Annotated in this window: 53 protein-coding genes, 1 other RNA gene and 1 pseudogene (2 of these 55 running past the window's edge); 9 read left to right on the top strand and 46 right to left on the bottom strand. The window is 37.6% G+C overall.

The genetic code is table 11. The features are described from left to right. Positions 1–174, top strand: the final stretch of a protein-coding gene (locus ACIP9C_RS01700; RefSeq protein ID WP_401008060.1) for a serine hydrolase domain-containing protein. Its footprint begins 1,254 nt before the window's first position; only the last 174 of its 1,428 coding nucleotides appear in the window; its start codon lies off the left edge, out of view; it ends in the stop codon at positions 172–174. Between the two features lie 278 nt (positions 175–452). On the opposite strand, the pseudogene ACIP9C_RS01705 reads toward ACIP9C_RS01700, so the two are convergent. The 30 genes and pseudogenes from ACIP9C_RS01705 to ACIP9C_RS01850 all read right to left on the bottom strand — a co-directional run. Next, positions 453–1,271 (bottom strand): annotated as a pseudogene (locus tag ACIP9C_RS01705) (carboxypeptidase M32); the annotation flags it as partial. Positions 1,272–1,399: 128 nt separating this feature from the next. Continuing rightward, entirely contained in the window at positions 1,400–1,852 is a 453-nt protein-coding gene (locus ACIP9C_RS01710) for a GNAT family N-acetyltransferase (protein WP_401008062.1), read from the bottom strand. 834 nt (positions 1,853–2,686) lie between these two features. Further along, positions 2,687–2,947, bottom strand: coding sequence for a hypothetical protein (locus ACIP9C_RS01715; RefSeq protein WP_401008064.1), 261 nt, complete (start codon positions 2,945–2,947; stop codon positions 2,687–2,689). Positions 2,948–3,605: 658 nt separating this feature from the next. Then, positions 3,606–5,102, bottom strand: coding sequence for a carboxypeptidase M32 (locus ACIP9C_RS01720; protein ID WP_401008066.1), 1,497 nt, complete (start codon positions 5,100–5,102; stop codon positions 3,606–3,608). A gap of 314 nt (positions 5,103–5,416) precedes the next feature. Continuing rightward, complete coding sequence (locus ACIP9C_RS01725; protein WP_401008068.1) at positions 5,417–5,947, bottom strand: hypothetical protein; 531 nt, start codon at positions 5,945–5,947, stop codon at positions 5,417–5,419. Between the two features lie 633 nt (positions 5,948–6,580). Then, complete coding sequence (mdh, locus tag ACIP9C_RS01730) at positions 6,581–7,525, bottom strand: malate dehydrogenase (RefSeq protein ID WP_401008069.1); 945 nt, start codon at positions 7,523–7,525, stop codon at positions 6,581–6,583. Between the two features lie 11 nt (positions 7,526–7,536). Further along, the gene (locus tag ACIP9C_RS01735) at positions 7,537–7,878 is read right to left on the bottom strand and encodes a BMC domain-containing protein (protein ID WP_401008071.1); all 342 of its coding nucleotides are present in this window, start codon (positions 7,876–7,878) and stop codon (positions 7,537–7,539) included. Next, entirely contained in the window at positions 7,871–8,155 is a 285-nt protein-coding gene (locus ACIP9C_RS01740) for a EutN/CcmL family microcompartment protein (RefSeq protein ID WP_401008073.1), read from the bottom strand. The genes ACIP9C_RS01735 and ACIP9C_RS01740 overlap by 8 nt, the downstream gene beginning before the upstream one ends. A gap of 36 nt (positions 8,156–8,191) precedes the next feature. Further along, positions 8,192–9,061, bottom strand: a complete 870-nt coding sequence (locus ACIP9C_RS01745) for a phosphate propanoyltransferase (RefSeq protein ID WP_401008075.1) — start codon at positions 9,059–9,061, stop codon at positions 8,192–8,194. A 12-nt stretch (positions 9,062–9,073) separates the two neighbouring features. Next, positions 9,074–9,664 carry a phosphate propanoyltransferase gene (locus ACIP9C_RS01750; protein WP_401008077.1) on the bottom strand — a complete coding sequence of 197 codons (591 nt, stop codon included), beginning with the start codon at positions 9,662–9,664 and terminating at the stop codon, positions 9,074–9,076. A gap of 100 nt (positions 9,665–9,764) precedes the next feature. Beyond that, positions 9,765–10,043, bottom strand: coding sequence for a BMC domain-containing protein (locus tag ACIP9C_RS01755; RefSeq protein ID WP_024363388.1), 279 nt, complete (start codon positions 10,041–10,043; stop codon positions 9,765–9,767). A 16-nt stretch (positions 10,044–10,059) separates the two neighbouring features. Next, positions 10,060–11,550 carry an aldehyde dehydrogenase family protein gene (locus tag ACIP9C_RS01760; protein WP_401008080.1) on the bottom strand — a complete coding sequence of 497 codons (1,491 nt, stop codon included), beginning with the start codon at positions 11,548–11,550 and terminating at the stop codon, positions 10,060–10,062. Between the two features lie 15 nt (positions 11,551–11,565). Further along, the gene (gene eutL / locus ACIP9C_RS01765; RefSeq protein ID WP_401008082.1) at positions 11,566–12,216 is read right to left on the bottom strand and encodes an ethanolamine utilization microcompartment protein EutL; all 651 of its coding nucleotides are present in this window, start codon (positions 12,214–12,216) and stop codon (positions 11,566–11,568) included. Positions 12,217–12,226: 10 nt separating this feature from the next. Then, entirely contained in the window at positions 12,227–13,246 is a 1,020-nt protein-coding gene (gene eutC / locus ACIP9C_RS01770; protein ID WP_401008084.1) for an ethanolamine ammonia-lyase subunit EutC, read from the bottom strand. A 9-nt stretch (positions 13,247–13,255) separates the two neighbouring features. Further along, positions 13,256–14,626, bottom strand: a complete 1,371-nt coding sequence (locus tag ACIP9C_RS01775; RefSeq protein ID WP_401008086.1) for an ethanolamine ammonia-lyase subunit EutB — start codon at positions 14,624–14,626, stop codon at positions 13,256–13,258. Positions 14,627–14,631: 5 nt separating this feature from the next. Beyond that, positions 14,632–16,056: an ethanolamine ammonia-lyase reactivating factor EutA gene (locus ACIP9C_RS01780; protein WP_401008087.1), complete on the bottom strand. Its 1,425-nt coding sequence runs from the start codon at positions 16,054–16,056 to the stop codon at positions 14,632–14,634. A 21-nt stretch (positions 16,057–16,077) separates the two neighbouring features. Next, a complete protein-coding gene (locus ACIP9C_RS01785; protein WP_401008089.1) occupies positions 16,078–16,575 on the bottom strand; it encodes a EutP/PduV family microcompartment system protein in 498 nt (165 codons plus the stop codon). A gap of 10 nt (positions 16,576–16,585) precedes the next feature. After that, on the bottom strand, positions 16,586–16,927 hold the full coding sequence (gene eutS / locus ACIP9C_RS01790) for an ethanolamine utilization microcompartment protein EutS (protein WP_340825057.1): 342 nt from the start codon (positions 16,925–16,927) through the stop codon (positions 16,586–16,588). Positions 16,928–16,946: 19 nt separating this feature from the next. Next, entirely contained in the window at positions 16,947–18,191 is a 1,245-nt protein-coding gene (gene eutH, locus ACIP9C_RS01795; RefSeq protein ID WP_340825058.1) for an ethanolamine utilization protein EutH, read from the bottom strand. 82 nt (positions 18,192–18,273) lie between these two features. Next, a complete protein-coding gene (locus tag ACIP9C_RS01800) occupies positions 18,274–18,852 on the bottom strand; it encodes an ANTAR domain-containing response regulator (RefSeq protein ID WP_340825060.1) in 579 nt (192 codons plus the stop codon). Next, on the bottom strand, positions 18,845–20,275 hold the full coding sequence (locus ACIP9C_RS01805; protein ID WP_401008092.1) for a histidine kinase N-terminal domain-containing protein: 1,431 nt from the start codon (positions 20,273–20,275) through the stop codon (positions 18,845–18,847). The genes ACIP9C_RS01800 and ACIP9C_RS01805 overlap by 8 nt, the downstream gene beginning before the upstream one ends. A gap of 255 nt (positions 20,276–20,530) precedes the next feature. Beyond that, complete coding sequence (locus tag ACIP9C_RS01810; protein WP_401008094.1) at positions 20,531–22,438, bottom strand: ATP-dependent DNA helicase; 1,908 nt, start codon at positions 22,436–22,438, stop codon at positions 20,531–20,533. Between the two features lie 84 nt (positions 22,439–22,522). Beyond that, a complete protein-coding gene (locus ACIP9C_RS01815; protein ID WP_401008095.1) occupies positions 22,523–23,659 on the bottom strand; it encodes a THUMP domain-containing class I SAM-dependent RNA methyltransferase in 1,137 nt (378 codons plus the stop codon). A 3-nt stretch (positions 23,660–23,662) separates the two neighbouring features. Then, positions 23,663–25,402 (bottom strand): putative bifunctional diguanylate cyclase/phosphodiesterase, encoded by a 1,740-nt coding sequence (locus tag ACIP9C_RS01820; RefSeq protein ID WP_401008097.1) that lies wholly within the window; start codon positions 25,400–25,402, stop codon positions 23,663–23,665. A gap of 281 nt (positions 25,403–25,683) precedes the next feature. Then, positions 25,684–26,062: RNase P RNA component class B (gene rnpB / locus ACIP9C_RS01825), an RNA gene on the bottom strand. Between the two features lie 59 nt (positions 26,063–26,121). Further along, complete coding sequence (gpsB, locus tag ACIP9C_RS01830) at positions 26,122–26,421, bottom strand: cell division regulator GpsB (protein WP_172770968.1); 300 nt, start codon at positions 26,419–26,421, stop codon at positions 26,122–26,124. Between the two features lie 121 nt (positions 26,422–26,542). Then, positions 26,543–27,790, bottom strand: a complete 1,248-nt coding sequence (locus tag ACIP9C_RS01835; RefSeq protein ID WP_401008099.1) for a ribonuclease H-like domain-containing protein — start codon at positions 27,788–27,790, stop codon at positions 26,543–26,545. Positions 27,791–28,588: 798 nt separating this feature from the next. After that, a complete protein-coding gene (locus ACIP9C_RS01840) occupies positions 28,589–30,862 on the bottom strand; it encodes a DEAD/DEAH box helicase (RefSeq protein ID WP_401008101.1) in 2,274 nt (757 codons plus the stop codon). Further along, complete coding sequence (locus tag ACIP9C_RS01845) at positions 30,837–31,220, bottom strand: YppE family protein (RefSeq protein ID WP_401008103.1); 384 nt, start codon at positions 31,218–31,220, stop codon at positions 30,837–30,839. Before ACIP9C_RS01845 ends, ACIP9C_RS01840 begins: the two co-directional genes overlap by 26 nt. A 256-nt stretch (positions 31,221–31,476) precedes the next feature. Next, entirely contained in the window at positions 31,477–31,674 is a 198-nt protein-coding gene (locus tag ACIP9C_RS01850; protein ID WP_340825073.1) for an endonuclease, read from the bottom strand. Between the two features lie 382 nt (positions 31,675–32,056). On the opposite strand from ACIP9C_RS01850, the gene recU reads away from it, so the two are divergent. Both recU and ACIP9C_RS01860 read left to right on the top strand, forming a co-directional pair. Next, positions 32,057–32,707 carry a Holliday junction resolvase RecU gene (recU, locus tag ACIP9C_RS01855; RefSeq protein WP_401008105.1) on the top strand — a complete coding sequence of 217 codons (651 nt, stop codon included), beginning with the start codon at positions 32,057–32,059 and terminating at the stop codon, positions 32,705–32,707. Next, positions 32,704–35,364: a PBP1A family penicillin-binding protein gene (locus ACIP9C_RS01860; protein ID WP_401008107.1), complete on the top strand. Its 2,661-nt coding sequence runs from the start codon at positions 32,704–32,706 to the stop codon at positions 35,362–35,364. Before recU ends, ACIP9C_RS01860 begins: the two co-directional genes overlap by 4 nt. 170 nt (positions 35,365–35,534) lie before the next feature. Here the strand turns inward: ACIP9C_RS01860 and ACIP9C_RS01865 are convergent, their stop codons facing one another. From ACIP9C_RS01865 to ACIP9C_RS01895, 7 genes are all read right to left on the bottom strand, one after another. Next, positions 35,535–35,849, bottom strand: a complete 315-nt coding sequence (locus tag ACIP9C_RS01865) for a YpoC family protein (protein ID WP_401008109.1) — start codon at positions 35,847–35,849, stop codon at positions 35,535–35,537. Continuing rightward, positions 35,846–36,508, bottom strand: coding sequence for an endonuclease III (nth, locus tag ACIP9C_RS01870; RefSeq protein WP_401008111.1), 663 nt, complete (start codon positions 36,506–36,508; stop codon positions 35,846–35,848). Before nth ends, ACIP9C_RS01865 begins: the two co-directional genes overlap by 4 nt. 14 nt (positions 36,509–36,522) lie before the next feature. Beyond that, a complete protein-coding gene (locus ACIP9C_RS01875) occupies positions 36,523–37,251 on the bottom strand; it encodes a DnaD domain-containing protein (protein ID WP_401008113.1) in 729 nt (242 codons plus the stop codon). Positions 37,252–37,344: 93 nt separating this feature from the next. Then, positions 37,345–38,640 carry an asparagine--tRNA ligase gene (gene asnS / locus ACIP9C_RS01880; RefSeq protein ID WP_401008115.1) on the bottom strand — a complete coding sequence of 432 codons (1,296 nt, stop codon included), beginning with the start codon at positions 38,638–38,640 and terminating at the stop codon, positions 37,345–37,347. A gap of 28 nt (positions 38,641–38,668) precedes the next feature. After that, positions 38,669–39,862 carry a pyridoxal phosphate-dependent aminotransferase gene (locus tag ACIP9C_RS01885; protein ID WP_401008117.1) on the bottom strand — a complete coding sequence of 398 codons (1,194 nt, stop codon included), beginning with the start codon at positions 39,860–39,862 and terminating at the stop codon, positions 38,669–38,671. 16 nt (positions 39,863–39,878) lie between these two features. Beyond that, positions 39,879–40,361, bottom strand: a complete 483-nt coding sequence (locus ACIP9C_RS01890) for a cell wall elongation regulator TseB-like domain-containing protein (protein WP_340825084.1) — start codon at positions 40,359–40,361, stop codon at positions 39,879–39,881. A gap of 427 nt (positions 40,362–40,788) precedes the next feature. Then, on the bottom strand, positions 40,789–42,210 hold the full coding sequence (locus ACIP9C_RS01895; protein ID WP_401008119.1) for a tetratricopeptide repeat-containing diguanylate cyclase: 1,422 nt from the start codon (positions 42,208–42,210) through the stop codon (positions 40,789–40,791). Between the two features lie 346 nt (positions 42,211–42,556). On the opposite strand from ACIP9C_RS01895, the gene ACIP9C_RS01900 reads away from it, so the two are divergent. Then, the gene (locus tag ACIP9C_RS01900; protein ID WP_401008121.1) at positions 42,557–44,425 is read left to right on the top strand and encodes a multicopper oxidase family protein; all 1,869 of its coding nucleotides are present in this window, start codon (positions 42,557–42,559) and stop codon (positions 44,423–44,425) included. A 108-nt stretch (positions 44,426–44,533) separates the two neighbouring features. Here ACIP9C_RS01900 and ACIP9C_RS01905 read toward each other — a convergent pair whose 3' ends face one another. Both ACIP9C_RS01905 and ACIP9C_RS01910 read right to left on the bottom strand, forming a co-directional pair. Further along, positions 44,534–45,310 carry a MerR family transcriptional regulator gene (locus tag ACIP9C_RS01905; RefSeq protein WP_401008123.1) on the bottom strand — a complete coding sequence of 259 codons (777 nt, stop codon included), beginning with the start codon at positions 45,308–45,310 and terminating at the stop codon, positions 44,534–44,536. Between the two features lie 175 nt (positions 45,311–45,485). Then, a complete protein-coding gene (locus tag ACIP9C_RS01910) occupies positions 45,486–46,739 on the bottom strand; it encodes an MFS transporter (protein WP_401008124.1) in 1,254 nt (417 codons plus the stop codon). Between the two features lie 311 nt (positions 46,740–47,050). On the opposite strand from ACIP9C_RS01910, the gene ACIP9C_RS01915 reads away from it, so the two are divergent. Genes ACIP9C_RS01915 through ACIP9C_RS01925 form a run of 3 tightly spaced genes read left to right on the top strand, consistent with a single transcriptional unit; the run spans position 47,051 to position 50,582 of the window. Beyond that, positions 47,051–48,802 (top strand): ABC transporter ATP-binding protein, encoded by a 1,752-nt coding sequence (locus tag ACIP9C_RS01915; RefSeq protein WP_401008126.1) that lies wholly within the window; start codon positions 47,051–47,053, stop codon positions 48,800–48,802. Positions 48,803–48,819: 17 nt separating this feature from the next. Beyond that, positions 48,820–49,500 (top strand): response regulator transcription factor, encoded by a 681-nt coding sequence (locus ACIP9C_RS01920; protein WP_401009164.1) that lies wholly within the window; start codon positions 48,820–48,822, stop codon positions 49,498–49,500. After that, positions 49,497–50,582, top strand: coding sequence for a HAMP domain-containing sensor histidine kinase (locus ACIP9C_RS01925; RefSeq protein WP_401008128.1), 1,086 nt, complete (start codon positions 49,497–49,499; stop codon positions 50,580–50,582). Before ACIP9C_RS01920 ends, ACIP9C_RS01925 begins: the two co-directional genes overlap by 4 nt. A gap of 32 nt (positions 50,583–50,614) precedes the next feature. Here ACIP9C_RS01925 and ACIP9C_RS01930 read toward each other — a convergent pair whose 3' ends face one another. Beyond that, positions 50,615–51,202 (bottom strand): NAD(P)H-dependent oxidoreductase, encoded by a 588-nt coding sequence (locus ACIP9C_RS01930; protein ID WP_401008130.1) that lies wholly within the window; start codon positions 51,200–51,202, stop codon positions 50,615–50,617. Positions 51,203–51,320: 118 nt separating this feature from the next. Between ACIP9C_RS01930 and ACIP9C_RS01935 the strand changes: the two genes are divergently transcribed. Next, entirely contained in the window at positions 51,321–51,773 is a 453-nt protein-coding gene (locus ACIP9C_RS01935; protein ID WP_401008132.1) for a MarR family winged helix-turn-helix transcriptional regulator, read from the top strand. A 64-nt stretch (positions 51,774–51,837) separates the two neighbouring features. Here ACIP9C_RS01935 and ACIP9C_RS01940 read toward each other — a convergent pair whose 3' ends face one another. Continuing rightward, positions 51,838–51,966, bottom strand: a complete 129-nt coding sequence (locus ACIP9C_RS01940; protein ID WP_401008134.1) for a hypothetical protein — start codon at positions 51,964–51,966, stop codon at positions 51,838–51,840. 521 nt (positions 51,967–52,487) lie between these two features. Between ACIP9C_RS01940 and ACIP9C_RS01945 the strand changes: the two genes are divergently transcribed. Beyond that, positions 52,488–53,258, top strand: a complete 771-nt coding sequence (locus tag ACIP9C_RS01945) for a YqcI/YcgG family protein (RefSeq protein ID WP_401008135.1) — start codon at positions 52,488–52,490, stop codon at positions 53,256–53,258. On the opposite strand, the gene ACIP9C_RS01950 is transcribed toward ACIP9C_RS01945, so the two are convergent. The 5 genes from ACIP9C_RS01950 to ACIP9C_RS01970 form a co-directional block, all read right to left on the bottom strand. Further along, positions 53,255–54,580 carry an amino acid permease gene (locus ACIP9C_RS01950; protein WP_401008137.1) on the bottom strand — a complete coding sequence of 442 codons (1,326 nt, stop codon included), beginning with the start codon at positions 54,578–54,580 and terminating at the stop codon, positions 53,255–53,257. The two genes, ACIP9C_RS01945 and ACIP9C_RS01950, sit on opposite strands and share 4 nt — an antisense overlap. Before the next feature lie 14 nt (positions 54,581–54,594). Next, positions 54,595–55,533: an arginine deiminase family protein gene (locus ACIP9C_RS01955; RefSeq protein ID WP_401008139.1), complete on the bottom strand. Its 939-nt coding sequence runs from the start codon at positions 55,531–55,533 to the stop codon at positions 54,595–54,597. A 434-nt stretch (positions 55,534–55,967) separates the two neighbouring features. Then, positions 55,968–56,996: a spore photoproduct lyase gene (splB, locus tag ACIP9C_RS01960; RefSeq protein WP_401008141.1), complete on the bottom strand. Its 1,029-nt coding sequence runs from the start codon at positions 56,994–56,996 to the stop codon at positions 55,968–55,970. Positions 56,997–57,006: 10 nt separating this feature from the next. Further along, on the bottom strand, positions 57,007–57,228 hold the full coding sequence (locus ACIP9C_RS01965) for a transcriptional regulator SplA domain-containing protein (protein ID WP_401008143.1): 222 nt from the start codon (positions 57,226–57,228) through the stop codon (positions 57,007–57,009). Positions 57,229–57,339: 111 nt separating this feature from the next. After that, positions 57,340–57,671, bottom strand: the 3' portion of a protein-coding gene (locus ACIP9C_RS01970) for a helix-turn-helix domain-containing protein (protein WP_401008145.1). It continues 58 nt past the right edge of the window; the window shows 332 of its 390 coding nt (coding positions 59–390); its start codon lies off the right edge, out of view; the stop codon is at positions 57,340–57,342.

Genomic DNA, 57,671 nt, shown 5'->3' on the forward strand with positions numbered 1-57,671 from the left:
AGAATAATCGTAACAGTTATTTTCTTAATAACTACGATTGCACTGGGTATACTGTGCTGTGCTTTCGATTGGTCAACAATACTTATTTGGCAAACATATAGTGTTCTTACAGCTTTCATTTCGTCAGCATTATTTACAGCAAGCATTACATGGTTTCTATACACTCACCGATAAAATACCTTGCTCCCAAGTTAAACATAATGTTAAGTAATTAAATTTCAATTTATCGGTATGCTTAATATGAAAAACACAAGACACTTCGGTGTCTTTTTTAATATCCTCAACAATTTTCCCAGTCGAACCTAATCACTTGTCATTTTAGTAGCGTTAATCATATTTGCTTACACAATTTCAATCTTCGAAATTATTTCGAATTCACCAACTGGCTCAAAAGGCTTTAAGCTTGGGTAATGCAACAAGCGATTTCTCATTGGAGAGAAATCGCTTGTTTTTTATAACTGATATAGCTTTGTATATTTGTCTTGTAAGTAGTTTGCAAGATACTTAGCATTTAAGCCTTCCCCTGTCGCCTCTTGCAGTAGCTCAAACGGCTTTTTCAGTGCACCGTATTGATGTACTTTCTCTGTTAGCCACTCACGTATTGGCAGAAGTTCCCCTTTTGCCAGTAAGTCATCAAAGTTAGGAATATCTTTATCCATTGCGTGCTTCCATTGCGCTGCATAAATCATTCCTAATGCGTAAGATGGGAAGTAACCAAACATCCCCCCTGCCCAGTGCACGTCTTGTAAAACGCCCTTCGCATCACTTTCTGGTCGGATACCTAAGTATTCTTCGTACTTAGCATTCCACACTTCTGGAAGGTCTTTTGCTTGCAAGTCCCCATTGAACAAATCACGTTCAATTTCGTAACGAATCATAATATGCAGTGGGTATGTTAGCTCATCCGCTTCAATTCGAATTAACGATGGCTCCACCATATTAATGGCACGAAGGAAATCACTTAAAGGGATATCTCCAAACTGTGCTGGCGAATGGTTTTGCAAGCGTTCATAGTTTTGCTCCCAAAACTTTTCATTTCGTCCGACAAGATTTTCATAGAATAGTGATTGCGATTCATGAATGCCTGTCGATGTACCCATCGCTAACGGTGTACCAGCAAGTTTGGCATCAATATTTTGCTCATACATTGCATGCCCACATTCATGGATCGTGCCAAAGATTGCCGAACGGAAATCTTGCTCATCATATTTCGTTGTAATACGTGCATCTCCGTGATTGATGCCAATCATAAATGGATGGACACTTTCATCTGAAAACCATATAGACACTAAAACTAAATATAATTAAAATTGAACAAAAAAAATACACTGGATGCAGTAACACCAGTGTTTTAAGTAGGTTTAGTTATATTAATTTACTTTCATTAAATTTATGAACACTAGCATGTTTTCAACTCCGCTACCACAGACATGTAAATGTCTATAAGATTCTCACTATCCACTTTAAAACCAAACCGTTCATATAAACTTTGAGCAGAGCTTCCTTGCAGGACATTTAATGTCACTCGTTTTCCTATTACATAATCTTGTTTTAGAAGATAATCTAATACCTGACTACCAATACCTTTACCTTGGTAATGGGGATGAATATAAAAATGTTCCAACAGATACCCATCTAATATCGGTTTAAAAGCTACGCAACCAACAAAGGATGAACCTACTTTAATGATCCATGTATGAACTGGGTCAAATGCATCACGAAAGCGTTGGCGTACCTTTTCTTCATTAAATCTTCTTAGTCTAGTTAAATCATCACGTAGTACAATTGCCCGTAAATTAGCAATTGTCTCAACATCGGAATTTTGGGATTGGTGAAGGGTAATCTGTTCCATCTAACAATACAACTCCTTTTTCTTGATTTTCATCAAAGAACACTTATTGCTAACGCACCCAATCGTTTAAGTGTAATTATTCATAATTTTTTTAGTTGACATTAAATAAATGGATTTTCAAAAGTATTTACTTCTTGGTGTATTACAATTGGGTCGAAACAATACCATATTTTTCATCTTCAGGGTAAGTAACAGCAATAGTTGGTTCACTACCTGTATAAAGATGAATGTCTCATGATGACCAAACTGTACATAGAAAGAAATGGGCATGTCTATCTTGCTCTACTATTTTTACATATGAACCTAAATTTCCATCTAGTGAAATAGCATCTTCAACCCTTGTTTTGTTTAAATGGTCTTCAAAATCTGCTTTTTTTCTAATGGTACTATTCCGTGCCAGGTACGTGTTATCATTCCCCTTATTTTTTAAATGAATAATTATAAATACAATTTTATAATTATTCATACATTACCATAGATCATACTTTGCCAACAAGAATTATTTTTATTTCTTATGCAACTAACCTACCCCCTAGCTCCATCAATTGTATGGCCCTTAAATGAAAAATGAACGCCTATTCTTTTATGAACCTAATAAAATACATATTCCTAAGAAAATAATAGAAAAAGACATTAAATGTTTGTTCATCTACTTGCCCCCAATTAAAGTAATACATTCATTTTTCATTTAATAAAATATAACATTTTATTTTTTTAACCAAACGTTCACTTTTATATGAAAACAAATGCATCGCTTATTACAGAATCGCGCCCGATTGTGGAAGATCGCTATTGAACTAAAGCTCCTCGTTAGTTGAAGAATCCATTTTCAAGTTATTCTTTAACTTTAAAAGTTTTAAAATATTCATACCCTAAGATAATAAACCCTAATAAAGAAAATATTACTCCTATAACAAATGGGAATCCTACAAATAAAGAATTAACGACTTCATTCCCAAATTCCTTTCTCCCAAAAATAGCAATCCATAATTTTGAATTGGTATTAATTGCATATATAGTACCTATTATAATAATACTTAGTGTAATTAATAATCCACTTAACATAATAATTCCACCAATTATAACTCTTTTCAATAGAATCCCCCTAATATGTTCATTTTTTCAATACCTTCTTACAGCATTAAATTCTTTATCCGAATCGTTTATTCCTTATTTCATTAAACTGCCCCGTTAGCTTAAGTACATTGTTTCACAAACTCACATCAAGATTAACATTAAATCCAATTTTTAATTTAGTATTATTCAATTAAATGGCCCGTTTGTTGAATAAAAACATATCAACCCGATTCTACTTAACTGCCCCGTTAGTTCAACAACTTCTTTAAATCAATTCTTATGTAACCGTTTATATAGGTCGTACCATCACATTATTAAATATAGCTTTTTAAATATGGGTCGAAGGTAGGTTCGTAACCTGTTTTTACATCCTAATTAACTACACTTTCATTTCGTAAATATTTCTAAATATACTTTTAATCACAAATAATAGCTGAACAAATATAAACAATAGTTCCGCTTAAAAATAACTCGTAATAATGTTGCACATTTTATAAAGAATACTGATGAAACATGTAAATGACTTTAAATCTCGACTTGTAATTAATAGTGTTAATTATATTCGCTTAAATAATTCTATTTTTTCTATTATATCGAATGCACCTGCGGACTCAAAAAGCTTTAAGCTTTGCTAAAGCAACAAGCGATTTCTCATTGGAGAGAAATCGCTTGTTTTTTATAACTGATATAGCTTTGTATATTTTTCTTGTAAGTAGTTTGCAAGATACTTGGCATTTAAGCCTTCCCCTGTCGCCTCTTGCAGTAGCTCAAACGGCTTTTTCAGTGCACCGTATTGATGTACTTTCTCTGTTAGCCACTCACGTATTGGCAGAAGTTCCCCTTTTGCCAGTAAGTCATCAAAGTTAGGAATATCTTTATCCATTGCATGCTTCCATTGCGCTGCATAAATCATTCCTAATGCGTAGGATGGGAAGTAACCAAACATGCCCCCTGCCCAGTGTACGTCTTGTAAAACACCCTTCGCATCGTTGTCAGGTCGGATGCCTAAATATTCTTCGTACTTAGCATTCCACACTTCTGGAAGGTCTTTTGCTTGTAAGTCTCCATTGAACAAATCCCGTTCAATTTCGTAACGAATCATAATATGCAGTGGGTATGTTAGCTCATCCGCTTCAATTCGAATTAACGATGGCTCCACCATATTAATGGCACGAAGGAAATCACTTAAAGGGATATCTCCAAACTGTGCTGGCGAATGGTTTTGCAAGCGTTCATAGTTTTGCTCCCAAAACTTTTCATTTCGTCCGACAAGATTTTCATAGAATAGTGATTGCGATTCATGGATGCCTGTCGATGTACCCATCGCTAACGGTGTACCAGCAAGTTTGGCATCGATATTTTGCTCATACATTGCATGCCCACATTCATGAATCGTGCCAAAGATAGCCGAACGGAAATCACGCTCATCGTATTTCGTCGTAATACGCGCATCCCCATGATTGATGCCAATCATAAATGGATGGACACTTTCATCTAAGCGACCCGCTTCAAAATCATAGCCAAGCTGCGTAAGCATTTCTAATGATAATGCTCGCTGTGCTTCTCTCGTAAATTGTTTAAATAGCATACTTGTATCTGGTTTATTCGGAGAAGCTGCTATTTTTTGCACAAGTGACACAATCGTTTCACGTAATTCACCAAATACTTGATCTAACACATCAGTAGTCATATCTGGTTCATATACATCGAGTAACGTATTGTATGTAGAGCCGTTTTTAATGCCCCAATATTGAATAAATTTCTTTTGCCATTGAATGATTTCCTCTAAATAAGGTAAAAATTGCGCAAAATTATTCGTTGCTTTTGCTTCTTCCCAAACGGTTTCTGCTTTCGCTTGTAAAATAACGTATTCTTTATATTCTTCAGCTGGAATTTTTTTATTTTGATCGTAGTTTTTACGTACTTCCTCCACTAAACGTCGTGTTACATAATCAAGATCTGTTTTTTGTGCTTCTAATGTAGTTAGCAGTTCCCCTAATTGTTCACTCGTTTGCATATCAAATAAGGAGGCCGACAATGTGCCTACTACTTCTGAACGCTGCGCTAATCCCTTTTTAGGTGCACCGGTGCGCATATCCCAATACATCACACCTAGCGCTTCTTGATAGTGCTGCATTTTTTTCACATAGTCTGTAAATTGCTGTACAGTCATATCCAATCATCCCCCTTTTTTCACCTTATTAGTTTAGCATATTTTCGAATATTTTGTATATTTTGGACTTTTGGTTTTTGAATTATATAAAGAATTCTTCTTTCAGAAAACTTCTTTGAGCACTTCTGAGGGAAATATATTTGTGGGATATAGTTAATTGTCTATTTAAGTTGACCTTTCGTAAGGAAAAATACTATTACTTTTTTAGAAAGTTTAAAGCTCCCTTGATTAGAAGGGAGCTTCAGCATATCGACAATTTTTGAATCTACCAATAAAATAAGTCATTAATTGTATATCGCATGAGAAAAGCAACATTAAGCTCTGGTGTAGTGTGTATATAATTGTTGTGTTCTCGCACTATCACTGAAATACGTGATTATTAAATATCTATTTATGCCTGTTGAATCCTCACATTCTCTCACTTGAATAGTTGTATATAAATTTTGGCTTCTTGGAACAGTGATAAATAGTGATGCAATCCCACTACTAACAAATGTTCTAAGTCGTGTAGCTGTAAATCTACCAACAATAACTGCTACTCCACCATTTATTAGAAAAGTCAATACTCTTTGTTCCCAATTATTATAAGTCACATTATCTCTATATTGTGTCTCAACAATTTTGCACAAGTTTGTAAAGTCCCCAGGTAAAGAAAATACGGAGACTCTACTTGACTGATTTAAAAATTCATATCTCAAACATTGTTCTAAAATTTCACTCTTATCTTCTAAACTATAGGGTTCAATTACTGGCTCATTATTAACTCGAGGTAATAAATCTCTTTTTCCCGCTTCATTGTTTGCAGCATAACCTGAACTAGGAGCAACTGCAGTAAAGGCCAACATAAATGTTAGAAATAGTAAAAATTTTTCATTTACTTACTCCCTCCTAAAAATTTAGTGTAATAATTGTACAATAAAAAAAGAAAATATAAAATAATTTTATAGAAAATTACAAAAAAGAAAGAAGGGTTTCAAATGAAGTATTTTTGGTATTTTATTATCGGAGGCTTAATTGGATTACTACTTTCATACATTACGACTGAAATATCACGGACAGTGGCTTTTTTAACCTTGTGCATTGTAGCGGTCATAGCCTTCTATATTAAAAAGAGTGCCAGTCACTCAAAAAATTCTGACAATTAAAAATCCATATAGACTGCCAGTTTGGTAACTAATGACTAGCCAAGTAATAATCCACGGAGACTCCCGCGAGATTGCATCTCCCCATACCTTACCGGCGATTTCGGTAGGTTAATCGGCGTTTTTCATAGGTTTACCGGCGGTTCCAGTAGTTCTTCCGGCGATTACGCAAACATCGGTAATAGTCTCTATATTTATTTCAAATAAAAGTAGCTCCCTTCTATATGAAGGGAGCCTCTATTTTAAATTGGGGATTTCACGTTCATGTTCGGTTTCCAATCAAACATACTTTAAAATAATTCATATAACGTTGGGGAGCGTCTATATGAATACTCGTTAAATGTTTTGGCAAATTTGTAATACTTGCTTGACGGCTTCTGCCGATTGATTGAGCGCCGTTTTTTCTTCATGTGTCAGGTGTAATTCAATGACCGATTCAATGCCATTGCCGCCTAATATTGTCGGTACACCTAAAAATAAATCATTGTAGCCGTACTCCCCTTCTAACAGGGCGATCGAAGGAATAATTTTCCGCTGATCCTTCATGATAATTTCGACCATCTGAGCACAGGCTGCAGCTGGTGCATAATATGCACTGCCATTTCCTAATAAACCAACAATTTCGCCGCCACCTTTGCGGGTACGTTCGACGATTTGCTGTAGTCTATCTTGGGGAATAAGCTTTTCTAACGGGATGCCCCCTGCATAGGAATAGCGAATTAATGGCACCATTTCATCACCATGTCCACCTAATACAAATCCTGATACATCTTCAGGGGCAATTTGTAACTCTTGTGCTACAAATGCATTAAAACGTGCGGTATCTAACACGCCTGATTGACCGATGATACGATTTTTCGGGAAGCCTGTTTCCTTATAGCAAACATAAGTCATCGCATCAACAGGATTGCTTAAAACTACTACAATACTGTTAGGGGCATACTGTTTTATTTGTTTCGAAACATGCTGAATGATTTTCGCATTTGTTGTAACTAAATCATCACGACTCATCCCTGGTTTACGAGGGATACCTGCCGTAATAATAACGATAGATGCGCCTGCAATATCCTCGTATTTACTTGTTCCATGTATCGATACATTAAATTTTTCAATCGGTCCTGTTTGTAATAAATCCAGTGCCTTTCCTTTTGTTGGATTTTCGGCCTCTGGAATATCTAACAACACTACATCACCTAATTCCTTCTGTGCCAGGAATAAGCTTAATGTTGCACCAGTGTGACCAGCTCCAATAACAGCAATTTTATTTTTCCGAAATGCCATTATGCTTCACCTCAATTGTCCGTAGCATCTGTCGTTTTTTTAGCACGCGCGGGTGTTGGTGCTGGTTTTTTCTTTGGCGTTTCTGGACCTTTGATCATGTTGAATACTTCTTCATCAGGTCTAGGAATGACGTGCGCGCTTAATAATTCTCCGACGCGCTTAGCCGCCTCTTTACCAGCATCGACAGCTGCTTGGACTGATCCAACGTCACCTTTTACGACGACGGTCACAATCCCACCATCCACAAATTCTTGTTTAACAATCGTGACATCAGATGCCTTAATCATCGCATCTGCTGCCTCGTAAGAGCCTACTAATCCTTTTGTTTCAATCATGCCGATTGCACTACTCATTGTCCTCACCTCGCATTACATCTGTTGAATCTATAATTCCTATTACAACTGCATCAATAGGAAGTGGATTATCTTTCATAATATAACGGGATGAACCTCCACTCGTAATGAGCACATCATCACCAATACCAGCCCCTATGCGATCAGCCGCTACCATTTCCGTGCGAATTGGCTGCTGATTAGAGTCAATTGGTTGAATAATTAAAAGCTTTAGGCCATTCAACCCTTCTTCCTTGCGTGTTGCCCATACACTTCCAATCACTCTTCCCATCTGCATGAACTCACCCTCTTTATGTTGCTTGGATAATACTTATTATTCAGAGCGAATCGTTAATTTTTTATTCAACTCTCTTATTTTGTCATAAGCTAGTGCTGTCACGATGGTTCTTTTCGGCACAACAATTTCTTGAGCTTCTATCTCAAGCACTTCCACCTGTGAAAGGAGCTTTTTTTCAAAATGATAAATCGAGTGTTTTTCTGGCGTTATCTTTACGACTAAAGGGCGTTCTTTCGCAGTCATCGGTTCAATCGTTTGGCCATTGACAATTTCAGCAAAAGCCCCTTGTTGAATCAACCCAGCATTCGCTTCATCTGTATCAATATGCATTTCCAAGCGATAGCGCTCCGACACACGAATAAGAACATTCGATAAAATAATAGGGCGTATTCCCTGTACCTTCATTTGCACTGACTGCCCATCCACAACTTGGAATCTCACGCTATCTGCAGGTGACATATGAATATGAGCTTGCGCAATAATGAGGCCTTCCGCTAGTACAACACTACCTTTTGGTCCGATTAACGTAACAGGGCTTGAGCCTTTAATATCTCCAGAGATTCTTAATGGTGGCTTGACGCCAAGTTTCATCGCATCTGTCCAGCTAACTTCCACTTGTGTTAAAGCGCGTGCTGGGCCTAATATGCGGACCCTTTCAATCGAGCCTTTAGGTCCCGCAATAACTACCGTTTCTTCAGCTGCAAATTGTCCTGGCTGTGACAGCTCAAACTTGGGCGTTAATTGATAATTTTCACCAAAAAGTTGCTCCACTTCTGCCTGTGCAAGATGGACATGTCGTGCTGATACACCGATAGGAATTTTACCGTCATCAGGTTGGGAAGGCTGATTTTTTAATACTTGCTGTAAAACTTCTTCAACGATTTTTTGCACTAATTGTTCCTGCATCAAACCTCCTCCTTACGAAAATGATTTAACAATTCTTCCCTTTGCTTGCTGTTCAATTAAGCCTGCATTCGCTTCATCTGTATCAATATGCATTTCTAAGCTAAAATCATTCGATACACGCACGACTACACCGCGGAATGTTATAGGTCTTTCACTGTCAACTTCTACAGACACTAATTCATTATTGCTGACTTCTAATACTCGCGCATCTTCTTCTGTCATATGAATATGTGCTTGTGCAATAATGACTCCCTGTTCTATCATAATTTCTTGTCGTTGATTAATTAGTTTGATGCTAGCTGAATTTGCCATATCTCCCGATTGCCTTACTGGAGGGTTTAAACCTAATTTCATTGCATCTGTTCGACTAATCTCCACTTGCGTTGCTGCTCTAACAGGTCCTAATACACGCACATTGTGAATAACACCTTTTGGTCCTTCAATAGAAACACGCTCTTTCGCTGCAAACTGACCTGGCTGAGAAAGATCAAAATCCTTCGTCAACGTTGCGTTTGGACCAAATAGTGCTTGTAAATCATCTTCACTTACATGTATATGACGAGCTGAAATGGCAACTGGAAAAGCTTTTGATTTTATGTTCAAGTTAGCCACCTCTAAATCTAGTAACAATTATTTTTTACTTATGACAGGCACTCATCTCCATCTACAGTAAGAGATGAATGCCTCCCTTTCACAGCTGTAATTAAGCTTCTGCTTTTGGTAAGATTAATTCTAATTCGTTATGAGGGCGTGGAATTACATGCACAGATAGAAGTTCTCCAACACGTTGTGCTGCTGCTGCACCTGCATCCGTTGCTGCTTTTACTGCACCCACATCGCCTCGAACTAACACAGTGACAATTCCGCCACCAACATGAACTTTCCCAACTAAATTAACACTTGCAGCCTTTACCATTGCATCCGCCGCTTCAATTGCTCCTACAAGACCTTTTGTTTCTACCATTCCTAATGCTGTACTCATTTGTCATTCCTCCAAATTATTTAGTTTGTAATGTGATTTGCTTTAATACTTGATCTACAATTTGTTGCACCACTTCTGTATCCAGTGATGGCGTTTGCGCCTTGATATTCTCTACTACTGGCTCTATATCGAATTCCGGTTTTGGCACTTCAACATCTTTAATGCCATATGCCATACGCTTAATATTCAATAAGTGTCTAGCTGTAATGTTATCGGACGTAATATTACCGCCAAATGTACCACAGCCTAATGTAAAGGATGGGGCTAATCCAGTCGTACCGCCAACTGCGCCAATCGAAGATAATGTGTTAACGACAATACGCGACACCGGTAAGTCAAGCGAAAACTGCTCTGCTAACGCTGCATTTTCCGTATGAATTGAGCATGAATGACCTCTTCCCCCTATGTTCAGTAGATCAATCATCACTTGTTTAGCTTCTGTGCTGTCCTCTACTGTGTAGAACGCAAATATCGGTGAAAGCTTTTCTAGTGAAAATGGAATGTTTTTACCAATCATATTCTCTAAACCAACAAGTACTTTTGTCTCTTCTGGCACGACAATACCGACTAATTTGGCTAAGCTCACTGCTGATTTCCCAACAATTTGAGGGTTTACTTTTCCTGGCACAGGAGAAATCAGCTTCTCCATCTTCAATTTCTCTTCTGCACTTAAAATATACGCATGCTGTTTCTTTAACTCTGCTAAAACTTGCTCTGCAATAGCTTTATCCACGATAATGGCCTGCTCTGTTGCACAAATTGTGCCATTATCAAACGATTTGCTTTGCACAAGCTGACGACTAGCTTTTTGAATATTGGCTGATTTTTCGATATAAGCTGGCACATTTCCTGGTCCTACTCCATACGCAGGTTTTCCAGAGCTGTATGCCGCTTTTACCAATGCACCGCCACCCGTTGCTAAAATCAAATGAATGTTAGGATGCTTCATTAATTGCTGCGTCGCTTCCATTGAAGACATTGTTAAACATTGCAACAATCCTTCTGGTGCACCAGCCTTTTCTGCCGCCACTCTACAAATATCTAAAGCTTCCTTTGTACATTTAACAGCATAAGGATGCGGGCTCAGAACAAGACCATTTCTCGTTTTTAATGAAATAAGTGTTTTAAAGATTGCCGTTGAAGTAGGATTCGTTGTTGGCACAATACCTGCAATGACACCAAACGGGCTAGCAATCTCAGTAACTTTCTTTATACGATCAGAGCCTATTACACCAACAGTCTTTAAATCTTTAATATCTTCATAAACATCTCTAGAAGCAACTTCATTTTTCATTTTTTTATGATTTGGGATACCCATCCCTGTTTCTTGTACAGCCATTTTGCCTAATCGTTCTGCCTCTTTAAATGCGGCATCCGCCACAGCCTTTACAATAGTATCCACTTGTTGCTGTGAAAATTGCATATAGGCTGCTTGTGCTGTATTTGCCTGTCTAACGGCATCTCTCATTTCCTGAATGGCTAATAAATCTTTATCTAAAGAAGCCATAAAGCCGCCTCCTTTCTAAATAACCGGATTTCTCGCAACATTTTCTATTGCTTCTCTAAAAGCATCTGCAGCCGCTTGACATGAAGACTGACTGCCACTTACTATGCCACCACCAAAGTTCGTTTCCGAAGGTGGTCCAAAAAATAGTTTTAGCTCTACGTCCGCTGCTTTTAAAGCGGCATCTAAACCAACGACCGCCTCAAGTGGTGGCGCGATTAAGTAAGCGAGTGCAGTGCCAACTTTCACATCTGCTAACTCGGCCAAATAGGTTCCACAGCTTGCAACAGTATGCGCAAATAGAGCATGGCTTTCATTGCCATTGATTGCTTCAAAATAAGTATCGAATTGAATTTTTTGTTCAATTGCTTCCAAGCCACTGCGAATTTCGTCTGGTGAGCTACCCGCAATAATGCCAATCATTTCACCCGATAATGGGCCTGACGCGTGTGCCGCCCCTGCATAAAAGCTTTTTGCATAAACGACATCAACATCAGCTTTTTTCGTCGCTTCGTCTAATGCCACATATCCGACATCATCAATCGTTAGTGTGACCAGCCCAATGCTATGCTGATTTGGCTGTAGCTCAAGCTGTGCTGCTAATTCTCTATTCACTCTAGGAATCATCTGCATTGCCAAAATTTCAGCCATTATTTTTTGAGGATTCATTACTTACCCCCTAACTTTCTTTAGCGACAAGATTTACGCCACTTGCCTTATATTGCAATATTTTTTGAACGACTGTACCTAAATATGCACCTGCCTCAAGGGGCGGAATACCACCTTTATGAATGTTCGATATAACCATTCGATCCGCTTCGACAGTGCCCAATCTCGGCTGATAACATAAATACGCACTCATTGACTCAGCTGACACAAGCCCAGGACGTTCACCAATTAAGTAAACAATGACCTCTGCTTGCAATAGTTCGCCAATCTCATCCATTAAGGCAACACGCCCTTTATCTATATAAAAAGTAGTGCCTATTTCAATATTTAAATTACTAAGACTTTGCTGTAATGCTAAATAAACATCCTGTACATTTTCTTCAATTGCACTCGCACTTAAGCCGTTAGAAATAATGATTTGGACTGTTGGACGTGCCTTGCATGATGATTGAATAAGTGCTTTCGATTCATCTGATAAGCGACGACCTAAATCCGGTCTAGTAATGTATTCTTCTTTATCAGTTACTCGTGTTGTTACTTGAAAGACATTCAATTTTTGTAATAGCTCTTCTGTCACCTCTCCATATACGGCATCTACTGCTGCTGCATGATCGAGGCGGAATTTTAGCCAAGTTTTTGTTTTTGGCCTTGTTCCTGCTCTACCTACACCAATTCTTGCAGGTGTATGTTTTTTTGCCGCTTGTACACTTTCAGATATAGTTTCCTCTTCAAACTGAAATGCCTTAGCAGGCTCCACAGTAGAAGTATGGTCTTCAATCGTTGCACTGTGCGAATATTCTTGTGTAGATGATGCATGATTGTAAAGCTTAATTAATGGTTGATCTGATGTTGCATTTGGATTTAGTAGCTCTTCAGAATGATTAACTGCTGTTTCATAGAACTTAATAAGTGGTTCTCTCTGTTCTACAGTCGGTGTAGTTATTTCTTCAGATAAATTGTTTGATGTATTATCGTTACTCATTTTCTCCATAACAAGCTGCGTAATCATGGATACTAGCTGTTCATTCAATGGTCTCACCTACCTTTCAAATATCGATAAATCGCCAGCTCTAGCTGAAAGTCGCCCATTTTCGTAAATGCCCATTTTTTCTAACCAAGCTAAATATTCGGGCGCCGGTTTTTTACCAAATGTTTGAAGCAACGTTGCAACATCATGGAAACTCATTGACTGGTAGTTCAACATAATATCGTCTCCCATAGGTGCTGCAATAATAAAGTTCACGCCTGCTGCGGTTAGTAACACACTTAAATCTTCTACATCATTTTGGTCTGCCTTTATATGATTCGTGTAACAAATATCAACTCCCATTGGAATGCCATGCATTTTACCCATAAAGTGGTCTTCTAGCCCTGCCCGAATAACTTGTTTGTTGTTATACAAATACTCAGGACCGATGAAACCAACAACTGTGTTGACAATATACGGATTAAAATGTCTTGCAAATCCATAATTGCGGGATTCCAATGTTACTTGGTCAATGCCCATATGTGCTTCTGCCGAAAGCTCCGAGCCTTGCCCTGTTTCAAAGTAAAATAAATTTGGGCCAGTTCCCGTTCCTTGTTTTTTCACAAGTTCCTCTGCTTCTCGAATTAAGTCTGCAGAAATACCAAACGAGCGGTTAGCAATTTCAGTCCCCGCAATACTTTGGAAAATCATATCGGCTGGCGCCCCTTGCTTGATGGCCTTCATTTGTGTTGTAATATGTGCCAATACACAGTTCTGTGTAGGAATCGACCAATCATTGATGAATTCTTTTGTAGCATGTAAAACCTTTTTGACGCTTTCGACTGAATCGTCTACAGGGTTAATACCAATAACGGCATCGCCTATTCCATAGGACAATCCTTCTTTTAAAGAGGCGATAATTCCGTCAATATTATCTGTTGGGTGGTTGGGCTGGAGTCTTGAGGAAAGCGTACCCTTTTGCCCAATCGTAATATTACAAGTTGAAAGTATTTCTACTTTATTTGCCGCATGAACGAGATCTAAGTTAGACATTAGCTTGGTAACAGCTGCAATAATTTCTGAATTCATGCCCTTACTTAAGCGCTTTAACTCTCGATCTCCTGTATTATTCGATAAAATATATTCTCTAAGCTGCTCAATACTCCAATTTTTTATTTCTCCGTAAATTTGTTCATTGATATCCCCTTCAATAATGCGTGTGACTTCATCATTTTCTGGTGGAACTAGAGGATTCTCGCGTATATCTTTGACTAGTAATTCACTTAGCACAGCTTTTGCTGCAATTCGTTGCTGTACGGTTTCAGCAGCAATACCCGCTAGCTGATCTCCCGATTTTTCTTCATTGGCCTTGGCCATTACGTCTTTTAATGAATGAAAATTATATTTTTCTCCACCAAATAACACCGATAGATTCACATTCATCCTCCTTACTTTGAGTGGAAAGCTAGTGTTTTGACAACAACAGGGACAACACCAGAAGGTAGCACTTCCCCAATGTCAATATAATCACCTGTTTCTACTTTAATTTGATCGATACATAGTATAGGAACCGATGGATTAATAGCTTGTAACGTCTGCCCTATAACCTTTGCATAATCTGATTGAATGACTATGATAATTGGTATGTCCTTGGAGCTTCTTGTTCCTAAATGCTGTAAAATGGCCTCGCATAATGTATGGACATCCTGAAAACTTAAGTACGGTAACTCACTAAAATAGAGTGCAAATGGAGAGTGTTTGTCTTCTATCGAAAAGAGTGCATCCGCTCTATCCACTGCTGTCTTCACCATATGATCAAACGCTTTTGATGCTAAACTCATATGGCAATTAAATACAGGAACATTTTTTAATGGTAAAACATCTGCATCCACTTGAATGGTGGCACCACTAATTTCAGTTGTTTGTGTACCTGCACCAGTCACTGTTGCTCGTGCAGTTTCTTGTGGCTGTAGCCATAAAAATGTTTGCAGTTGCTCATGCTGCAACAGCATATTTGCAAGTTTATCGCCGATATCATCATACTGACGATGCGTACAATCATGGTTATAAATACAGGAAGCTACCCCTCCTGAAAAGACGATTGCATCGACTGGCTTATGCCAATTTGGCATATGCCCTAATAACAATGGATACTCGGAATCAATTTCTTGCCCACTTAATATTTCAGCTAAGAAGTGCACCATTTCTTGAATAAGCTGCGCAACGCGAGCATCGTCTGCCGAATCCCCCAGCTGTAATGGTGTTGGCCACTTCTCCATGAGCTTCTGAATAGGTGGTGAAATGGAAAGAATTTTGCCATTATGAAACTCAATTAATCTACCACCAACATGCAATGTACATGTACCAATGACTTCACCGTACTGCATAACCGCGATATTAGCCGTACCGCCACCAATATCTATATTGGCAATGACTTTGCCTGTATTTTTTGATAGTTGGACAGTACCTGCACCTTTGGCGGCAATAATCCCTTCTAAATCAGGCCCTGCAGTCGCAACTAGAAAGTGACCAGCTGAGTCAGCAATTGCATGGACAACCTCACTGGCATTTTCCTTTGTAGCAGATTCACCCGTAATAATAATCGCACCTGTTGATATATCTGCCGGTGAAATTTGAGCAAGTTCATATTGCTGGAATATAAATTGTTCGATCTGTTCCATATCGATAATGTCATGATTGAGAAACGGTGTTTTAATAATAGGACTTTGATGTAACACTGTTTTTTCAATTATTTCTATCCGCGGCACATGTGTCACACCAGCAACGTTTTTCAACAGAAAACTACTAACAACCATCTTTGTTGTACTTGTCCCAATATCAATGCCTGCACTATAAATTTTTTCTGTTCTCAACTTATGCCTCCCTCTAAGCCACTATGGACAATAAATGAGATAGGGACTATCACGATCCTTAACAAATTGACGAATTTCCTCGTCTGAATTGAGCTGAATTAGCGGTGCAATATACTCAATCCCAAGCATTTGCCATGAAGATGTTTGGACGATTGGACCATGTGTCATAACGTTTTTTAATAAAGTTGTGGCTCTTTCCACATCTGCAAGGGGTGCATCTATTTTGGTAATAACGCCAATTTGTATTTTGGGAATGCCTAAGCTAAATTGTGGTGGAAAAACACTCCTTGCGGATGTGGCATCCTGCAAATAAATTACATGCGTCACTTCAAGCGATGTTGCCATAATATTTCTGTAATACATCGGATTTTCTATATATTCTCCAGGTGTATCAACAATCCAGTCATCAAAAACGAGTGCTTGCGTTTTATTGGCTTTTCTATCTTTTCCTAATAACGCATTCATTAGCGTTGACTTACCAGCTTGCACACCGCCTATTATCATTACTCGATTTTTCATATGGCACATCCTATGACTTCGTTATTTTAGATGGCGTATAACCTAACATTTCTGAAAGAAAACGATTAATTTCTAACATCGCCATTTCAACTTCAGAGACACTGCCCACAATAACGAGACTGCCCGTAAAACGATCTAAAAACCCTAGTTTTACATTCGCTGCCTTTGTAGCTATATCCCCAGCAATAATGACTGTTTCACTCGGTGTACAAGTCATAATGCCAAGTGCACCTGCTTCTTGAATCCCAAGTTTTTGAAACATTTCAGGATCAGGATTTGCTATTAAATGACTCAACGTTAGTTGCTTACCTGGCACAAATTCCTGAATAAATCGTTTCTTTTCTTCACTCATACGACATCACTTCTTTCTCTTAAGACTTTTGATCTGTTAAATATTCTCCTTCTTTAATGATGCCTGCCTTGCGATCTTCTTGTTCCAATTTTAAAGCTGTAGGTACTGATAGCTTATAGGCAAAGAAAATGGCAATGATACCAGCTAAAAGTTTTCCTGCCATTACAGGTAAAATAATTGTTGGCTGGAAATTAGCAGTAAATGATAAATGATCTCCTAACAGGAATGCTGAACAAACTCCAAAGGCAATGTTGATTACTTTATCCTTTGGTGGCATCTGACGAATAAGTGTAAACATAGCTAAAATATTTGCACTCGTCGCTAAAATCCCTGCACTTCCTACCGATGAAAGACCTAATTTTTTCCCTGCTGTTTCTAGCGGTTTAGAAGCATATTTTCGGATTAAGTAGACCATTGGGAATGCACCCGCTAACATAATACCGATATAGCCAGCCGTTTCTAATGCACGGAATTGGTCAACACTATCTGCCATAATCGGATCAAAGCCCCATGCCCCAAAAATCTTTGTAAAAAGACCCGTAAAAATTTCAACAATCGAGAACACAAGTACAAGCTTAATTGCCGCATCCATTACACGTCCAAAAATCATAAAACCTTTGATCATGCCATTTGGAATGAGCTTTAGCCCTAACGCAATTAAGATTACAAAAATAAACAAAGGCAATAAATTAAGTAATATTTGTAAAACAGAAATGGCAAAAACATACGTTGGTGCAGATGTAGTACTAATGACTTCACGAACTTCAGTGTTAAACATCACAATCATGATTGATGAAATAAATGCACCAATCGGAATTGTTAAAACGCCCGCCATAATTCCTAATGCCATATACTTATGATCACGCTTGTCTAACATCGCAAGACCCATAGGAATTGAGAATACAATTGTTGCACCTGACATAAAACCAACAACAAGTGCCATCACCCATCCTTCATAGGATTCCTTTAAGGCATTTGCTAATTGATATCCCCCCATGTCTGAAGCTAAAATTGTTGTTGCGGCTATTGCTGGATCAGCACCAATCCATTCAAAAACCGGACTAATAAAGTGACTAATAAACCACGTTAAGTAAGGTATAGCTGCCATGATTCCTGCTGCGGGTACAAAAATATGCCCTACAGTATGGATACCATTCATAAATTCTTTACCAATTCCATACTCTGCATCTCGAATTGCTCCGATTGCACCTAAAACTGCACAAATCATGATAATATAAACGATTATCGTTCCTATCATTGCCATCTTACTCATCCCCCCTTTGATTTTGATAAATATATAGAAAAAAAGACGCATTAAAGAAAAATTCTCTTTAAGCGTCTTTGCTTCATCTATTAACTTGTAATGTATGAATAATTCGTTTTGCTATTGTCACCATTTCCTGCTGACTTTGCATACTCTCATTGCGAATTTTCTTATAAGCCTCGTCCTCGCTAAGTTTTTCTGATTGCATCAGTAACCCTTTCGCTCGTTCGATTAGTTTCCGCTTTTCTAATTCACTTTGCTTATGCAATATTTCACCGTTCAGACGGTTGAATTTATCGATTTGATGAAATGCCACTTCCAGCGCCGGCAGGACATTTTTCTCAGAAAACGGTTTCATAACATACCCTAAAATATTATCCTGTTTCATGTACAATAACAATTCTTTTTCACTGTAAGCTGATATAAAAAGTACCGGTATACCTAACTGCTGTTCAATAATTTTACTCGCTTTTAAACCATCTAGTTTCGGCATTTTGATATCCATTAAAATCAACTGTGGTTTATGTGTAAAAGCTAGCTCAATCGCTGATTCTCCATTATTTGCTTGAGCAACGACTTCATAGCCATTATCTTCTAGCATAAATTTCAAATCGATCGCGATAAGTGATTCATCTTCGACAATCATTACTTTCCTAGTCATTTAGGATAAATACCTCCTCACTTACAGGAAACTGAATTTGAGTATGTGTACCTTGTTCACTAGGGATAATTGTAAATGTGCCAGCTAAATCATATTCAACAAGCCTTGTAATAATCTCCATTCCAAATGACGCCTTCACCTCATGCATGCCAACGCCGTTGTCGGAAATATGAAGTGAAATATAAGAAGCATCCTGAAGAAATTGAATATCGATTATTCCTTCCTCTCGCTCGATAAAAGCGTACTTTAATGCATTTTGTAGTAGCTCACAAATAATTAATGCGAGTGAAACAGCTTTTTTCGAATGACAATATAGCTGAATATCATCATCGTGGAAGACTAATTGAATGGATTGTGTATTGGTAGTTCCAATCATTTTATGCCCTATCTTTTTAGACAAAGCAATAACGTCAACTTTTTCTTCCGCATTATCCTCATTTTCTAAAATAAGTTCATAGACAGAGGAAATACTATATATTCGATTTAATGCCTCTTGAAAAGCACTTGCATTGGAAGCTGCTAGGTCATTGCGCATTTGCAATCGCAATAGGCTTGTAACCGTTTGTAAATTATTTTTCACACGATGGTGAATTTCTCGTATAGCAAATGTCTTCATCATCAGTTCATTTTCTTTCAGCTTTAACTCTGTCAGATCATGAATAATAAGAAGTGTCACTTTATCATGTTGACTGCGAATTGGAATTTTTTTCACTATAAACGATTTGCGATCAATCGTAATTTCTAAGAAAAAGACATCGTCGCCTTTATCATAGACCTCTTGTAAAAAAGGTAAAATTTTATCCAACGCAATATTGTTAAAATGCTCTAGCCCTGAAAGCTCCGTAATAAAACGGTAGCCTGCTGGATTGCTATAAATCACTTTGTTTTCATGATTTGTGAGAATAATTGACTCTACTAATAAATCAGACACAACAGGAATTGGTTGCGTATTTGGCTCGACGATATGCTCAATTAAAGCAAAAGGCATATTTTGAAAATCATCTTTTGGTGCAGTTTGCATTTTGACCTTTTTTTCTTGAATCAACATGGCAATAACCTGTCCTTCATCATTAAAGACGGGAACAACATTTTGTTCAACGGTTATACCTTCCTGTGTGATTGCTCGGGAAATGGATGATTTTTCTTTATATTTAAAAGCTGCAAATACTGCTGGTTCAAAGCTTTCAAATACGATTTTTCCAATTACTGATTTTTCATATAAACCAATCTCTTTTGTAGGGAATGCCTCTGCCACAACAATTGCATGTGGTAAATTTTCCACCATACAATCTATAAACATATAGCAATCTGTCAATTCCGCATAGTAGGAAAGTGTAGTTTCAAGCTCTACTAACTTCTCGATATCTGTTTCGGATAAGTTTGTATATTTACTACACAGCGTTTGAATGCTCGACAGGTCCACCCCCTATCATAGAATACTCACCAGTAAACGTAACTATTCCTTAAATTTCTTGTCATCATTATAAACCTTTTGCAAAATTATTTTCAAGAAGAAAAATTTTGTTCTTCAATCAATTACATCACATTACAAAGAACTATATAGTTTAAAAGAGAAATATTCAACACTTTTTTTCGATACTATATAAATATCACGATGTTATTATTATTTCAATATATTAAAAAAGCGAGTTTGCATCAATGGCAAACTCGCTTTTTTCTATTTTATTTCTGGTGTCACTGCTAAAATATTTTCAAATGTTTCGCGCTGTTTGGCTTCTTCTTCATTTAACAAAATATGAATATCGCCATGATCGTTAGATGTACGAATTAATCGTCCCATTCCTTGTTGTAGACGCAATTGCATAAATGGTAATTCTACTTCTTCATACGGATTTTCAGCAAATGTCCGTTTTGCGTCAAACAATGGATCATGTGGTGGGAAAGGCAAGTCATAAATAATGACACGTGTCAGTGCTTCTTCAGGTAAATCTAAACCTTCCCATAAATGATAGGAACATAATGTTTTTACAGTACCTTCTTGGAAATCACGTACAATTGCAGATAGTTCACGATCTCCCTCAAATGCAATATACATGCGTTCCATAAGAGGCAATTCTGCTTTAAAGTTTAACATCGCTTGTTTAGATTTAAATAATATTAATGTTTTTTCACCATCTCCCAACAGTTGTTGGACACGAGCAGTTTTATTATTTTGAGATAGTTCATGCAAGTAAATTCTCATCACTGCTTCATAATCAAAAGGTGACGGTACTGAGAATGATTGGTAATTATGAATACCAAGACTATAAGCAATATATGAGAAATCCTTATTGACAGATAATGTTGCAGAAGAAAATACGATTGGAAGCTTTTTCGAGAATAATTTTTCTTCTAAAACCTCTGTAATAAGTCGTGGCATAATGACAAGCGTTTCCTCACCATCTGTTTCCTCTAGCCAGTCAACTGCATCACCCTGCGCTGTAAAAATGCGAAGTGAAGCTTGATATTGCTCCAAATATTCTTCTGCCATATTTAACTCATACTCTGGAATCATATACATTTCTGATTCAAAGACAAATTCCTCAAGTAGTATTTCTACATCTTGAATAAGTTGTTTACCATATTTTAAAAGTGTTGCGGATTTGTTTATACGCTTACGTTCTTCCTCAGAAGCTACAATATCATCACGCAGCTGGTCAAAAAATAGTTCGTGATCGTCTTGTAATTTTTCCATTGCATACAAAGTTCGTTCACGAACACCATCTACCATTAAACGTTCTAATAGTGGAACAATCGTCGTTGCCTGAACTTTGTACGTCATTGCTTTCTGCGCAGCATACTCTAATAAATGTCCTTCATCTAGCACCATCATCGATACTTCTGGGAGTAACGCTAACTGCCCTTCTCGTTCACGCGACTCTTTCGTTGCTAAATGCTCCATCAAAAAGTCTTGCGAGCAAATAATTAAATCCGTTGATTTACGGTAATGTGCACGGTGAAGGGTTTGACCGCAACGATTACGCAGATCACATACAGAACATTGCATAATCGCGTTATAATTCACTTTGTGCCAATCTTCATCACTAACCGTTGGATAATCACTGCGGTCGCCGTATGGTTGCACAGCAATCATCGAGCCTTGTGCATAGACGCCGTCAGGAATTGAAAATGCTATATCATCAATCCACTCATCTGTTTCGACTTTTTCGGCTTCCTCGAAACGCTTTAAGCATAAATATTGATCACGCGATTTCGCTAAACGTACATCAATTTCTAAACCGAGTGTTTTTTGTAATTTATAAATATCGCCGCCCTCTTTAACGAGCTGATCGATTAATGTTTCATCTGCACAGGCTATCAATGCTGGTTTACCTGTATAGCGTGCATAGGATACAGCAGGTAATAAATAGGCAATCGTTTTTCCTGTCCCTACTCCCGCTTCAGCAAATAATACATTTTTCTCTTTTAAAGCCTGTTCAATTTGATAAGCCATAAAAATTTGCTCATCTCGACATTCAAATCCCTTTTCTGGTAATTCATCATAAAGGACGTCTCCCATCCAGTCACCTAATGACTCGAAAAACGAGCGATCCTTCGTTAATGCAAATGGTAAAGATTTACGCAATTGACGTTCCCCCTCATACAATCTGTTCCTATTATACGCGACGAAACGGAAGATAAGAAAAAATCTCACCTTCCGTTACTCTAGTTAGTCTCTTTTAGACTTTTGTCCCCAGTATTGATAATAATTCGTTTCAATAAAACCATTGAATAACTTACGTCTTTTCGTCGATTGACGACCGTACAATTCTTCAAAGTTTTTCATGGAGGACAGCATGTACACTGACCAAGTTGGGTAGTTTTTCATGACTTGACCTAAATCACGAATGACCTGCTCCACCACTTCCACATCACCAATACGTTCACCATATGGTGGATTCCCAATCATAACGCCATCTGTAAGCAGTGTTGTAAAATCACGAGCCTGCATTTGCTTGAACGTAATAATGTCCCCAAAACCTGCTTCTAGGGCATTTTCTTGCGCGATACTCACCATGCGATGATCAATATCTGAACCAATAATCTCAAGTGGTTGATCATAATTGGCTATGCTATCTGCTTCATCTCGAGCTGCTTCCCAAATTTTCGCTTTCATCCACGGCCAACTCTCCGAAATAAATTCACGGTTATAGCCTGGTGCGATATTTTGTCCGAACATTGCTGCTTCTAGAGCAATCGTACCTGACCCACAAAATGGATCTACAAATGGTCGATTCGGATTCCATTTTGAAATCTGAACGAGTGCAGCGGCTAAAGTTTCTTTTAACGGTGCTTCCCCTTGAGCTTGTCGGTAGCCACGCTTATGTAGGCCAGCGCCAGAAGTATCAATGGTAAGTGTAGCCACATCTTTTAAAATTGAAACTTCAATTTTATAAGTTGCACCGGATTCATCTAAAAATCCAAGTCGTTTGTAATGCTGCTTCATGCGTTCTACAATTGCTTTTTTCGTAATTGCTTGGCAATCTGGCACACTAAATAATTTAGACTTTACCGATTTTCCTGACACAGGAAATGATGCGTCTACTGGTAAATATTTTTCCCATGGTAAAGCCTTTACACTTTCAAACAGTTGCTCAAAAGACTTTGCAGGGAATTGTCCTACAACAATTTTTACTCGATCTGCCACACGTAGCCATAAGTTCGTGCGGGCAATGGCCGTTTCATCACCTTCAAAATAAATCTTGCCATTTTCGACTGTCGTTTCGTATCCGAGAGCCTGTACTTCTTGTGCTACAATCGCTTCTAAGCCCATTGCAGCCGTTGCTACTAATTTATAGTTTGCCATACATTATTTCCTTCCTTGATGTTCAATTTCCCAAAACTCGATATACTCCAGCAATTCGGGAAGTGGTAATGGTTTGCTGTAATAATAGCCTTGGATAATATCACAGTTCATTTTCCGTAGTATATCCACTTGTTGCGCTTGTTCTACACCTTCTGCTACAACTTTCATTTTTAGACGATGTGACATTTGAATAATGGCATCTACAACTGCCTGTTTTTCATCGAGCGAACTAATATGTTGAATGAAGCTACGATCAATTTTTAAACAATCGAGTGGGAATCGAACTAAATAGCTCAACGATGAATAGCCTGTACCAAAATCATCAATCGAAATTTTAAAGCCTAGTTGCTTTAGTCGAACGAGCTTGCTAACCGTTTCCGAAGCACTATTCATCACAGTGCGCTCTGTAACTTCTATTTCAAAATTGTTTGCTGACGTGTTATATCGTTCCAATATTGTCTGAATCGACTCTAAAAAATTTTGCTGCTTAAAATGAATGCTTGAGATATTAATTGCAATCGGAATTTTACGACCAAATTGTTGTAATTTAATTACTGCTTCACAAGCCATTTCAATAATGACTTCGCTTAAAGGAATGATAAGACCTGTTTCCTCAGCATATGGAATAAATTCTGCTGGAGATACAAATCCAAGTCTTTCATTATTCCAGCGAACGAGTGCCTCAAGTCCTTGAATATTTTCATTTTCCACAGTAATTTTCGGTTGGAAATGTAGCTCAAATTCGCGATTTTCGATTGCTCTACGTAACTCTGAATCTAGCAATAGGACACGCTGACTGTCAGTTTGCAATTCATCAAAATAAAATGAATAGCTATTAAGTCCATTCTTTTTAGAAAAGGTCATCGCTTTATCTGAACAAGTAATAAGTTGCTCAGACGTCACCCCATCAGCAGGATACATACTAATCCCAATACTCGTGGAGATAAAGATATCTTGTCCATTTATATTCATTGGTTGTTCTATAATTCCAATAATTTGCTCAGCAAATTTCGCAGCTTCTCGAACATTTTTTACATTCGTTAATGTAACGATAAATTCATCTCCGCCGTACCTTGCAATGATATCTTTGTTTTTTAGCAATGTTTGAATACGTTTTGCTGCTTCTACAAGAATCGTATCTCCTACTGCATGACCTAAAGTATCATTTATCTGTTTAAATCTGTCCAAATCAAGGAAATAGACAGCATGCTGTACTGAATGAGAAATAGTAGAAGACGATTCTAGTAGGCTATCCATTCTCTCAATATAAGCAAATCGATTTGATACATCTGTTAAGGAATCTGTTAACAAACGTTTTTCTAGTTCATTTTCTACTATTTTTCTTTCAGAAAGATCTGTGAAAATACCACAATAGTTTGTGATTTCTCCCATATCATTTGTTATGCTAACAATTGTTAACCATTCAGGATACACGTCTCCCGTTTTACGACGATTCCAAATTTCACCTTGCCATATTCCTTCTTGTCGAATCTTTTCCCACATTGTCAAATAGAAGGATAACTCATGTACACCTGACTGCAACACCGCGGGCGTTTTCCCTATCACTTCATCGCGTTTATAGCCTGTAACGAATTCAAATGCTGGATTAACCATCTCTATTTTCTTATGCTTATCCGTAATCATAATGCCTTCAGATACATTTTCAAAAATTTTCTTCAGTAAGGAAGTGGGGTATTTAGAAATCGAATTAATCTTCTCCAGATTATTAATTACTCCGCCCATGTTTCCGCTCCATCCTATCTATCGATACTACCCTTATTTTTAGAAAAGCGCGTTCCTACTTTTTGCGTAGGTATTTATGTCGCGTCCATACGATAACGGTGATGTTATGACTTCGAAGCGTATCGACAGAGGCGCGGCCAACATGGTGTTAGCCTAACCTCAGGCGTATATCGCGCATGACTAGACATCATAAGTAATAGATACAACTTTAATTAGTTCAAAAGAAAAGCTCTCCACCGAATTGGAGAGCGCTTGTTATTTCGTAGTTAAGCATCAAAAAATTCAATAAGCCATGTTTTGTTCCCGAGTACTCAAACAGCTTGCGCCTCGTACGACCGGGCAGTAATCATCTATCTACAGAGCGAACTCTGTCCCTCTATCCGTTCAATTCCTTCAAGAGAGTGCCCCTACCATAATTTGGGTTTCTCACTCGTGGGGTTTACCTCGTTCCACCTTGTATGTTTCCAAACAAGCTTCGTCACTGTGGCACTTTCAGGAAGTGTCAACCATATCAAATAGACTTAGGTCTTCCTTCCGCCGTCAGCTTTAAGCTGCCTTACCTTATTTTTTCAGTAAGCACGAACACTACGGCCATCGCAGAACCGTGTGAGCATGGACTTTCCTCTACGACGTCTAGCGTCGCAGCGATTACTCGAATTTCATGATGATACGAAGATTATACTAGAGTTTTATGATAAATACAATGTATATGATAAAAATTATTCGTAAAGCTTGCTACCAAATACATGTTTTTCTAAATTTGAAAGTCGTTTGAGAATATCAAAGTTGGTTGTACCTGCTGCTGATACGGCAGGTTGCGGTTGTCTCTTTGGCGTATTTTCTATTTCTTCTTTTAGCTGTCTATTCTCTTCTTTCAGTTGAGCAACAACTTTTTCAAACGATTCATAATCTTGAATTATTTCATCAAGAAAAGAATCGACCTCTTCTACATTATAGCCTTTAAAGTTTTTCTTAAATTCTTTTTCAAGAATCATTTTTGAAGTTAATTTAATGTCCATTCACATCGCCCTTCCTCGCACTACATACACGAATTCATTATAGCATATTTCCTAACATTATATCGTCTGAAACCATCAATTGTAAGGCTAAACTTGTCGTTTCTTGCGCTTACCCGGGAAATCATTGCTTATTTCCTAATCTGTGCAACCTCTTTTCCCAAGAAATTGCCCATTTTTGTTTTTGTTCCATTCGCCATTCCTCAGTCGAAGTAATCAATTGTATGCCTTCTAATGTATAATTAAGGGCCTGCTTGTAATCTTTCATTTGATGCTCATAGATCATAGCTAATTGTTCTAAAGCATGCAACTTTTTACGTGGCTCTATAAAGTGGAGTGAAGCTACAAATGCATCAATTGCTTCGTTAAATTGCTTATTTTTTTTATGTTGAATTGCCAAATAAAATTGAGCATTGCCCGCTTCTCGCGCATCAAATTGTGCCGTTACCTTTTCTAATACGTTAACACTTTGGGGGCTCTTCTTAAGATCGGCATACCATTTTCCAATATTCGTATAAGTATTGGCTGATTCATCGCTCGCCTCTTCAAATAATAAGTTAGTAGAATGAACATATAAGGTTATAAGCGATAGCAAATCCCATTCGTTATGAAAAAGGACCTTCATAAGTGCATCAGGCACACCACTTTTCACAGCATCAAGATAAATGATTGGTGCTAAATAGCCAGGGATATCACCTATACGTGAAAAGCCAAGCTTCTCCTCTTCTACTGATTTTAATTTCATGCGCTCCATATCATTTTTCCACAATCGCTTAGAGCTATGCAGTAAATCTATTTGGCGCTGTGTTCGTAATTTAGGCAATACTTTTTGGTTAAGGGTCCAACGTGTTTCAAGTTGTGGCCAATCGAAACTTTTACCATTATACGTAATAATCGTCGCTGTTTTTTGCCAAAGCTTAGATTCAAATAACAGGGCTGCTTCATGCCCTGGATCTGCTAAAACATATTGCGTTAAGACAAAATCATGCTCTGTCAGTTCTAAAAAACCGAGAAGAAAAATTTGTGTCCCAACACCTTTTAATCCAGTCGTTTCTGTATCAAAAAACAGTACTTGCTCACCCATATCTAATGCATAAGGATGTTCAAAATCAGCACCTTGCCATTTTGTTAACGCGTCAAAAAATGACTGCAATTGGTAGTGACCGTGCTGATAATTGAATGGATAATGCACTTGTCGTTTAAAAACGATACCAAATTCATTATCGATACGCGTAAGGCCTGCCTTTTCCCACTGCCCCGCATAGTTAGGAGCGCTCGGCTTTTGAAAGATTTGTTCTTCTTTAGCTACCTGTTTTTCTACTTTTTTTCCTAGCATTTTTTTCATTTGTAGTATTTTATTTTCGTAAGACATTAACTTCACTCATTTTCTGCCTGTAAAATTTTTAATACTTGTGCAAGCTATCTTTTACTTTCGTTTTGCAAATAACCAGTCACATAGATCATAAACCTCGAGTCACTACCGTTCCATATTATCACAGTGAATATATAATGTTTGAAAGGCAATCATCGCATCAATCCAATTTTCATAAACGGCTAATGGTAGTTATCATATAATTTGATATACATGTCTTATCCTGTATCGTGTGACATCATGATTTAAGCCAATGTTATCATACGTGCCCAAATGAATTTTAATGAATGATTTATGCAACGTTTATTTCTCTATGAATGTCTCACTTGCGAATAAGTGTGTATGATTATCATTAATAACTATGTCTATAAGAATAGCGCCTCCATGTAAAGGATTCAAAAATTACGAAGCGCTTATTTTGAGCTATTTAACAATTAGATTGTTTAAATATAAACTTACAGAAGAAGATAGGAATTGCTCCTCTATCTCCCCCAGCATATAGATTCTCTAAACCTATAATTTAAAAGTCTGTATAATTAGTAAAGCACATATTCTCCCTTATGTAAAAAGGGAGAATATGTGCTTTTTCTGTTATCAATTCATTGCACGGTACATCAAGGCAACAAATTATGCACGTGTCACAGGGTCTAAAATAGCCATCAATCATCCCCCAATGCAATTCCTTGTTGTGCTAAGACTGCTAAATAGTTATTACTCCAACGGCATTCGCCTTCGTAGAGTGTTACATTACTTAGTAAAAATCGTTTTTATTACTACTTTCAAACCCTTTATTGTAAACTAATGATTTCCGTTTAACAATTGAAGAAGTTTGACAACTTTACTTTTTGAATTAATGATGGATTCTTGTGGCCCAATACAAGATGGGCAACCAGACTTACAAGGACAGGCTGTAATATGCTGCTGTGCCTTCATCACTAAGTCCTCCCATAAATCATAAACCTTGTCACTTAATCCAATACCACCTGGATACTTATCATAGACAAAAAACGTAGGTTGTTCATTGTGTGTTGCCTTCACTTGTGGCACTACCGCTACATCACTACTATCACATTGAATAAATAATGGTATAAAGGCATTCATCGCATAGGCTGCACCCGTCATAGCATCCGTCAAATCTTCTTCAGTCCATTTTTCCGGCGCTAAAAATGATAGCCATGAAGAACTTGTGTGCATTTCATCTGGTGGGAGGTGAATCGGGCCAGAGCCAATGTTATCATGCGTACCAAAGCGAATTTTTTTAAAGATTGTAGCTTGTGCTACTAATCCTACGTCACCAAAACTAATTGTCCCACCTTGGTAGTTTCGGCTACGATCTTCTTCAAGTACTTTCATTTCCACAGCTAAATTAGCATCCGTGTAATAATCTACATCTACTTCACGCACAAAAGCCTTTTTTTCTTCCCAATCAAGTTTTTCTACTTGGAATTGAATGCCTTGGTGCAAATAGATAGCTTCCTCATGTAATAGTGTCATTGCACTATGACGATCCATTTCTCCAATTACCTTTGTACGTGCAGGTACAGTCATATCGATGATGACAACATTTTCCTGAGATGCTGAACGAAGGCTAATATCATGTGCCGGAAAACGATCATTCATCCAATGCCACTTTTCACTCGTTTTGAAAACAACACCCTCCTCTGCTAAATACTCGAGTAGTTCTTGTATTTCAAATTCTCCATACGAATCATTTGTTGTAAAAGGTAACTCAAAAGCTGCACATTTTAAATGATCCATTAAAATCAACATATTTTCAGGATAGATGCGTGCCTCCTCAGGTTCGCTTCCAAGTAAAAATAGTGGATGATCTACAACGTACTGATCTAGAGCTGTCGATTGTGCTACATAAATAATGAGTGCTTCGTCTTGACGACGCCCAGCACGTCCCGCTTGTTGCCATGCACTCGCAATATTTCCCGGATAACCCGTCATAATGCATGCCTGTAGTTGACCAATGTCTACGCCAAGCTCCAGCGCATTCGTACTCACGACAGTTTGAATTGTTCCATCCCGAAGCCCACGTTCAATAACACGACGCTCAGAGGGTAAATAACCCCCTCGATAGCCACGCACAGATTCATCTTGTAATTTATTGCGAGTCAGTTCCTTTAAATAGGTAACTATCATTTCAACTCGCACTCTACTTTTCGCAAAAATAATTGTTTGAATTCCTGCTGTATATAGCCTTTTTGCCAGATCACTTACCTCTAAAACTGCACTTCGACGTACACCAAAAGTTTTATGGATAATCGGTGGATTATAAAAAAGGAATGTTTTTTTGCCAACTGGTGCTCCTGAATCTGCAATTAACGTTTGCGTCTCGTTCGTTAAATTTTCTGCTAGTTCTTTTGGATTTTTAATGGTTGCAGACGTGCAAATAAACACAGGTTTACTGCCATAAAATTCACAAATGCGTTTCAGTCTTCGAATAACATGCGCTACATGTGAACCAAATACACCCTTATATGTATGTAATTCATCAATAACGATATACTGCAAATTTTCAAAGAGCGACACCCATTTTGTATGATGCGGCAAAATACCTGAGTGCAGCATATCTGGATTCGTCATCACGATATGGCCTGCTTTTCGAACCTTTTGGCGTATACCAGGAGCTGTATCGCCATCATACGTATAGCTTAAAATGTCCTCCCCACTCTGTTCAATCAGTTCATTTAAATCATTTTTCTGATCCTGCGCTAACGCTTTTGTCGGAAAAAGATAAATTGCGCGTGCATTTCGATCTTCTAAAATTTTTTGTAATACAGGTAAATGATAGCAATATGATTTACCTGAGGCGGTCGGTGTAACTGCTGTAAATGATTTGTGGCTTGTCGCCAAATCAAACGCCTCTCGCTGATGTGTATATAATTGCTCGATGCCGCGTGCATGTAATGCTTTGACAAGTGAAGGATGTAAATTTTGAGGAAAAGGAGCAAGTTTAGCATCACGTCCGTCTAAAGTTTGCCAATGAATTATTCGCTCTTTTAGTTCCTCATCATATCGCCACTCATTTAACAGCGCACTAATCGTCCGTTTTTTCGATAGCATCGGTTTGCCCCTCCTTCACTAAGCGATAAAAATTATTTAGCGTATAGGAAGTAGAATGAGTTGCATCTAAAAAACGTTTTTTACTTGTTTCTTTATAAAAAGATTGCACAACAAATTGCTCCATCGATTCAACCGTTGAAGCAATTTGTCCTGAATGCATATATTTCGGTTTGTTTTTTTGAATCCAAGCATTTGCTTCTTGTTGCCACTCTTTCAATAGTTGATGAATCGTATCAGCATGTGGCTTGACCTCTGCAAAAAAGTCTGGCGTACGATCCTCCTCACGCATTTGCCAAAAGCGTGCAACACATTTTTCACATTCATCTATTAATATGGAAGTTTGCTGTATTAGTAACAATTTCGCACCTCATCTCGTATCAAATGTACCTTTAGCATAATTGTGGCGAGCACTTTTCGTTTACAACAATTAACATGTATCAGAACTAAAGATAAGTGCTGACTTTCAGGACTGTGTGCCGATTTCTCTTATTTCACGACATTTATATCCTTCTACCCTGAAAGATTCTCTTCATAATTCCTAACACCCGCTAAAGGCTTTAAATGATTGCATCAAATGAATCATTTTTATTTGTATGAGATTAGTGTACCAAAGTCTATCGTTTTTCACTACTAATAGGCGAACAAGCATTCTTTACTTGCCAGTTCTTTTCTGCTAAGCTTACTTTCTGGCTAACAGATTTGAGCTGCATAAAAAATTGCAGGCTGTGTGCATTGTTTTCCAATGACACTCTCGTTAAAAGTAATTGATTGACTAGATCCAACTGTGCAACTAATTGTCCTAATTTGTTCAATACAACGCCCCCTTTTATCTTTACTTAAGTATTCCTCGCATGTATAAAATAACCTTCATGCGTGACAAAATAAGCGTAAGTTAGCTGAAAGAAGAAGAATTTCGATAAATTTTTAATTGCGACTTCTAATGAGCACTATTTATGGAATTGCTGAAAAAGAATGTTTCCCAACGGTTCTAGGAAAAAAGGGGTGTAACCATTTAACAATTCCAATGGCGAACGCAGTTGTTTTATTGGCGAAATTTCTACTTTAAACAGCGAATCATGCAAATCTATCAGCAATAGTAAACTATCTTTAGCGCCACGTTCTACCTGTGGTGAAGTTATACTGAATCATGGTAAACTATTGTGTATAATAGCAGTATTATAGAAGGTGAGCTAAGTGACAATTCGTTATCCAAATGGTAAAGTCTACACCCCTGCTCCAGCTATTCAAAAAGCTAAGAAAAAGGGGAAAACAAAGGATTTTTCCTATAGTAATCGAGGGAAGACGTTAGAGGATGAAATAAATGAAGCAAACGACTTTTATTTAGAAAGGCAACTTGCTATTATTCATAAGAAACCTGTTCCCGTACAAATCGTCAAAGTAGAGTATCCGTCGCGAAGTGCTGCTGTAATTCGTGAAGCTTATTTCCGAACGCCCTCTACAACTGACTATAATGGCGTTTGGAATGGGCATTATATTGATTTTGATGCTAAGGAAACCGCATCCAAGACGAGCTTTCCATTAAAAAATATACATGGACATCAAATGAAACATATGCAGCAAGTGAAGGAACACAACGGTGTGGCATTTATTATCGTTCGTTTTTCAGCTTTTGAACGTTATTTTTTAGTGCCATACGAAGTTTTACAAAAGGCCTGGCATGCAATGGACAATGGTGAACGAAAATCGATTCCCTTTTCAACCATCGAAAAGGAAGCTTATGAAATTCCAACAAGCTATTATCCACGTATCGATTATTTACCCGTTCTTCAGCAGTTCATTGAAGCAACAAGTCATGGCTCTGAAAGTGAGGAGATAAAAAAATGAGTGAACGTCGTCAAACACGCGGAGAGCATCAAAAGGCTCTCGCTCAAAAAAATAAAAAGAAAGCGCCGAAAGCAGCAAAATCTTCGACCAAAACCTGGTTGAAGCGTATTGTCCTAACGATTCTTATCATAGGAGTGGTTGGCTTGGTCGGCGGAGCAGGTGTTTTTGCTTATTATGCAAGCACTGCACCAGAGCTTAATGAAGATTTACTAAAGGACCCTGTTTCATCTGAGTTTTATGATAAAAACGGTGAAGTTTTCGCCACAATCGGTGCTGAAAACCGAAAATACGTAACATACGATGAAATTCCTGAAGATATGATTAACGCCATTCTAGCAACAGAAGACGTTCGCTTTTTTAAACATCATGGTATGGATTTTTATCGCCTTGGTGGTGCAATACTTGCCAACTTCCGTGATGGCTTTGGGGCACAAGGTGCTTCCACTTTAACACAGCAAGTTGTCAAAAACTCATTTTTACAAAATGAGAAAAAATTAAAACGTAAAGCACAAGAGGCATGGCTTGCATTCCAGCTTGAACGTAAATATTCAAAAGAAGAAATATTTGAAATGTACTTTAATAAAATGTTGATGTCAGGCCGTATCTATGGCTTCGGTACAGCTGCTCAATATTTCTATGGTAAAGAGTTAAAAGATTTAACATTGGATGAAGAAGCACTACTAGCAGGCTTAGTGCAGCGTCCGAACGCTTACAATCCATTAAAAAATCCAGATCTGGCAGAAAAACGACGCAATACAGTTTTAGGCTTAATGTACCAGCATGGAAAAATTACAAAAGCTGAAATGGAAGAAGCGAAAAAAGTTGATGTGCAAGCAGGTCTTGCAGACGACGCTACACGCCAAACATTTGCTGGCTCTAAATACGATGCCTTTCTAGATATCGTTATTAATGAGCTTGAGGAAAATGGTGATGGCACTGCAATGGCTGAGGGCATTAAAGTGTACACAACACTTGATCCAAATGCTCAGCAAATTGTCGAAAACATCATGAATGATGACAGTAATTTCCCGACAGAAAACATTGAATCAGGTGTTGCTGTTGTCGATACAAAAACAGGTCAAATTCAAGCAGTCGGCGGTGGACGAAACTATGGGAACCGCGGCTTTAACTATGCAGATGACTTAGTAATGAATCATCCTGGCTCTACAATGAAACCATTACTAGATTACGGTCCTGCAATTGAATATTTAAAATGGTCAACAGGTCAAACACTTGTCGATGATCCAATGAAATATACAGGTACGAATCAAACCATTACAAACTGGGATGGTAAATATTTTGGTGCTATGACAGCACGGAAAGCTTTATATGCTTCTCGAAATGTGCCCGCTGTTAAAACATTTAAAGAAGTTGGCGCCGATAAAGCGAAAGAGTTTATTGGTCGTTTAGGTATTGATACAGAGAATGTTGTCGAGTCAGATGCCATTGGTGGCGGTAACATTACCTTGTCTCCTATTCAAATGGCAGCATCTTATGCAGCATTTGGGAATAACGGTGTTTACACTGACCCCTATGCCATTACAAAAATTGTTTATCGCGATGGTAAATCATCGAAAGATTATACACCAAAGTCAAATGTTGCCATGGAAGAATATACAGCATACATGGTAACAGACATGTTGCGTGATGTTGTCAGCAATAAACCAGATGCATCTGGTACTGCAGCAAATGTTTCAGGTTTAGATATTGCTGGTAAAACGGGTACAACAAACTATTCAAACGATGAGTTTAACAAATATAATTTACCAAGTACAAGTGTGCCAGATTCTTGGTTTGCTGGTTACACTACCAACTATTCAATTGCTATTTGGAGTGGTTACGAAAAACGTTCTGACCCAATTACAACTTGGGATGAACGCCGATTACCACAAAATTTATTTAAAAATATTATGAGAGATCTTTCTGCGAACATTGAAACAGAACGTTTCAAAAAACCAAGCTCGGTTGTAGAAGCTACGATTGAAGTAGGCTCTAGCCCACTCAAATTAGCAAGTGACTATACACCAAGTGAATTACGTCAAACAGAGCTATTTGTTCGTGGTACAGAACCTACAGAAGTTTCAAATGAATACAAAGCTCCAGAACTTTCTACACCTTACAATGTAAGTGCAAGTTTAGATTTGGCTGGGCAATCTATCAACATTAGCTGGGAACATGATGCGATTCTTGACCCAGAAACGGATGAACCAATGCCGACTACCTTTGAAGTATCTGCTACAAGAGAAGGTGGAGAAACGGTTGTACTTGGAACAACTGAGAGTAAAGGTTTAACGGTTAGCAACACATTAGAAGACGGTAATTACACGATTTCTGTCGTAGCGATTGTGGATGATACGCGAAGTGAACCTGGAACGACATCCTTCCAGATAACGAGTATGCCTGATGAAGATTTAGGTACTGAGGATCCAGATGAACCGGACATTGAGCAACCAACACAGCCTGATCAAGGCAATAATGGTAATCATAACGGTAACAATGGTAACAACGGCAATCACAATGGCAATAACGGAAATGGTAACAATGGCAATAACGGGAATGGCGGTAACAACGGCAACAATAACGGAAGCCAACCTCCTGTTACGCCAACCGACCCTGTAGTGCCAAACGATGATAACGATAATGATGACGGTGAGTAACGATTTAAAAGGTACTCACTAAAATGAAACAGGTGTAGAAAACAAAATGTTTTCTACACCTGTTTTTTCATAATAAAAAGGTTGTCCTCTATATAACTTAAAGGACAACCCATTTTCTATTAATAGTATGTGATTTTTTCGTATGCATCTTCTACGTACTTTTTTCTTCCTTAGTTTTTCGTTGCCTGTAAACGCAAGCGTGCTGTTCGTTTTTTTGTTTCTTTAAATAATTCATCTAATTGACGATAACACGCATATTGACCTGGTTTCGTTTTAATAAAGGTCATACGCTCACCCCCATTAATCGGCATTACTTCTTCACCTGCTTCGATAACTAAACGTTCAAACAACATGATAGCCTCTTCCATGAGTCCTTTTGCTTCCCCGTTACGAGCATCATGGGCAGCATGTATTTGAGCTTCCAGCATTGTCCATTCTGTAAACCATTCATCTATTTTTTCTTTTGATATTGCATCAATGTTCATGCATTCTTCACCAGCCCTTTTTTCAAACGCTTTTGCCCTTCCCGACAATCGTTGAGTAACGGACATGTTTGGCAGTTCGGATTTTGTGCCTTACAATGATAGCGTCCAAAGAAAATTAACTGATGATGGGTTTTCGACCATTTGTTCATTGGTGTTTTCTTCATTATTGTTTCTTCCACTTCAAGCACGGAATCCTTCCAGCGACATAAACCTAATCGTTTCGATACGCGTTCTACATGTGTATCAACGGCAAGTGCTGGAATGTCAAAAGCTACTGACAATACAACATTCGCCGTCTTACGACCAACGCCTGGCAATGTCACGAGCTCTTCACGACTTGCGGGAATTTGCCCATCATATTCAGTTAAAAGTCGCTCACATAGAAGTTGAATATTTTTAGCCTTATTGCGATAAAGACCGATTGAACGAATATCTTGTTGTAGCTCTTCTAAGCTCACTGACAAATAATCTTCTGGCTTTTTATATTTTTGAAACAACGTTTTCGTTACTTTATTGACAAGTACATCCGTACATTGTGCAGATAATAACGTGGCGATTGTCAGCTCGAATGGGTTGTCATGCACAAGTTCACAATGCGCATTAGGAAACATGCGGTCCATTTCAGCTAGACAATGCTCCCACTGTTTTTTTGTTAACATTCCCTAAAAGCCCCCTATTCTCTTTCTTCTAACCAGTTATAAAATGGTACTCTGTTTGTCGACTGTGTTTCTTGCTGTAATGTACGTGCTGGCGGTCTTTTCAAGCTTTGTTTCTCACGGAACTGTTCGCCTTGTTTATGTGCAGCTTGTGGTGTCGTGATATTTTTCTTTTTCCACTCTAATAATATCCGATCAATATAGCGAATACTCAATTTACCAGCAAACACAGCTTCCTTTAACGCCTCTTTAATAAGCGCAGGACTGTGTTTATCCTCATCTAGCCAAAAACCGATTTTTTCTAGCTCTAAAGGAGATAAAAGACGCCCCATTTCCTCTTCAAATAAACGGAATACTTCACCCTCTTCTTGACGAAGTGTAGCTGCGGAATTTTTTTGTTCTTTCATTTCAATCATCTGCAATATACGTTCCCAAAGGGGGTACACCGAATATTTTTCGTATAGCGTGCCATTTGAATCGACATCACGTGTAATCTCAAGAAAGCCCTTTTGCATTAGACGCTGTAAGCGAGAAGTAATATCATTGCTAGGCATCGTAAGACGATTCATCAAATCTGTTGGTGTAGGAAAATCATTTCCTTCCACATGAAAGGCAAGTAAGTGCATCACAATTAGCGCCTCATCATCCTCAATATTTAACTCCTTATAAAACTGAAAAAAGAGCTGAGGAATTTGTATAGTTCTCTGCTCGGTCCATGTACGGAGTCGATTATTTTTTGTATTCATGTAGACATGACTCCTTTTTCTAGTAAGTAGAAAAGCCGCGTAGAAATTTCACTACGCGACTTTTAAATTGTTTACGTTTTTGTTGCTAACCGATTAAGGGTATAAACGGTTTAATAGACGTGGGAATGGAATAGTTTCGCGAATATGCTCTGTTCCAGAAATCCAAGCCACTGTACGTTCTAGCCCTAGACCGAAGCCAGAATGTGGTACTGAGCCTTGTTTACGTAGCTCTAAGTACCATGCATAAGCATCTAATGATAGATTATGTTCCTCAAGACGAGTTTTTAATAGATCATAATCATGAATACGCTCCGAACCACCAATAATTTCACCGTAGCCTTCTGGCGCAATTAAATCGGCACATAATACTACATCATCACGATCTGGATGTGGCTGCATGTAGAATGGTTTAATACCTGTTGGGTAGCACGTAATGAATACAGGTTTGTCGAATGAATTCGCAATTGCTGTTTCATGTGGCGCACCGAAGTCATCACCCCATTCAATGTCATCAAAACCTTGTTCATGTAATAGTTTAATGGCATCATCGTATGAAATACGAGGGAATGGCGCTTTAATATTTTTAAGCGTCGATGTATCACGACCAAGTCGCTCTAATTCTAGAGTACAGTTTGCCAGAACAGACTGCACAATATGTTCCACATATTGTTCTTGTACTTCTAAGTTTTCTTCGAATTCTACAAACGCCATTTCTGGCTCGATCATCCAGAACTCGATTAAGTGACGGCGTGTTTTAGATTTTTCAGCACGGAACGTTGGACCGAATGAAAAAACTTTCCCTAAAGCCATTGCAGCCGCTTCCATATAAAGCTGACCAGATTGAGAAAGGTAGGCATCTTCTTCAAAATATTTTGTGTGGAATAGCTCAGAAGTACCTTCAGGTGCTGATCCAGTTAAAATTGGTGGGTCCATTTTTGTAAAGCCATTGTTGTTGAAAAATTCGTAAGTTGCACGAATAATTTCGTTACGAATTTTCATTACCGCGTGTTGTTTACGAGAACGTAACCATAAGTGGCGGTTATCCATTAAAAATTCAGGACCATGCTCTTTTGGTGTAATTGGGAAATCTGTTGCTGCATGTAACACTTCAATTCCTGTTACTGCTAGCTCACAACCGAAGCTTGAACGTTCGTCAGCTTTCACCTCTCCAATAACGTACATCGAAGTTTCTTGCGTCATACCCTTTGCAATTGCAAAAATTTCTTCGCCTACTTCTTCCTTCACAACAACGCCCTGTACAAAGCCAGAACCATCACGTAGTTGTAAGAAAGCAATTTTACCACTTGAACGTTTGTTAGCTAACCAAGCACCTAGCTTGACTGTTTCTCCGATATGCTGTGGCATATCTTGAATCATAATTTTTTTCATAGAAATCCTCCAAAGTTGGTTAGAAGGATTAGTCTTGCCATTTTGATTTTACAAATGCATCAATACGACGGACTGCCTCTTCCAATAATTCTAAAGATGTAGCATAAGATAATCGCATAGTAGTTGGTGCACCAAAGCCAGAGCCTGGAATCACTGCTACGTTTGCTTCTGTTAAAATATCCGCAGCAAATGCATCTACTGAATCATAGCCAGTATGTGCCATTGCTTCTGCTACATCTGGTAATAAATAAAATGCGCCTTGCGGTTTTAATACATTGAAGCCAGGAATTGCACTAATTTGTGGATAAATTTTCTCAAGGCGAGATTCGAATGCTTGGCGCATTTCTTCTACTGTGTCCTGAGGTCCATTATACGCTTCCACTGTTGCATATTGTGCAGTTGTTGTTGCGTTTGAAGTAGAGTGTGAAGCAAGGTCAGTCATTGGTTTAATAATGTCTGCATCACCTGCTGCATACCCGATTCGCCAGCCTGTCATAGAGTGAGATTTTGCTACACCATTTACTACGATTGTACGTGCTTTCATTGCGTCTGAAAGTTGCGCAATTGAAAAATGCTCAATACCATTGTATACAAGCTTCTCATAAATTTCATCTGACACGATTAAAATATCTTTTTCTTCTGCAACAGCAGCAAGTTCTGCTAGCTCGTCACGAGAATAAATCATACCAGATGGATTGCTTGGCGAGTTAATGATAACTGCTTTTGTTTTATCGGTAACAGCTGCACGTAATTGATCTGCAGTAATTTTATAGCCTTGTTCACGTGTCCCTTCAACATATACTGGCACACCGCCTGCTAGTTTTACTTGTTCTGGATACGATACCCAATAAGGGATAGGGATGATTACTTCATCGCCTTCATTCAAAATTACTTGGAATAAAGTGTAAAGAATATGCTTTGCCCCAACGCCTACGATAACCTCATTCGGTTTATATGTAAGATTGTTGTCGCGTTGAAGTTTATCAATTATAGCTTTCTTAAGCACTGGCAGACCGCCAGCAGGAGTATATTTAGTTAAACCTTTTTCCATAGATTCAATAGCCGCATCTAGAATATTGCGCGGTGTGTTGAAGTCAGGTTCACCAGCGCCTAGTCCTATTACGTCAATACCTTGCTCTTTTAATTCTTTTGCTTTTGCAGTAATTGCTAATGTTGAAGATGGTGTTAAAGTTTTCACTCGGTTTGCTAATAATTTTTTCATTCGGGATCTACTCCTCTTATAAATTCTTAATGCGCTTCCACCAGTCGCCGTCCTTAAATAAAATATAGACATAGTTGAGTTTATCGTGATTATTTAGGTAAGAAATTTCCCAAACAGCCCCTACCTCCTCATAGCCTAACTTCATATGAAGAACCTTTTGGACATTGCCTTCATTTTTAAAAACCGATAATGCTTGCTTTTCCGTAATACCATCTTTCAAAAATACTTCCTGAATGGAATCCTCTTCTAGATTCGTTGGAACAAAGACAGCCTTTTTGTCACCGTATTCGTCTACCCCGAACACAGTAACATACGAATGTTTGCCATTATATGTGTATGACTCCGTGACAATTGCTAGGGCTTTGGCATCAAGCGCCAACTGTTCAGCCTGTTCTTCAATTGAACTAAATGGAGCCTCGGCTTTCCAGAGTACTAAAATACTAATGACAAGTGACAAGGAAACCATAAAGACAGAAATGAAAATCAACCAGTTTTTCATATATTCACCTTATGTTTCACACCTAGCTTTTTTTTCGCTAAGAATGCCTGATATTTTTGCGTGTCTATAACTGCGCACACTTTCATTTTGCTTACCATTTTTGTCAACCTGCTTTCTTTCCTCATACCACAACATTATACACCAAAATTCTCTTGTCGTGTTTGCTAATTTCATTTATTGTACGTTGATAAACCAGCGTTTTCAAATGATTCGAGGAGTGATTTTCATTTTTTTCTCTTCCACTAAAAAAGACTGTACTTTATCGTCAAAAGTTCCTATTTTTTTCACACTAAAGAAAGGTGTATATTTGTAAAAAAAACACTTTTTTACTATACCGATAAGGACAAAAGTCACAAATTATAAATAAATAGATTCCCACTGCCTTTTGTTGACAGTGGGAACGAGGCTATATCATTTGATAGACTTATTATAGTGAGCTGATGACATAGTTTGCACGACCATTATTTTTCGCTTTGTATAAGTTGCGGTCTGCCTGCTTAAAAAGCTGAATGTATTCATAATTTTCTTGGTCATTCATACAGGCGCCTAAACTAATCTTTAACGGATAACTATCAAAGTCTTGTTCTACTTTTAAAGTTAAAATATAGGCATGTAGTTCCTTAATAAAGTCATTGATAAACAGCTTATTGTCATGACGAAGACAAACAATAAATTCATCTCCACCATAACGTATAATGACCGCATCTTCATTACGTAAAAAATCCCTTAATCCAGTAGCAAGTAGCTGTAGCACCATGTCACCTAACAAGTGACCATACTTATCATTGTATGCTTTAAAATAGTCGATATCGAGGACAATTACGCAAACATATTGCTGAGAAATTTGTGCCTCCTTCAACCAATCATTTAGCTCGCTATCTAGAAAATGACGATTAAGGACACCTGTTAAGGGATCATAGAGTGCCCTTTTTTCCAGTTTCTCTTTTTGTCTATTAAAATCTAAGTTCATGACTTGCTGAAGCAAATTGTCAGCACTCATTTTTTCTGTAAGCTCTATATAAGCTCTTTGCACATCAAAAATCTCATTTCGGTAATCCAATTGATAAAGAACATTTAACAGCATACGCATGACCCTTTTGGTAATTGGATTATCGCCATATGATTGCGCTAAATCTATCGCTTGCTTATAATATTTCACCGCTTCTTCTAGCTTTTGTTGATGTTCATATAAAAAGCCATAGCCAAACAAGGCGGCTACCTTTTCTCGTTTATGATTTTGAATAATATCCGAATTCAATGTATGATCTAATAATGCTTGACCAGTGTCAAAATCACCCTCTAGAATATACACATCAGCCATATTATTATTAATGCGAATTTCTTGTAGCTTGGCCAATTCTGGCTGTGTTTTCGCAAGCTCCTTATTATAATTCCTTGCAATAAAAGCAGCATTAAGAGCTTCCCGATAACAACCATTTTCGACTTCAAGATAACACAGATTGCTATAGCAACGTACAAGCATTTTAATATCTTTTAGCTGTGTAGCAAATTCAATCGATTTTTTGGTCATTTCCACTGTTTTTTCTCTGACACCAACTAAATCGTATATTAAAGACATAACAAGATAGTAATTCATAAAATCCTTTGTCGTGCCGTACTTTTGGCAGCACGCCTCATAGTCATGGATGTGGCTCACCATGCTTAATGTATCGCCAAGAGCATGATGAATTAATATTTTTTGGAAGAATAAATCTAGTCCATGCTTATGATTATCATTTTCTAATGCTACTAAAAGTCCCTGTTCAGCAAGATTTAGAGCTTCTGTTAAACGCCCTTTCGTCCGCATTTCCATGATTGTTTTATTTAATTCTTCTAATGTTAGCTCCAAATAATCACCACTTCTCTATGCTCGGAATTTTCCTTATCCATAATACTTTAATGTAGCAGTTAGCCTATACATTAATTATAAGCGAAGTCCATGTCCTCGTCCGTCATTTCAAGCATATCCCATAAATTACTAAATATATCGAATGATAATGTTTTAGAATGGAGTATTCATGCCATGTTCTAAAGGGCTAGAATAACAGCTTATTTGCGGAAATTTTTGAAATTTAATATTTTTTTATATATATTAGCACAAATAATTCCATTATTGTCCTCGTTTCTCATTGTTTTTACCCATATGATGTAGTTGATTGAATATTTTTTTGTAAAAATATGAGGGACGTGATGTTGTGAATAAAAATATTAATCCATCAGATCCAGCAACAATTCCTAAATTTGTAGATGAACTACCGAAGCCTGTTATTGCAAAGCCAAAATACAGTAGCGGCCAGCCGAAGAAAGAATATTATGAGTTGCAGATGATGGAAGCGGAACATTCTTTTCATAAGAACTTTCCGAAATCCACTATTTGGGGATATAACGGACTTTACCCAGGACCAACCATTGAGGCCTCAAAAGACAAAACGATTTATGTCAAATACAAAAATCAATTACCTTCAAGGCATTTTTTACCTGTAGATTTTACTCTCCATGCAGCCAATGATTCACAAGAGGTTAGAACTGTAACACATCTTCACGGAGCTAATGTTGATTGGGAAAGTGATGGCCATCCTGAGGCTTGGTATACAAGAGACTATATGTATACTGGTCCCAAATTCAATAAAGAAATACATGAATACACGAATCATCAGCCAGGTACAACGTTGTGGTACCATGACCACGCAATGGCATTAACGCGCTTAAATGTTTACGCAGGTCTTGCTGGATTCTACTTGCTTCGAGATACAATTGAGGAGCGCTCAAACTTACCGTGCGGTGATTATGAATATCCACTATTAATTGCGGATAGGTCCTTTAATGAAGACGGCTCTCTCTTCTATCCTGATGAACCACCTTTTCCTGTGCCAGTTCATCCATCGATTACACCAGGCTTTGTGGGGAATACAATTGTTGTGAACGGTAAAGTATGGCCTTATTTAAATGTTGAGCCCCGCAAATATCGTTTTCGTTTTCTAAATGGCTCGAATAGAAGAGGCTATGTCATCAGCCTTTCTAATGAGCAGCCTATGATCCAGCTTGGAACAGATGGTGGTTTTTTAACAGCCCCAAACGAAATTTACACTGTGGAATTATTGCCTGCTGAAAGAACGGATGTCATCATTGACTTTTCAAAGTGTGAAGGTCAGGAAATAACATTAATTAATGGGGATACAGATTTTGTTGATGAGCATACGAGCGTAATTATGCAATTTAAAGTAAATTGCCCTTTGCGCTGTGAAGATACGAGTGAAATTCCAGAAAGGCTTGCCGTTTCAATGGATTTACATCCGCATCATGCACATATCGAACGCGACTTACCTTTAAGTGCGTCGACAGATGATTTTGGAAGACCAATGCTATTATTAAATGATCGTATGTACCATGATCCCGCAACTGAAAAGCCGTCTCTTGATAGTATAGAAGTCTGGAATTTCATTAATGCCACTCCATTTATACACCCCATCCATCTACATTTAATCCAATTTAAAATACTTGAACGACGGCCATTCGATATGGAGCTCTATCAAAATGAAGGAAGGCTTGAATTTACTGGTCCAGCTGAAGAACCACGTGACTTTGAGAGAGGCTGGAAAGATACTGTAAAAGCTGATGCAGGGATGGTTACAAAAATTATTATGCATTGGAAAGATCATATCGGAAATTACATGTGGCATTGCCATTTTCTTGAGCACGAGGATCATGATATGATGCGACCAATTCTCGTGATAAAAGATGTTCATCCCATATCGGAGCCACATGTCAAAATAGAGCATATTCCAGATAACCATAGTGCCACAGTAACAACAATTTCAAATAATAATGAGAACACTGCCCCACTTTTGAATAGTGCTCATAGCATTGCTACGACAACCGATCCAACACAGCACGTCCCTACAGTGGCTGACAAGCAAGATTTGTCAGTTACTAAAGTGACATTGCCACAAGTTGCCACTCATACACAGAATGTCTCACAGTTTATACCTCAACCAATTTATCCTTCAAAAAGAAGCCAAACACAACCTAACATGGCAAATAGATGGCGGAGAAGACGCTCGTAGCAATCTGCATCTTGCCTGTATAATGCCCCCAAAAAAACCGAGGTATCTGACGTTAACACTGTCGAATACCTCAGTTTGTAAAATAGATAGGTTTAGCTAGTTTACTCCTCATTTCTCATTGCGCTCCAATTGAATAACAGGCAATAATAAATCTAATTGCGTAAAATCTTCCCCACGATACCACTCGAGAATTGAACGGGTTGGCACCCAACTATGTTCGAGGGCATATTGTAGTAATTTTTGATACCCTCCTTTTATTTCCGTTAGATGTTCTTTGAATGCTAGCGCTAGACAGATACAAGCAGGCATATGCTCGATAAAATCAACGCCAGTTAATCTATTTATATTTGCCTGTTCTGTTACACCAAAACCGATTTGTACTTTTATCAAATCTTGTCCTGATAAATAATTTACATAATAGCTGTTAATTTGAATATTGTTTTGCTTTAATTCATTGGCTCTTTTCGCAAAATGTTCGCCAAACTTACCCGTTGTGGATTGCTCCATAAACCAAATTATTTTTTCTTCGTTTTTATCGATTAGATAGATATCCTCTCGAATTGAATCACTTTCTAAAAACCTTAAGCTAACATCGATGAGCTCCCGTTTTTTCTTTAAAGTGCGAATCCAATTATCCATCATTGTTTGACGAGCTACTTCGTCATTTTCTTGTAAGTAATGTTGTATGTACTTAATAGGTACGTCTGCTATACGCAAAGTGGTAATCAATTTCACTATTGCAATTTGATGCGATGCATATATGCGATATCCATTTCCTCTCCGTTCTACGGGCAACAATAAATTTTTCGCTTCATAAAAACGCAACGTACTTTTTGAAATTCCTGTTCTATTAGAAAATTCCTGAATGGTCATATAGTTATGCAAGAGCGACACACCTTTCAATTCCCATGGTAAACCTTCAACTTACTTGATGGTCAAGTAAGTTTTCTATTATGTAATTCATTGATTAGACAAGTATACTGAAAAGACCTTCTAAGTAAATGAATGTACGATAACGCACAACAATTATTAGAAGGTGATGGATATTCAGCACTTACTATTAAGCTAGTTCATCATGTCTCCATATTTTCTTCGTTGCTACTGTCATTAGCAGCATAGCACAACAAATAAAGAGAATTGGGACATAAACTTTTAAACTAAATACTTCAAATAATACACCATACAATATTTGCCCTATTGGTGCCATGCATTGTGAAACGGCCATAATAATCGCCATTACTTTCCCCAAATTTTCATTTGGCGTTTTCTTTTGAACCATGGTGATGACAAAAATTGAAATAATCGTCATAATCATGGCAATCAACACAGCGCTGAAAATAAATAGAATGAAAGATGGATAGTACCCCATATCAAGCACAAAGGGCATAACAGACATAGCCATCGGCACGACCAATAATGCGGTAATGAAAATCCAACGATATAAATTGTTTATCCCTATTTTTTTCGCAAAAATACCAATCGACAGTGCCCCTAGGATTGTTGCAAAATCAATTAGCCCCATTCCAATACCGTACAGTGAATCGCTACTTCGCATAGTGACTCGCAAAATAATCGGACTCCCCACAACAAATACAGGGGTCAAAATTAAATTCAGTAATGCGGCTAATATCATACATTTTAAAATAAAAGATTGCTTCACTACATACATAAACCCTACTTTCATATCTCTAACTAATGTAGGAAGTATATGTTCACTTTGCTCCCTTTTTACAAATGGCATGTTAATAAACATTTCTAAAAGAGCCGATAAGAAAAATAAAATCGCGCTTAGCACAACCAGCATTTTTAACCCGATTACCCCGTAAAGTACTCCTCCTAGAACAGGGGCGGCTACGTTTGACAATGCTTGAATACCGTTCACAATGCCATTGGCCTGCTCTAATTTGTTGTCCTCAACCAGTACTGGAATACTCGCCATTACAGTAGGCGCATACATAGCACTAATCGTTGCAAGCAGAACCATCACAACTCCTATTATTAGCACTGATGTATTACCACCAACTAACAATAAAAAAAAGGTAAAAACAATTATGCTACTAATAAAATCAAAAATGACCATTAAATTACGTCGATTAAATCTGTCAGCAATCGCACCACCAAGTGGTGACAACAAAAAAGGGATATTCGATATGGCAAACAAAATAGCAAAAAGATCTGCACGCCCTGTAATGTCTAAAACATAAAGGGATAAAGCAAAACGTAATAGGGCAGAACCTAAAATCGATATAATTTGCCCCACTACCATTAAGTTAAAGTCTTTCGAAAAACCTTTACGATGAACTTGTGGTTGCATCTGAGAGACACCTTCCTGTCTTTTAATCTACTGATTAGAAAAATAATAATTGAATGAAATAACATGTATAAATCACAATAACAATAATATCCATATTATCTAAAAAAATTTATATTTTTGTAATTTACATTAGTGCACACAAACCTCTTTATTCTTTTCTTATTGCGCACATTAACGGAAAGTACTAGGGTGTTGTGAAAGCAGATTTTTATTAGCTTTTCATTTCATATTCAGTTCATAAATGCATGCTATAGTAAAGTCACACAAACAATGATTCTATTGTTTACCGTAATCAAGGAGGATAATTATTAATGAATAACACAACAACTAAAGAAGTACCAATAAAAAATTGGCGGCGCTTTGTGGGGCTTGTAAAACAAGCGCAGCCACCGACGCTATTGTTAATAATCGCTTTATGTATGAGTATAGCGACAACTGGCGTAGGATTTATCGTGCCACTATTCACTAAAAAATTGGTCGATGGCTTTTCGTTACAATCCCTTAATTATTGGCAAATTATTTTACTAGGAATTGCTTTTATCGTACAAGCCATCGCGAGCGGACTTTCCATTTATTTTTTAAATCGCGTTGGCCATCAGGTTGTAGCAAAATTGAGAGATCAATTATGGCGCAAATTGCTTCATTTACCTATCCCTTATTATGATGATAACGATACTGGTGAGACGTTAAGTCGTGTAACAAATGACACAGCTGTAGTGAAAGAGCTAATTACTGAACATCTTGCAAATTGTTTAACAGGTGTTATTTCAATTGTCGGTTCTGTAATCATTCTATTATTTTTAGATTGGAAAATGACATTAGTTATGCTCATTGCTGTTCCACTCGCGATGATTATTTTAATGTTATTAGGAAAGCGTATGTTTGTCATTTCAAAAGGTATGCAAGACGAAACCGCTAAATTTACAGCTATTCTCAATCAAGTTTTACCTGAAACACGTTTAGTAAAAGCTTCAAATGCTGAGAACATCGAATATGAACGGGGCAAAAAAGGCATTACTAATCTATTTAATTTCGGACTGAAAGAAGCAAAAATCCATGCGCTTATTTCACCTTTAATTTCATTTGTACTAATGAGTGTACTTGTAGCAATCATTGGCTATGGTGGTGTTCGTGTTTCATCTGGTGAACTTACAGCTGGTGATATGGTTGCCTTTATTCTATATTTAATTCAAATCATTATGCCAATGACGCAATTAACGATGTTCTTTACCCAGCTACAAAAAGCTATGGGGGCAACAGAACGAATCAGCGCTTTACTTGAGCATGACGAAGAAAATATTTATGAAGGACGACAATTAGACACTGTTCATGAACCAATTCATGTCCAACATGTAGACTTTGCCTATGGTGAGGAGCCTATTTTATCTAACATCAATTTTACAATTGAACCAGGTCAAGTCACAGCCATTGTCGGGCCAAGTGGCGGCGGAAAGACGACGACTTTTGCGCTGTTAGAACGCTATTATCAACCAACAAATGGCTTGATTACACTTGGCGATACACCGATTGATACATTTTCTCTTCATTCATGGAGAAATCAAATTGGCTATGTCGCACAAGAAAGTGCGCTTCTATCAGGAACGATTCGTGAAAATATTTGTTATGGGATTGCAAGAGATGTTTCAGACGAGGAACTAGAAAGAGTGGCGAAAATGGCCTACGCTGATCAATTTATCAATGAACTGCCAGATAAATTTAACACCGAAGTCGGCGAACGAGGAATAAAGCTTTCAGGTGGACAACGACAACGAATTTCGATTGCTAGAGCCTTGTTACGTAATCCTCAAATTTTAATGCTTGATGAAGCGACTTCTAGCCTTGATAGTAATTCAGAAATCTACGTACAAAAAGCACTGGATAATTTAATGAAAGGACGAACAACACTCGTAATCGCCCACCGTCTTTCTACTGTCGTGGATGCCGACCAAATATTATTTATCGAGAAAGGCCATATTACAGGCTGCGGGACACATGATACATTATTTGAAACACACGATATGTATAGAGAGTTTGCTAAACAACAATTGCGAATTAAAGAATAAAGACGAAAGGATTTGTGATCATGACAAAACTATTAGTTGTGGATGATGATGACCATATTAGAGAATTAGTAAAAGTATTTTTACAAAATGAAGGTTTTGACGTAATCGAAGCATTGGACGGTGTAGATGCACTGTCCAAATTGGATACAGAAAAAGTCGACATGGTAATTATGGACATTATGATGCCTAAAATGGACGGTTGGCAATTATGCAAGGAAATCCGGACATTCAACAGTGATTTACCGATTTTGATGCTAACTGCCAAAGGTGAAACAGCACAGAAGGTAAAAGGATTTAACCTAGGGACAGACGATTATTTAGTCAAACCATTTGAACCCGTCGAATTAATTGTTCGCGTTAAATCCATTTTAAAACGGTATCGAATTGCGCTCTCTCAAACGATTGAAATCGGAAATGTTAAAATGAATCGCCATACATATGAACTATTGTATGACGGTGAAAGCACTACGTTACGCCTAAAGGAATTCGACCTATTATTTACATTAGCGAGTTATGCGGGAAAGACATTTTCCCGTGAGCAGCTAATTGAAGAAATTTGGGGGTTTGACTATGAAGGCGATGAACGTACCGTAGATGTGCATATTAAAAGGTTGCGTGAACGATTCCCCGAAGAAAAAAGTGGCTTCTCAATCCGTACGATTCGTGGACTTGGCTATCGCTTGGAATTAGCATTATGAAATATTGGAAATTTTTCTTTAAGCTCCTAATGATTTTTATCGTGTTTCTGTTAGCGAATATATTATTTGCCTTTATTTCCTTCCACGTAACTTCTTGGCTATTTCAGCGGGTGGACATACATTTTCAAGGTTTTTGGCGACAATTAACTACAGTTCTTGGTGTATTTGTACTATTTGCTTGCACTGCAGCCTGCATTTTTTTAATTGGTTTAAAAAGACAGCGCAATTATTGGGATACGATTGTTGATGCCATTGGACGAATGGCTAAAGGAGATTTCAATGTACAGTTAGATAAAATGTCTGATGATGAAAATGATCATTTTGGCCAACTAATAAGTGGGATTAATCATATGGCGATTGAATTAGGCGAATTAGAGCGTATGCGTCAAGAATTTATTTCAAATGTTTCGCATGAAATTCAATCGCCTCTCACATCTATTAATGGTTTTGCAAAGGCATTAAAAAATATGGATTTAACTGAAGAGAAACGTCAGCACTATTTAGCCATTATCGAAATGGAAAGTCATCGTCTATCAAAAATCAGTGATAATTTATTAAAGCTAACGTCATTAGAATCACAGCACCATCCATTTGAACCCAAGTACTATCGACTAGATAAACAGTTGCGGAATGTTGTTTTAGCCCTTGAGCCTAATTGGTTAGAAAAACAGATTGATATTGATATTCAATTACAAAACATAACGATTAAGGCTGATGAGGACTTATTGAACCAAGTGTGGATGAATGTACTCAGTAACAGCATCAAATTCACACATAATAATGGACAAATCCGTATATTGATGACCGCCCAAAATGACACAGTGATGGTGAGCATTCGTGATAACGGCATCGGCTTAACAGATGAGCAGCAAAAGCATATTTTTGAACGTTTTTATAAAGCAGATCAATCAAGAATCGCTACAAACGGAGGTAGTGGACTCGGATTATCCATTGTCAAAAAAATTATTGACATGCATAAGGGTACTATTACTGTCCAAAGTAAACTTGCTGAACAAACAAATTTTTTGATAACACTCCCTTTAGATAACATTGCTACAAATAAGGAAGAGCAAAGGTTGTGAAAGTTGTTCACCCCTATGCTCTTTCGCTTCTTCTAATACGCTACTTGTCTAAAATACTGATAAACTTTTGCTAACTTTTTTTGTTGTCCTCCCTTTTTACTTTCCATATTCCCAAATTCAAAAAACTTCACTTTCTTAATACCAACAAAATTAAACAATGCTTTTCGCATCAATACTTTGTGAGCATTATTCAACCATAATAGCGGATATTTAGTAGGGCCTTTCATTGTCGAAACACAAACGACTGACTTCCCTTTTAAGAGACCATCGGGAAACAACCCCTTTTTATCTCTATAGGCAAAATTGGATGCAAATAATTGATCAATATAGCCTAAAAGCATTGCTGGTGGTCTTCCCCACCAAATTGGATAAACAAAAACAATCTTATCTGCCCAAGTTATTTGTTCTCTATATTTCTCTAGTTTTGGATCACGATACATATCACGACGTCGTCTATGTTCATTAAAGTGTAAAATCGGATCAAATTTTTCTTCATATAAATCAACCACTTGTAATTCGTTTATGTACGGATTTTCATTGCACCCTTTAACTACTTCCTGCAAAAAGGAATAATTCAAACTTTGATGATTTGGATACGTATAAATAATTAATGTTTTCATAACGGCCTCCATTACTTATCATTTGATAAGTAAATAATACGCAATACTTTTTTAGTTGTCAAATGATAATTGTTTTAAGATAAGTTATTTGTTATCTTGTCAGTAAGAGGTGATATATTTGGACAAAAATGCATTATTCAATCAATTTGTTACATTTACAGCAAACGTTCATCAAGTAACAAATGAGTTAACACAAAACGTTAAAACAGACGCCATTACCCCTGTTCAATATAAAATTCTTGAACATATAAAAGTAAGCCAACCTATTACGACTACTGAAATTAGTGATTGTCAGCAAATGTCGTTACCGAACACAAGTCGAGAGCTTAAGAAACTACAAGAAAAAAATTTAATTGAAAAAATGAGCGATACAGAGGATCGAAGAAAGCATTATGTGCGCCTTACCGAAGATGGCGAACAAATGATGGATGAGGCATTTCAATGTATTGAAGTCCGTTTTCAACACCTTATTCAAGATGTTTCAGAAGAAGATTTAGAAGAAATTAAGCACGCATTAGATATTTTGCAGCAGAAGGTTTTTAAACAACAAGGTACACTTAAAGACGCATGATTTACTTCCGTTATATTGTTAGGACAGACTATAAATGTGACCTCAAATGCGATTTGATTTGAGGTCACATTTTTTCAAGGTTTTTAATTAGTTTAGCTATGTAGATTAATAAACCAATAATTGTTAGTGAAATTGAAATTGCAACTAATGTAGCAAAAAATGCAAATATATCTCCAACAAGTAATTTTGGCATTATTAAAATTCTCTCCTTTTTTAACTTTTGTACATCAAAGAAAAAAGAAGCGATGATGAGGTCAGTTTAAATAAATAAAATTTTCAAATAGTTTAGTTGCGATTATTGACTTATAACTCATCACATTAAAATCGATAAATAAGTCTTGATTTAATATAGGAAGGCTTGTAAATCCAATGCTGACGTTTTTAAAAATGACAACCTATTTAACATAGGAAAAACCGAAAAATGGGAAGCGATAAAATTCAATAATTAGTTTACATACCTTTAAATTTCAAAAAAGATAACACCAATTTTCACCTGCCCATGCACTGAAGATCATTGTTTCACAACGTCTTATCGTTATTCTGCTTGTACATGTTCTGTTTCATTGTACAGGAAAGAGTTTGTATGGATTTGTCACATTTATGTAAATGACAATATACCGTGCTAAGGCGACTAGTTAGAAATAATCCCTAATAATTCGTCACCGATTAGCCCCTCCTTTAATAGTCTAATGATGTATAAAGGAGGTGACTAATGTGGGAGTAGTATTTGAAAAAAATTGGCTTGATCAACATTTATCGTCTCTTCCTTTATGGCAACAGAACGCCTTTAAAGACTTTTCTTTAATGATTGCAGATGAAGCAAATACGTTCCCCTGTATTCCTGCTAGAACAGGTTTTTTATCGAATCAACTACGTTTCAGCTTTATCGGAGATCCCCGAGATCTACAATCAGAGAAAGCGTTAGCAACTTGCTTAAAGGAATATGGAAACTGCGCCCGATCTGCAGGAAAATATACCTCGCATGCTATTTTTTTCGAAACGCCAAAGGATATGCTTGAAAATTATGAGGTAGAGGATTATAGAGCCCTATTTTGGACAGTGCTAAACAACGTTACTGCATTTGATGAAAAAGAATGGCCTAGCGAAATTCCCTCCGATCCTTCTGTTCATACATGGGAATTTTGTTTTAATGGGGAGCCTTATTTTGTATTTTGTGCAACACCTGCCCACCAACTTCGAAAAAGTCGCCATTCTTCAACATTGCTTATGGCCTTTCAACCACGCTGGGTGTTTGAAGACATTAATGACACAACTGTGCTTGGCCAAAAATTAAAAAGGCTAATAAGGAAGCGCATCGATCTGTATGACGCAATTCCAGGTCATCCAGACTTAAAATGGTATGGGCAAAAGGATAATTATGAATGGAAACAATATTTTTTAAGCGATGATGAGCATAGCCCCTCAACATGTCCATTTTTAAGGGGAAATCTTCAATTAACTTTTCCAAAAGAGAGAAATAATTAAGCGGAGCTATTGTTGCTCCGTTTCTTCATAACAATAAATGTCGCAACAGCAATAATGACTATGAAAAGTAGACTTATGTAAAAACCGAGTCTGCTTGTTTTGTCACCTAATGTACCCGAAACTGTTACTGCTATTAGTAGCATCCCAACAACATTTTTTACATGTTGCCACTTCGTTAATGTCATGAGCTTTGCATACGTCACTAATATAAAAAGCCAATTATAGATTAACATTAACCCAGCTGCCGTTATTAAATATTCAAAAATCTTTTCTGGGATAAGAAAGCCTATCACAATGGTGACAAGTAAACCACCTGTTAGAAAAAGAAATGCAGGTAACGGCACTTTCATTTTCCCTTTTTTCGCTAATATCGATGGCGCATCATGATCTTCTGCTAAAGCCGTTAAAATCGTTACCACTGCGTACAAGGAAGCAACCATCGTGGAAAATCCAGCAATAATTAAAATACCGGTTATTATATCTGCTACATATGGTATGTGAAAATCTGTAAGGGCGGTAATAAACGGGCTTTCATTTATTGTAAATGTTTCCCACCCTACTAACACAAGCGCACATACGAGGGCACTTACGTAAATCGTTGTCAGTATGATTATCATCACTTTTCCAGCTTTCGGTGCTTGCTTGGGATCTTTTAAGTCAATTACTAGAAGCCCCATCACTTCTATGCCACCAAAAGCAAAAAAAGCATACAGTAGTCCAAGCCAAATGCCCTTTACACCTTCTGCAAAAAAACCTTGAAAGTTAGTAACAAAAGCATTTATTTGCTTTGGCTCACTATTTATTCCTTTTAATAGAAGGACGACAGCAACTATGATAAACATCACGACAGCAGCTGTCTTCATCGCCCCGAATATATTTTGAAACTTTTCAAAGCCTTTCATGCCAGTAAGTATAATGAGCAAACCAAGTACACCGAAACCAGATGCCGTCATCCATAGCGGTAAGGCAGGAAACCAAAATTGCATAAAAATCCCCAATGCCATTAATTGACTACCCATAATCAATATTTCCGAAATCAAATATACCCATCCATTACTAAAGCCAGCCCAATTGCCAAATGCTTGTTTAGCATAAGTACGAAAAGACCCTTTATCTGGATTGGCAACAGACATTTTCACAAGTGCATCATAGACAAGGTACGTTCCAATGGCTGCTAATATAAATGGAATTAAAACAGCAGGCCCACTTTTGGCAATTGCCATGCTTGTACCTAGAAAAAAACCTGTCCCTAATGTACAACCTACACCTAATAAAGACAACTGCCACCAAGGCATTTGGCCATTGCTTGTTTTTGACTCCATTCCAATCACCCCTCTTACAATTTCCGCACCAATGGTAACGTCATACAGCGAATACCCCCACCGCCTTTTTCAAGTTCTGTCACTTCTATTTCAATAATGTTTTTCTTTTGTAATATTGGATGTTTTTTAAATTGCTGTTTTGTAGCTTTTTTACTAACTAACAATGTCTCAGGGTTTAAATTTAAAAAATTGATATCAGGAATCGTATTATATTTTTCTAGCCAATAGACATCGAAGCCATGACGATTAAAAAATTGTTCCGTCATATCAAAGCGTGTGGTACTTGCTGTCATAACATATACAGGAAAATATCGCATAAAGCTTTTCGCTATTACAACATCTTCGTTAGCAACATTACAATTCATATCTAAGTGGAGTGTATCTGAGCTCCGAGGCAAGTCGATAATGCCAATTTCAGAAAATCCTGCTTCAAATATGCTTTGCTTCACACGTTCCACACCCTGTTTAGTTGTCCGTACGCCAATATTGATCAGCACTGCATCCTTATTCAATACCATCACATCCCCAAACTCCAATACATCGCCAGTTTCCTTAAATGCCTTAAAGTTTTGAGGAAACCACTTTTCAAGTAATGAATGGGCATGTCCATATTCAGGACGTCTAATAGAACTACCTGCTTCACCCGGCAGCATTTGTTTGCCAAATACACATGCAAGATCACGCACAAAATAACGATTTAGAAGTTGTTCGCTTAGCTGCTGTGCTTCTGCTAGTAGTTCCGTTGAGTAATCAAATACTTGCACACCTGCATGCTGTAAAGTGCCCTTCAACTCCATAAAATTCTCCATTGCCTGTGCATGTACAACAGGTGCGCTCCATTGCACATTTTCTGCTGTTTTTAAATCTGGCACATCTAAACTGGAAGGCGCACAAAGCATCACAGCCGTAAGCTCTCCATGTTCTGACCAACAACTTGGTTGAAATGAATACATGGTGTTATCTCCCCCTTTTTTCTTTACTATCTCTGTTAGCGTTACCATCAACATTAAGATTATACGAAGTAACATTAACTTGAAAAACACACCATAAACAATGGTGTGTCGAGATTAGACAAACTCATAGAATTGAAACTACCAGTCAATTTCTGCTACGTGCGGACGCTTTCCGCGGGCACACCGTTAGCCACAGGAGCCGCCGCTCTCCTCTCCAATCAACAAATAACGCCTCTAATTATAATAGTCTGCTCCTACCTTTGATTTTCTTGAGGAGTGGCGGCTCCTACACAATAAGTCTTGAGTGACATAGCCCTCGCTGGAACGAAGTGATGGTGAGATTGAAACCAAGCCAGCAGCACATCCACTCGATATTGAAATACCTTAATTTAATTCTTTGTTTTCAGTGTCAACACACCATATTCGGTATATCTTTACGTAAAATATTCTAATTTAGCATTGGGGAAAAATTTCTTCATGTAACCATAAAGATGTTCTTTAATGTCTTCCTCTTCCTCTTTTTGATATATATATTTGCCAATCCCATATTTTCCCCACTTGTACCTTCTAGCTGTTTCATCCAATTCTAATTTCGTCATTGGATAATTTTTTTCAATGACTCTTTTTGCTGGCTTTGTAAAGCGGTGCTGAATAAATTCAAAGGTAATATCATCCCGTACATCTTGTGGTAATTCTGCATCAAGACGCTCAAACATATGATAATACCCTTCCTCCCAACCTTCATGAAGATAAATCGGTGCGACAATAAAGCCAAGTGGATATCCCGCCCTCGCTACTTTTCCAGCCGCTTCAATGCGCAAGTCTAAAGGAGATGTTCCAGGCTCAAAGTTCTTTATGACATAATCCGCATTAACACTAAAACGAAACCTCGTCCTACCATTATGTTTGGCATCTAATAAATGATCGACATAATGAAATTTTGTTACAAATCGCAACAACCCATGTTCACTTTGGCCAAAATGCTCAATAGCTTTCTTCAACGTATGTGTTAAATGATCAATCCCTACGATATCTGACGTACACGATGCTTCAAATCGTGTTATTTCAGGAGCTCTTTCTGCTATATAGTGATCTGCAGCCTCAAGAATTTCATCGACATTCACATACGTACGAATATACGGCTTGCTGCCCATCGTTGTTTGCAAATAACAATAATGACAATGTCCCATGCATCCAGTTGCAAACGGAATGGCATATTCTGCTGACGGTTTAGATGTATCAAATTTCAGCGTTTTTCGGATACCAACGACGAGCGTTGACTTGGCTATACGATATTTTTGCAAATCGTTTTCACCTGGGAGATTCCGCACCTGATTATGAGATGTCGTATAACGGATTTCCACACCCAGCTTCTCAAATTTCTCTTTCAATTCTTGTCCTAATGGATAATCGAGCGCATCAGGCTCAAAATAGACTAGCTGAGGAGTAAATGGTTTTCTCATCCTCTACCTCCTAATGAAAATACTGATTATACGCTTGCTCAGCATCCATTTCACTTCTAAAAATAACAAAGTCATTTGTTAGCGGATAGTACGTTTCAAACAGAAAGAGCGCTAATTCATTTGGATTTTCGGGATTATTCACCACTGCTGCCTCCTGTATATTCGCTACATCTTGAATATGCGGATTGCGATAAAAAATATAAACAATATCCCCTGCATTATAAGTTTGCATGTACGTTACCCTCCTAAAGCATTTCGATTAGTTTGGCTTAAGAAGGAGAAAATTATGTTAGGGTTTTGTTAGCGTTGCGTTCTAATCTCACCACAAAACGAAAAGAATTTTTTACATATCATTCTTTTCTAAGAGCTGCTCCAGTTTGCTATTGGCTCGCGTTAATACTTGTTTTATTTGTATAATCTCTTTTTCTTTTTGAACCATTTGTTCATATTTATTTTGAAATAATCTTTTTAATTGTAGAAGATTGTCGATTTCTACTTTTGACAATTGGTGATTTTGATCCGTATTGTCAGTCCATTGAAAAAGCATTTTAATTTCTTGCAGTAAAAAACCAGATTGCTTGAGTTTAAGGATTGTACTAATAATTTCAATGTGATGTTCATTATACTCACGATGGTTATTTTTTATTTCCGGTTGTAATAGATTTATTTTTTCGT

Origin of the sequence: Lysinibacillus sp. NPDC093210 (genome assembly GCF_044753985.1) — a bacterium.
In the GTDB taxonomy this organism is placed as follows: Bacteria; Bacillota; Bacilli; order Bacillales_A; family Planococcaceae; genus Lysinibacillus.

Bases quoted from the DNA above. Each gene is read 5' to 3' on its own strand.
- ACIP9C_RS01710 (WP_401008062.1), bottom strand. From the start codon at position 1,852: ATGGAACAGATTACCCTTCACCAATCCCAAAATTCCGATGTTGAGACA.
- ACIP9C_RS01720 (WP_401008066.1), bottom strand. From the start codon at position 5,102: ATGACTGTACAGCAATTTACAGACTATGTGAAAAAAATGCAGCACTAT.
- ACIP9C_RS01725 (WP_401008068.1), bottom strand. From the start codon at position 5,947: ATGTTGGCCTTTACTGCAGTTGCTCCTAGTTCAGGTTATGCTGCAAAC.
- mdh (WP_401008069.1), bottom strand. From the start codon at position 7,525: ATGGCATTTCGGAAAAATAAAATTGCTGTTATTGGAGCTGGTCACACT.
- ACIP9C_RS01735 (WP_401008071.1), bottom strand. From the start codon at position 7,878: ATGAGTAGTGCAATCGGCATGATTGAAACAAAAGGATTAGTAGGCTCT.
- ACIP9C_RS01740 (WP_401008073.1), bottom strand. From the start codon at position 8,155: ATGCAGATGGGAAGAGTGATTGGAAGTGTATGGGCAACACGCAAGGAA.
- ACIP9C_RS01745 (WP_401008075.1), bottom strand. From the start codon at position 9,061: ATGCAGGAACAATTAGTGCAAAAAATCGTTGAAGAAGTTTTACAGCAA.
- ACIP9C_RS01755 (WP_024363388.1), bottom strand. From the start codon at position 10,043: ATGAGTACAGCATTAGGAATGGTAGAAACAAAAGGTCTTGTAGGAGCA.
- ACIP9C_RS01760 (WP_401008080.1), bottom strand. From the start codon at position 11,550: ATGGCTTCTTTAGATAAAGATTTATTAGCCATTCAGGAAATGAGAGAT.
- eutL (WP_401008082.1), bottom strand. From the start codon at position 12,216: ATGAATCCTCAAAAAATAATGGCTGAAATTTTGGCAATGCAGATGATT.
- ACIP9C_RS01775 (WP_401008086.1), bottom strand. From the start codon at position 14,626: ATGAATGTGAATCTATCGGTGTTATTTGGTGGAGAAAAATATAATTTT.
- ACIP9C_RS01785 (WP_401008089.1), bottom strand. From the start codon at position 16,575: ATGAAAAATCGAGTAATGATAATAGGCGGTGTGCAAGCTGGTAAGTCA.
- eutS (WP_340825057.1), bottom strand. From the start codon at position 16,927: ATGAGTGAAGAAAAGAAACGATTTATTCAGGAATTTGTGCCAGGTAAG.
- eutH (WP_340825058.1), bottom strand. From the start codon at position 18,191: ATGGCAATGATAGGAACGATAATCGTTTATATTATCATGATTTGTGCA.
- ACIP9C_RS01800 (WP_340825060.1), bottom strand. From the start codon at position 18,852: ATGACTAGGAAAGTAATGATTGTCGAAGATGAATCACTTATCGCGATC.
- ACIP9C_RS01815 (WP_401008095.1), bottom strand. From the start codon at position 23,659: ATGGCAAACTATAAATTAGTAGCAACGGCTGCAATGGGCTTAGAAGCG.
- ACIP9C_RS01820 (WP_401008097.1), bottom strand. From the start codon at position 25,402: ATGGGCGGAGTAATTAATAATCTGGAGAAGATTAATTCGATTTCTAAA.
- gpsB (WP_172770968.1), bottom strand. From the start codon at position 26,421: ATGGACATTAAATTAACTTCAAAAATGATTCTTGAAAAAGAATTTAAG.
- ACIP9C_RS01835 (WP_401008099.1), bottom strand. From the start codon at position 27,790: ATGTCTTACGAAAATAAAATACTACAAATGAAAAAAATGCTAGGAAAA.
- ACIP9C_RS01840 (WP_401008101.1), bottom strand. From the start codon at position 30,862: ATGCTATCGAAAAAACGGACGATTAGTGCGCTGTTAAATGAGTGGCGA.
- ACIP9C_RS01860 (WP_401008107.1), top strand. From the start codon at position 32,704: ATGAGTGAACGTCGTCAAACACGCGGAGAGCATCAAAAGGCTCTCGCT.
- ACIP9C_RS01865 (WP_401008109.1), bottom strand. From the start codon at position 35,849: ATGAACATTGATGCAATATCAAAAGAAAAAATAGATGAATGGTTTACA.
- nth (WP_401008111.1), bottom strand. From the start codon at position 36,508: ATGTTAACAAAAAAACAGTGGGAGCATTGTCTAGCTGAAATGGACCGC.
- ACIP9C_RS01875 (WP_401008113.1), bottom strand. From the start codon at position 37,251: ATGAATACAAAAAATAATCGACTCCGTACATGGACCGAGCAGAGAACT.
- asnS (WP_401008115.1), bottom strand. From the start codon at position 38,640: ATGAAAAAAATTATGATTCAAGATATGCCACAGCATATCGGAGAAACA.
- ACIP9C_RS01885 (WP_401008117.1), bottom strand. From the start codon at position 39,862: ATGAAAAAATTATTAGCAAACCGAGTGAAAACTTTAACACCATCTTCA.
- ACIP9C_RS01890 (WP_340825084.1), bottom strand. From the start codon at position 40,361: ATGAAAAACTGGTTGATTTTCATTTCTGTCTTTATGGTTTCCTTGTCA.
- ACIP9C_RS01910 (WP_401008124.1), bottom strand. From the start codon at position 46,739: ATGCAACCACAAGTTCATCGTAAAGGTTTTTCGAAAGACTTTAACTTA.
- ACIP9C_RS01915 (WP_401008126.1), top strand. From the start codon at position 47,051: ATGAATAACACAACAACTAAAGAAGTACCAATAAAAAATTGGCGGCGC.
- ACIP9C_RS01925 (WP_401008128.1), top strand. From the start codon at position 49,497: ATGAAATATTGGAAATTTTTCTTTAAGCTCCTAATGATTTTTATCGTG.
- ACIP9C_RS01930 (WP_401008130.1), bottom strand. From the start codon at position 51,202: ATGAAAACATTAATTATTTATACGTATCCAAATCATCAAAGTTTGAAT.
- ACIP9C_RS01940 (WP_401008134.1), bottom strand. From the start codon at position 51,966: ATGCCAAAATTACTTGTTGGAGATATATTTGCATTTTTTGCTACATTA.
- ACIP9C_RS01950 (WP_401008137.1), bottom strand. From the start codon at position 54,580: ATGGAGTCAAAAACAAGCAATGGCCAAATGCCTTGGTGGCAGTTGTCT.
- ACIP9C_RS01955 (WP_401008139.1), bottom strand. From the start codon at position 55,533: ATGTATTCATTTCAACCAAGTTGTTGGTCAGAACATGGAGAGCTTACG.
- splB (WP_401008141.1), bottom strand. From the start codon at position 56,996: ATGAGAAAACCATTTACTCCTCAGCTAGTCTATTTTGAGCCTGATGCG.
- ACIP9C_RS01965 (WP_401008143.1), bottom strand. From the start codon at position 57,228: ATGCAAACTTATAATGCAGGGGATATTGTTTATATTTTTTATCGCAAT.